This window comes from Streptacidiphilus cavernicola (assembly GCF_042510955.1).
Taxonomy (GTDB): Bacteria; Actinomycetota; Actinomycetes; order Streptomycetales; family Streptomycetaceae; genus Streptacidiphilus; species Streptacidiphilus cavernicola.
Map to the genome: position 1 here is coordinate 1 of NZ_JBHFAB010000023.1, position 54,716 is coordinate 54,716.

The 54,716-nt window shown below is 70.0% G+C and carries 62 protein-coding genes and 1 tRNA gene (1 of these 63 running past the window's edge); 16 read left to right on the forward strand and 47 right to left on the reverse strand.

Going from position 1 to position 54,716, the window contains the following annotated elements:
* Positions 1–248: 248 nt before the first annotated feature.
* A complete protein-coding gene (locus ACEZDE_RS25910) occupies positions 249–1,565 on the forward strand; it encodes a hypothetical protein (RefSeq protein WP_380540522.1) in 1,317 nt (438 codons plus the stop codon).
* A gap of 5 nt (positions 1,566–1,570) precedes the next feature.
* Here the strand turns inward: ACEZDE_RS25910 and ACEZDE_RS25915 are convergent, their stop codons facing one another.
* The 18 genes from ACEZDE_RS25915 to ACEZDE_RS26000 all read right to left on the reverse strand — a co-directional run bounded on the left by ACEZDE_RS25915 (position 1,571) and on the right by ACEZDE_RS26000 (position 17,451).
* Positions 1,571–2,602 carry an NAD-dependent epimerase/dehydratase family protein gene (locus tag ACEZDE_RS25915; RefSeq protein WP_380540525.1) on the reverse strand — a complete coding sequence of 344 codons (1,032 nt, stop codon included), beginning with the start codon at positions 2,600–2,602 and terminating at the stop codon, positions 1,571–1,573.
* A 103-nt stretch (positions 2,603–2,705) separates the two neighbouring features.
* Positions 2,706–2,777 (reverse strand) — tRNA-Thr (locus ACEZDE_RS25920).
* Positions 2,778–2,822: 45 nt separating this feature from the next.
* A complete protein-coding gene (locus ACEZDE_RS25925) occupies positions 2,823–3,647 on the reverse strand; it encodes a phage minor capsid protein (RefSeq protein WP_380540528.1) in 825 nt (274 codons plus the stop codon).
* Positions 3,644–3,982: a hypothetical protein gene (locus ACEZDE_RS25930; RefSeq protein ID WP_380540531.1), complete on the reverse strand. Its 339-nt coding sequence runs from the start codon at positions 3,980–3,982 to the stop codon at positions 3,644–3,646. Before ACEZDE_RS25930 ends, ACEZDE_RS25925 begins: the two co-directional genes overlap by 4 nt.
* Before the next feature lie 67 nt (positions 3,983–4,049).
* Complete coding sequence (locus ACEZDE_RS25935; RefSeq protein WP_380540534.1) at positions 4,050–4,307, reverse strand: hypothetical protein; 258 nt, start codon at positions 4,305–4,307, stop codon at positions 4,050–4,052.
* Positions 4,307–5,368, reverse strand: a complete 1,062-nt coding sequence (locus tag ACEZDE_RS25940; protein WP_380540537.1) for a major capsid protein — start codon at positions 5,366–5,368, stop codon at positions 4,307–4,309. The genes ACEZDE_RS25935 and ACEZDE_RS25940 overlap by 1 nt, the downstream gene beginning before the upstream one ends.
* A gap of 12 nt (positions 5,369–5,380) precedes the next feature.
* Positions 5,381–5,800: a head decoration protein gene (locus ACEZDE_RS25945; RefSeq protein WP_380540540.1), complete on the reverse strand. Its 420-nt coding sequence runs from the start codon at positions 5,798–5,800 to the stop codon at positions 5,381–5,383.
* A 133-nt stretch (positions 5,801–5,933) separates the two neighbouring features.
* Positions 5,934–6,593 (reverse strand): hypothetical protein, encoded by a 660-nt coding sequence (locus ACEZDE_RS25950; protein ID WP_380540543.1) that lies wholly within the window; start codon positions 6,591–6,593, stop codon positions 5,934–5,936.
* Between the two features lie 57 nt (positions 6,594–6,650).
* A complete protein-coding gene (locus ACEZDE_RS25955; RefSeq protein ID WP_380540546.1) occupies positions 6,651–7,376 on the reverse strand; it encodes a DUF4145 domain-containing protein in 726 nt (241 codons plus the stop codon).
* Positions 7,377–7,440: 64 nt separating this feature from the next.
* Positions 7,441–9,270: a hypothetical protein gene (locus ACEZDE_RS25960; RefSeq protein WP_380540549.1), complete on the reverse strand. Its 1,830-nt coding sequence runs from the start codon at positions 9,268–9,270 to the stop codon at positions 7,441–7,443.
* Positions 9,271–9,361: 91 nt separating this feature from the next.
* Entirely contained in the window at positions 9,362–9,505 is a 144-nt protein-coding gene (locus tag ACEZDE_RS25965; RefSeq protein WP_380540551.1) for a hypothetical protein, read from the reverse strand.
* A 330-nt stretch (positions 9,506–9,835) separates the two neighbouring features.
* The gene (locus ACEZDE_RS25970) at positions 9,836–10,864 is read right to left on the reverse strand and encodes a hypothetical protein (RefSeq protein WP_380540553.1); all 1,029 of its coding nucleotides are present in this window, start codon (positions 10,862–10,864) and stop codon (positions 9,836–9,838) included.
* Between the two features lie 8 nt (positions 10,865–10,872).
* Complete coding sequence (locus tag ACEZDE_RS25975; protein ID WP_380540556.1) at positions 10,873–12,006, reverse strand: ABC transporter permease; 1,134 nt, start codon at positions 12,004–12,006, stop codon at positions 10,873–10,875.
* Positions 12,007–12,086: 80 nt separating this feature from the next.
* Positions 12,087–12,812: an ABC transporter ATP-binding protein gene (locus ACEZDE_RS25980; protein WP_380540559.1), complete on the reverse strand. Its 726-nt coding sequence runs from the start codon at positions 12,810–12,812 to the stop codon at positions 12,087–12,089.
* A gap of 6 nt (positions 12,813–12,818) precedes the next feature.
* Positions 12,819–14,510, reverse strand: coding sequence for a hypothetical protein (locus tag ACEZDE_RS25985; protein ID WP_380540562.1), 1,692 nt, complete (start codon positions 14,508–14,510; stop codon positions 12,819–12,821).
* Between the two features lie 85 nt (positions 14,511–14,595).
* Complete coding sequence (locus tag ACEZDE_RS25990) at positions 14,596–15,084, reverse strand: hypothetical protein (protein ID WP_380540565.1); 489 nt, start codon at positions 15,082–15,084, stop codon at positions 14,596–14,598.
* 272 nt (positions 15,085–15,356) lie between these two features.
* On the reverse strand, positions 15,357–16,916 hold the full coding sequence (locus ACEZDE_RS25995) for a terminase large subunit domain-containing protein (RefSeq protein ID WP_380540568.1): 1,560 nt from the start codon (positions 16,914–16,916) through the stop codon (positions 15,357–15,359).
* A complete protein-coding gene (locus ACEZDE_RS26000) occupies positions 16,909–17,451 on the reverse strand; it encodes a hypothetical protein (protein ID WP_380540571.1) in 543 nt (180 codons plus the stop codon). Before ACEZDE_RS26000 ends, ACEZDE_RS25995 begins: the two co-directional genes overlap by 8 nt.
* A 366-nt stretch (positions 17,452–17,817) precedes the next feature.
* Here ACEZDE_RS26000 and ACEZDE_RS26005 point away from each other — a divergent pair, with 366 nt between their 5' ends.
* Positions 17,818–18,426 (forward strand): hypothetical protein, encoded by a 609-nt coding sequence (locus ACEZDE_RS26005; RefSeq protein WP_380540574.1) that lies wholly within the window; start codon positions 17,818–17,820, stop codon positions 18,424–18,426.
* Between the two features lie 599 nt (positions 18,427–19,025).
* Here ACEZDE_RS26005 and ACEZDE_RS26010 read toward each other — a convergent pair.
* From ACEZDE_RS26010 to ACEZDE_RS26075, 14 genes are all read right to left on the reverse strand, one after another.
* The gene (locus ACEZDE_RS26010) at positions 19,026–19,535 is read right to left on the reverse strand and encodes a hypothetical protein (protein WP_380540577.1); all 510 of its coding nucleotides are present in this window, start codon (positions 19,533–19,535) and stop codon (positions 19,026–19,028) included.
* Positions 19,536–19,557: 22 nt separating this feature from the next.
* Complete coding sequence (locus ACEZDE_RS26015) at positions 19,558–21,003, reverse strand: ParB N-terminal domain-containing protein (RefSeq protein WP_380540580.1); 1,446 nt, start codon at positions 21,001–21,003, stop codon at positions 19,558–19,560.
* On the reverse strand, positions 21,000–21,668 hold the full coding sequence (locus tag ACEZDE_RS26020; RefSeq protein ID WP_380540583.1) for a ParB N-terminal domain-containing protein: 669 nt from the start codon (positions 21,666–21,668) through the stop codon (positions 21,000–21,002). The genes ACEZDE_RS26015 and ACEZDE_RS26020 overlap by 4 nt, the downstream gene beginning before the upstream one ends.
* A 50-nt stretch (positions 21,669–21,718) precedes the next feature.
* Positions 21,719–22,660 (reverse strand): DUF2637 domain-containing protein, encoded by a 942-nt coding sequence (locus ACEZDE_RS26025; RefSeq protein WP_380540586.1) that lies wholly within the window; start codon positions 22,658–22,660, stop codon positions 21,719–21,721.
* Positions 22,661–22,920: 260 nt separating this feature from the next.
* On the reverse strand, positions 22,921–23,070 hold the full coding sequence (locus tag ACEZDE_RS26030; RefSeq protein ID WP_380540589.1) for a hypothetical protein: 150 nt from the start codon (positions 23,068–23,070) through the stop codon (positions 22,921–22,923).
* The gene (locus tag ACEZDE_RS26035) at positions 23,063–24,034 is read right to left on the reverse strand and encodes a hypothetical protein (protein WP_380540592.1); all 972 of its coding nucleotides are present in this window, start codon (positions 24,032–24,034) and stop codon (positions 23,063–23,065) included. Before ACEZDE_RS26035 ends, ACEZDE_RS26030 begins: the two co-directional genes overlap by 8 nt.
* A complete protein-coding gene (locus tag ACEZDE_RS26040) occupies positions 24,031–24,270 on the reverse strand; it encodes a hypothetical protein (protein ID WP_380540595.1) in 240 nt (79 codons plus the stop codon). Before ACEZDE_RS26040 ends, ACEZDE_RS26035 begins: the two co-directional genes overlap by 4 nt.
* Positions 24,257–24,751 (reverse strand): DUF6248 family natural product biosynthesis protein, encoded by a 495-nt coding sequence (locus tag ACEZDE_RS26045; RefSeq protein WP_380540598.1) that lies wholly within the window; start codon positions 24,749–24,751, stop codon positions 24,257–24,259. The genes ACEZDE_RS26040 and ACEZDE_RS26045 overlap by 14 nt, the downstream gene beginning before the upstream one ends.
* Positions 24,748–25,206 carry a hypothetical protein gene (locus ACEZDE_RS26050; RefSeq protein WP_380540601.1) on the reverse strand — a complete coding sequence of 153 codons (459 nt, stop codon included), beginning with the start codon at positions 25,204–25,206 and terminating at the stop codon, positions 24,748–24,750. The genes ACEZDE_RS26045 and ACEZDE_RS26050 overlap by 4 nt, the downstream gene beginning before the upstream one ends.
* Positions 25,207–25,262: 56 nt before the next feature.
* Positions 25,263–25,706, reverse strand: coding sequence for a hypothetical protein (locus ACEZDE_RS26055; RefSeq protein ID WP_380540604.1), 444 nt, complete (start codon positions 25,704–25,706; stop codon positions 25,263–25,265).
* A 48-nt stretch (positions 25,707–25,754) separates the two neighbouring features.
* Positions 25,755–26,084 (reverse strand): hypothetical protein, encoded by a 330-nt coding sequence (locus tag ACEZDE_RS26060; protein ID WP_380540607.1) that lies wholly within the window; start codon positions 26,082–26,084, stop codon positions 25,755–25,757.
* A gap of 234 nt (positions 26,085–26,318) precedes the next feature.
* Positions 26,319–26,519 (reverse strand): hypothetical protein, encoded by a 201-nt coding sequence (locus tag ACEZDE_RS26065; RefSeq protein ID WP_380540610.1) that lies wholly within the window; start codon positions 26,517–26,519, stop codon positions 26,319–26,321.
* A 58-nt stretch (positions 26,520–26,577) separates the two neighbouring features.
* Entirely contained in the window at positions 26,578–27,693 is a 1,116-nt protein-coding gene (locus ACEZDE_RS26070) for a ParB/RepB/Spo0J family partition protein (protein ID WP_380540613.1), read from the reverse strand.
* Between the two features lie 158 nt (positions 27,694–27,851).
* Positions 27,852–28,004 carry a hypothetical protein gene (locus ACEZDE_RS26075; RefSeq protein ID WP_380540616.1) on the reverse strand — a complete coding sequence of 51 codons (153 nt, stop codon included), beginning with the start codon at positions 28,002–28,004 and terminating at the stop codon, positions 27,852–27,854.
* A 192-nt stretch (positions 28,005–28,196) separates the two neighbouring features.
* Between ACEZDE_RS26075 and ACEZDE_RS26080 the strand changes: the two genes are divergently transcribed.
* Together ACEZDE_RS26080 and ACEZDE_RS26085 are read left to right on the forward strand one after the other, a co-directional pair.
* Complete coding sequence (locus ACEZDE_RS26080; protein ID WP_380540619.1) at positions 28,197–28,715, forward strand: hypothetical protein; 519 nt, start codon at positions 28,197–28,199, stop codon at positions 28,713–28,715.
* The gene (locus tag ACEZDE_RS26085) at positions 28,712–29,479 is read left to right on the forward strand and encodes a hypothetical protein (protein ID WP_380540622.1); all 768 of its coding nucleotides are present in this window, start codon (positions 28,712–28,714) and stop codon (positions 29,477–29,479) included. The genes ACEZDE_RS26080 and ACEZDE_RS26085 overlap by 4 nt, the downstream gene beginning before the upstream one ends.
* 31 nt (positions 29,480–29,510) lie before the next feature.
* Here the strand turns inward: ACEZDE_RS26085 and ACEZDE_RS26090 are convergent, their stop codons facing one another.
* Both ACEZDE_RS26090 and ACEZDE_RS26095 read right to left on the reverse strand, forming a co-directional pair.
* Positions 29,511–30,437: a recombinase family protein gene (locus ACEZDE_RS26090; RefSeq protein ID WP_380540625.1), complete on the reverse strand. Its 927-nt coding sequence runs from the start codon at positions 30,435–30,437 to the stop codon at positions 29,511–29,513.
* Between the two features lie 83 nt (positions 30,438–30,520).
* Positions 30,521–30,724, reverse strand: a complete 204-nt coding sequence (locus ACEZDE_RS26095) for a DNA-binding protein (RefSeq protein WP_380540628.1) — start codon at positions 30,722–30,724, stop codon at positions 30,521–30,523.
* Between the two features lie 241 nt (positions 30,725–30,965).
* Between ACEZDE_RS26095 and ACEZDE_RS26100 the strand changes: the two genes are divergently transcribed.
* From ACEZDE_RS26100 to ACEZDE_RS26115, 4 genes are all read left to right on the forward strand, one after another.
* Positions 30,966–32,495: a tyrosine-type recombinase/integrase gene (locus ACEZDE_RS26100; RefSeq protein ID WP_380540631.1), complete on the forward strand. Its 1,530-nt coding sequence runs from the start codon at positions 30,966–30,968 to the stop codon at positions 32,493–32,495.
* Between the two features lie 542 nt (positions 32,496–33,037).
* Positions 33,038–34,156 carry an ABC transporter ATP-binding protein gene (locus ACEZDE_RS26105; protein WP_380540634.1) on the forward strand — a complete coding sequence of 373 codons (1,119 nt, stop codon included), beginning with the start codon at positions 33,038–33,040 and terminating at the stop codon, positions 34,154–34,156.
* A gap of 148 nt (positions 34,157–34,304) precedes the next feature.
* On the forward strand, positions 34,305–34,754 hold the full coding sequence (locus ACEZDE_RS26110) for a hypothetical protein (RefSeq protein WP_380540637.1): 450 nt from the start codon (positions 34,305–34,307) through the stop codon (positions 34,752–34,754).
* Positions 34,755–34,803: 49 nt separating this feature from the next.
* The gene (locus ACEZDE_RS26115; RefSeq protein ID WP_380540640.1) at positions 34,804–35,574 is read left to right on the forward strand and encodes a nucleotidyltransferase family protein; all 771 of its coding nucleotides are present in this window, start codon (positions 34,804–34,806) and stop codon (positions 35,572–35,574) included.
* A 127-nt stretch (positions 35,575–35,701) separates the two neighbouring features.
* Here ACEZDE_RS26115 and ACEZDE_RS26120 read toward each other — a convergent pair whose 3' ends face one another.
* The 7 genes from ACEZDE_RS26120 to ACEZDE_RS26150 form a co-directional block, all read right to left on the reverse strand.
* Positions 35,702–37,324 (reverse strand): DoxX family protein, encoded by a 1,623-nt coding sequence (locus ACEZDE_RS26120; protein ID WP_380540643.1) that lies wholly within the window; start codon positions 37,322–37,324, stop codon positions 35,702–35,704.
* A gap of 53 nt (positions 37,325–37,377) precedes the next feature.
* The gene (gene rlmB, locus ACEZDE_RS26125; RefSeq protein WP_380540646.1) at positions 37,378–38,346 is read right to left on the reverse strand and encodes a 23S rRNA (guanosine(2251)-2'-O)-methyltransferase RlmB; all 969 of its coding nucleotides are present in this window, start codon (positions 38,344–38,346) and stop codon (positions 37,378–37,380) included.
* 37 nt (positions 38,347–38,383) lie between these two features.
* Positions 38,384–39,778, reverse strand: coding sequence for a cysteine--tRNA ligase (gene cysS, locus ACEZDE_RS26130; protein WP_380540649.1), 1,395 nt, complete (start codon positions 39,776–39,778; stop codon positions 38,384–38,386).
* Positions 39,779–39,893: 115 nt separating this feature from the next.
* Complete coding sequence (locus tag ACEZDE_RS26135) at positions 39,894–40,289, reverse strand: PPOX class F420-dependent oxidoreductase (protein WP_380540651.1); 396 nt, start codon at positions 40,287–40,289, stop codon at positions 39,894–39,896.
* 98 nt (positions 40,290–40,387) lie between these two features.
* Positions 40,388–40,879: a 2-C-methyl-D-erythritol 2,4-cyclodiphosphate synthase gene (ispF, locus tag ACEZDE_RS26140; protein WP_380540654.1), complete on the reverse strand. Its 492-nt coding sequence runs from the start codon at positions 40,877–40,879 to the stop codon at positions 40,388–40,390.
* Complete coding sequence (gene ispD / locus ACEZDE_RS26145) at positions 40,869–41,603, reverse strand: 2-C-methyl-D-erythritol 4-phosphate cytidylyltransferase (RefSeq protein ID WP_380540902.1); 735 nt, start codon at positions 41,601–41,603, stop codon at positions 40,869–40,871. The genes ispF and ispD overlap by 11 nt, the downstream gene beginning before the upstream one ends.
* Positions 41,604–41,833: 230 nt before the next feature.
* The gene (locus ACEZDE_RS26150) at positions 41,834–42,316 is read right to left on the reverse strand and encodes a CarD family transcriptional regulator (protein WP_030255707.1); all 483 of its coding nucleotides are present in this window, start codon (positions 42,314–42,316) and stop codon (positions 41,834–41,836) included.
* A 392-nt stretch (positions 42,317–42,708) separates the two neighbouring features.
* Here ACEZDE_RS26150 and ACEZDE_RS26155 point away from each other — a divergent pair, with 392 nt between their 5' ends.
* A complete protein-coding gene (locus ACEZDE_RS26155) occupies positions 42,709–43,296 on the forward strand; it encodes a DUF461 domain-containing protein (RefSeq protein WP_380540657.1) in 588 nt (195 codons plus the stop codon).
* Between the two features lie 138 nt (positions 43,297–43,434).
* Here the strand turns inward: ACEZDE_RS26155 and ACEZDE_RS26160 are convergent, their stop codons facing one another.
* Both ACEZDE_RS26160 and ACEZDE_RS26165 read right to left on the reverse strand, forming a co-directional pair.
* Entirely contained in the window at positions 43,435–44,121 is a 687-nt protein-coding gene (locus ACEZDE_RS26160; protein WP_380540660.1) for a response regulator, read from the reverse strand.
* On the reverse strand, positions 44,118–45,470 hold the full coding sequence (locus ACEZDE_RS26165; protein ID WP_380540663.1) for a sensor histidine kinase: 1,353 nt from the start codon (positions 45,468–45,470) through the stop codon (positions 44,118–44,120). The genes ACEZDE_RS26160 and ACEZDE_RS26165 overlap by 4 nt, the downstream gene beginning before the upstream one ends.
* 178 nt (positions 45,471–45,648) lie before the next feature.
* On the opposite strand from ACEZDE_RS26165, the gene phoU reads away from it, so the two are divergent.
* Together phoU and ACEZDE_RS26175 are read left to right on the forward strand one after the other, a co-directional pair.
* Positions 45,649–46,314 carry a phosphate signaling complex protein PhoU gene (gene phoU, locus ACEZDE_RS26170; protein WP_380540665.1) on the forward strand — a complete coding sequence of 222 codons (666 nt, stop codon included), beginning with the start codon at positions 45,649–45,651 and terminating at the stop codon, positions 46,312–46,314.
* 151 nt (positions 46,315–46,465) lie between these two features.
* The gene (locus ACEZDE_RS26175; RefSeq protein WP_380540668.1) at positions 46,466–46,636 is read left to right on the forward strand and encodes a hypothetical protein; all 171 of its coding nucleotides are present in this window, start codon (positions 46,466–46,468) and stop codon (positions 46,634–46,636) included.
* A 72-nt stretch (positions 46,637–46,708) separates the two neighbouring features.
* Here the strand turns inward: ACEZDE_RS26175 and ACEZDE_RS26180 are convergent, their stop codons facing one another.
* On the reverse strand, positions 46,709–47,467 hold the full coding sequence (locus ACEZDE_RS26180) for a phosphoglyceromutase (RefSeq protein ID WP_380540670.1): 759 nt from the start codon (positions 47,465–47,467) through the stop codon (positions 46,709–46,711).
* Between the two features lie 117 nt (positions 47,468–47,584).
* Between ACEZDE_RS26180 and ACEZDE_RS26185 the strand changes: the two genes are divergently transcribed.
* The 5 genes from ACEZDE_RS26185 to ACEZDE_RS26205 all read left to right on the forward strand — a co-directional run bounded on the left by ACEZDE_RS26185 (position 47,585) and on the right by ACEZDE_RS26205 (position 53,060).
* Positions 47,585–48,916 carry an MDR family MFS transporter gene (locus ACEZDE_RS26185; RefSeq protein ID WP_380540673.1) on the forward strand — a complete coding sequence of 444 codons (1,332 nt, stop codon included), beginning with the start codon at positions 47,585–47,587 and terminating at the stop codon, positions 48,914–48,916.
* Between the two features lie 10 nt (positions 48,917–48,926).
* Positions 48,927–50,267, forward strand: a complete 1,341-nt coding sequence (locus tag ACEZDE_RS26190) for a GNAT family N-acetyltransferase (RefSeq protein WP_380540676.1) — start codon at positions 48,927–48,929, stop codon at positions 50,265–50,267.
* 116 nt (positions 50,268–50,383) lie between these two features.
* Positions 50,384–50,935, forward strand: coding sequence for a SigE family RNA polymerase sigma factor (locus ACEZDE_RS26195; protein ID WP_380540679.1), 552 nt, complete (start codon positions 50,384–50,386; stop codon positions 50,933–50,935).
* A 68-nt stretch (positions 50,936–51,003) separates the two neighbouring features.
* A complete protein-coding gene (locus tag ACEZDE_RS26200) occupies positions 51,004–51,951 on the forward strand; it encodes a hypothetical protein (RefSeq protein ID WP_380540682.1) in 948 nt (315 codons plus the stop codon).
* Positions 51,952–52,025: 74 nt separating this feature from the next.
* Complete coding sequence (locus tag ACEZDE_RS26205; RefSeq protein ID WP_380540685.1) at positions 52,026–53,060, forward strand: C40 family peptidase; 1,035 nt, start codon at positions 52,026–52,028, stop codon at positions 53,058–53,060.
* A gap of 105 nt (positions 53,061–53,165) precedes the next feature.
* Here ACEZDE_RS26205 and ACEZDE_RS26210 read toward each other — a convergent pair whose 3' ends face one another.
* The 3 genes in view from ACEZDE_RS26210 to ACEZDE_RS26220 are tightly spaced (at most 10 nt apart) and all read right to left on the reverse strand, a layout consistent with a single transcriptional unit that may run on beyond the window.
* Positions 53,166–53,939, reverse strand: coding sequence for a TetR/AcrR family transcriptional regulator (locus tag ACEZDE_RS26210; protein WP_380540687.1), 774 nt, complete (start codon positions 53,937–53,939; stop codon positions 53,166–53,168).
* A 10-nt stretch (positions 53,940–53,949) separates the two neighbouring features.
* Positions 53,950–54,609, reverse strand: coding sequence for a thiol-disulfide oxidoreductase DCC family protein (locus ACEZDE_RS26215; RefSeq protein ID WP_380540689.1), 660 nt, complete (start codon positions 54,607–54,609; stop codon positions 53,950–53,952).
* A 10-nt stretch (positions 54,610–54,619) separates the two neighbouring features.
* A protein-coding gene (locus ACEZDE_RS26220) for a hypothetical protein (RefSeq protein WP_380540692.1) crosses the window boundary here: on the reverse strand, positions 54,620–54,716 show its 3' portion. Its footprint extends 311 nt past the window's final position; only the last 97 of its 408 coding nucleotides appear in the window; its start codon lies off the right edge, out of view; it ends in the stop codon at positions 54,620–54,622.

Here is a 54,716-nt window from a genome sequence, read left to right on the forward strand (position 1 = left end):
ACAAGCGACCGAGGACCCCCACCGAGAAGATCAGCCAGCAGTCCGCAGCCTGACTGCGGCGGCCCCAGGGGTTGGAGAATTACGCCGACACCACCCCTGGGGAAAACCGCCGTCGTTCACAACACTCGCTAACACTTGGAGAACACTGCGCCTGAGCGTGGTATCCGAGCTGCGAAAATGGTGATACCAGCATCAGATGGAGAACGCCGGAAGGAACCGGCGCAGCCTCCGACGGGAAGGACAGGGCCGTGGCAGAGGTGCTGCTCAAAGCGATCTTGCGGACCCTCGATCTGTCGCACGAGGACTTTCAGGCGAAGTATCAGGCCGCTGCTGCCGAGTTACGCGAGATCACCGGTGACCGCAGGTTCGACAACGTCGTCCTGCTCCCGATGACCGTGTGGCGTTGGACCAACGGTGCCGTCGGAATGCCCCGCCAGCCCGCTCCGCGCATCCTGGAGCGTATGTTCAATGTGCCAGCGGCGGAGCTTTTCGCGCCGTGTCCGGACGGGCTGAAGTGGACCGGGCCAAAGGTCGAGCCCGTGTTCGACGAAAGTGAACTTCGTATGACTGCGCACGACGCTGCCGCTCATGCGGGAGACGCCGCCTCACGAGCCCTTCCAGACCTGACCCTCGACCAGATCGAGGACGACCTGAGGTACCTTGCACGCGCGCACGTCGACACAGCGCCGTACGTGATGTACGTGCAGGGTCGGCAGGTACTCCAGTCGGCAACGCTGATGCTGGATCGGACGCAGCTGCCGTCTCAGCGTCGTCGGCTGTATCTCGTCGCGGGTCAGTGCTCCGCCCTGATCGCCGCGTGCGCGACCGACCTGGGTCAGATGCCGACCGCGGTGGAGCTGCTACGCGCATCCGCCCTGTACGGCCAGGTGTCCGAGCACGGGGCCCTCCAGGCTTACGCTCACGGCTACCTGGCCATCCTCGCCTACATGGACGGCAACCCCACCCAGGCCCTGCGCCTGGTGAAGAAGGCGCACGAGTTCAGCGGGATCGGCGACACCGGCAGGGCGCGCCTGTTTGCGATCGAGGCCCGCGCCTACGGACACCTGGGCCGCTTCGATGACGCCGCGCGTGCCATCCAGGCGAGCCTGGAGCAGAGCAGCGGACGGCGCGACGACGTCCACGACGAGGTCGCCGGCGAGTTCGACTTCCCGTTGGGCCGGATCGCCATGTCGAACAGCACTACCTACCTGCTGATGCGCGATGGTGCCGCGGCAGAGACCACGGCGATGCAGTCCTTGAGCCTGATCGCCGAGGGCGGCCCTGCTGGAGCTACGCCTGTACCGATCGCCTCGAAGGCATCCTCTGACCTCGCCATGGCTCGCCTGCTGAGGCAGGACGTCGACGGGGCGGCGGAAGCTCTGCGCGCGGTGTTCGAGCTTCCCCGGGAGTGGCGAAGCCCGGGGCTTCGGGACCGCGTGCGCACCGTCCGCAGGGAACTGGTGTCGGCAGCGTTCCGCGACGCCCCGGGTGCCATAGGGATGGCCGAGGAGTGCGAGGACTTCGTGCAGATGGCCGGGCCGCCCTCCCTTGGCCCGGGTAGCTGATCCCGTCAGCCGGTGAGGCCAGCGAGGATCTGCTCCTCCTTGCCGGGGGCGATGCCGTGCTTCTTCCACCGCTGGTGGGGCACGGGCACGTTGCCGCGCTGCAACCAGGCCCAGGTATCGGCCACGGTCTCGGACAGCGGTCGGCACTCCAGCCCGGCGGCGTAGCCGGACGTCGAGTCGATGCGCCACACGCCGGGGTGGGTGCGCCACAACGGCAGTTCGCTCCACTGGACGAGGTCGTACTGCAACAGGTGCTCGTCCGGGGCCCACACCAGGCGGCCGGTGCTGCCGGTCGCCTCAAGGCACGACTCCAGGAAGCCGCCCATTGTCTCCCTGCCGATGGGAGCGGTCACGTTGTGGACCTGCGGGCCGGTGGCGGTGGCCTGGTTCAGGGCGAACCTTGCGACGTCGCGCACGTCGACGGGTTGGATGGTCTGGTTCGGGTTGCCGGGCGCGAGGATGTCTCCCCCTCGCGCGGCCCTGCTCAGCCACCAGGGCAGTCGGCCGACGTACTCGCCGGGACCGAGGATGACTCCGGGGCGCAGGATGCTCGCGCAGTCGGCCCCGAACGCCTGCACGACCGCGCGCTCCGCCCCGGCCTTCTGCTTGCCGTAGTGGGTGTCCGCTCCAACGTGGTTCGCGGGAAGACGGCCGTAGTCCGCGTCTGCGTCGGCGGGGCCGTCGAGGACTTCGGAGTCGATGAAGAGGGGTTCGTCCGGCCAACCGCGGTAGACGGAGACGGTGGAGATGTAGACGTACCTGCCCGCCTTGGAGGCCAGGGCCTCGGCCCCGGTCAGGACTGTTCGCGGGGTCAGCTCGGAGGCGGAGGTGTCCACGACGGCATCCCACGGGCCCTGCTCGGCGAGCCTGCGGACGTCGGCCTCATTCTCCCGGTCTCCGTGAACGGCTACCGCTCCCGGAACGGGTGTCCCGCTCAACCCCCGGGTGAACGTCGTCACCTCCCATCCCCGCGACAGGGCGTCGCTGACGACAGCACGACCAAGGAACCAGGTACCACCCAGCACTAGAAGCCTCATGCCGGTGATACTCCCGTGCCCACAGCCGTCAGGCCAGCACCGCAGGTCACGACCCCGGAACGCTCAGTGCCCCCAGCCGTCGTCGGCAGGGGGCACTATACTGAGCCCCCGGTCAGGATTGAACTGACGACCTACCGCTTACAAGGCGGTTGCTCTACCACTGAGCTACGGAGGCGGGCTGCTCCGTAGAAAATACACCACGGGCAGCAGGCGACGGAGGTCATAGATCGCCGAGGTCCGGCCGTGGCCCGAAGGCGCGCAGACAGCGCGGGTGCGCGATGGGCTGCTCGGCGGCCTCCTCGACGGTCCGGACGGTCCCGTTGGCCTTGTCCGGGTCGTCGTGGCTCGTCCAGCCGCAGCCGGAACCGTCGAACACCTGCATGAAGCGGACGCCGGCCTCCACCGCGCGGTTCAGCGTGCCGCTGTTGTAGGCCACGGCGCTCTTGGCCAACGTCGCCGACTCGGCCCAGGCCCGGACGGGCACCCTGGCGCCGTTGCGGTAGATGACGTAGTTCAGGCCCCGGCCGCCGAGCCGGTCGGCCAGCTTCTTCGCGGCCTGAAGCGCGGTGGTGCCGCCGGTGGCGGTGCGCGGCACGGTCTCGCGGGCGGCCTGGCGGGCGATCCGGTACCAGACCTCGGCCATCCGCTGCGCCTCCTGCGACCGGCGCAGGAAGTCGCCGTAGGAGTCGGCGGCCAGCGACTGGAGCGCATCGGAGTGCGCCTTGGTCCAGGTGAACGGGCCCCCGTCCGGCAACTGGACCCGCTCCGCGCCCTGCTCGTACAGGTAGGGCAGCTGCCGGGACACGAACGCCTGCGCCTCCTCGTCAACCCGGGCGGAGAACTCGGTGATGGCCTGCTTGTACTCCTCGATCGTGGCCAGGACGTGCGCCAGCCGCCAGTGGCCGCCTCCGGCAAGGATGCGGGCGAGCACCGACAACCGACTGTCCTCCAGCTCCTGCCAGGCGGCGGCCAGCGCCTCCGCCACTCGGTCGGCAACCTCACGCGGGTCGCCGGGGATCAGCGGCGGGTACGGGTAGCTGCTCACCGAGGACCCCGGCAACGGAAGAGCGGGGCAGTGACGAGCAGCGGAACGGCATCGTCGGCGGTGTCGTCGGCCGCGGTCTCGTCCGGGGCGAGCACGTCCGCCAGGGCGGCGACCTGCCTCTCCATGGCGGTGACGTTGGCGCTGTTGTCGAGGGTGACTACACCGTCCACGACCAGGCGCAGCGGCTCGGAGATCAGCTTGGCCTTCCGCTCGGCCAGCACTTCGAGCACGACGCCGCGGGCGGTGCCGAGGCGGCCGTACCGCAGGGTGAGGTCGGCGGTGTCGGTGGCGGTGCCGAGCTGCGCGAGCAGCCAGGCCAGCACTGCGGGGTCCATCGTCGTTCCTCCAGGAAGTGGCGGTGACCCCGACACCTGCCCGTGTCGGGGCCACCTGGTGGTGGGGCTACTTCGCCGCCGGCTTGGCCCGGCTGGCGGGCTTCTTCACCTCCACCACCGCGTCCAGCTCCGGGTCCGTCTCCGGGCCGGTGCCGGTGTCCGAGTCCTCGTCGTCCGGGTCCGGCTCGGCCTCGGGTTCCCAGGCGAACGGGTTGGTGATGATCTCCGCCACCTTCGGCACCGGCTCGTCGCCGGGCAGCAGGAGAAACGCCTCGTGGGTGACCGGGTGCTCGACGTGGACCGCCAGGGCCAGCCGCCGGGACATCAGGCGATCACCTGCGCGCACACATGCCCGTCCGGTGTCTGGAGCACCGGCATGGCGACAGCCGCGCCCTTGGTCCAGATCTGCACGGGGTCGTCCTGCGTTCCGGCGGTGATAACGATGCCGGGGGCGTCCTCGCGGGTGATCTGCGGGTTGGTGCCTCGCGAGAGCACCAGGGCCTCCGCGGTGACGCCGTACAGCGTCTGGCCCCAGGAGCTGCGGTTGGGCGGCAGCATGATCCACCGGTTGTCGGGGATCACCTTGACGTACGAGCCGTCGACCCGGACCTGCGCCTTGTAGAAGGTCACCGGCGGCAGCCCGTAGTTCGCCCGGACCACGTTGACCTGCGACGGGTTGAGCGAAGCGGTCGGCGTATTGCTGGGGTTCACGCTCCCGTAGTACGCGGCCCTGTACGAGTTGTTCGACGCCAGGTAGGACCACGCCTTGCGGGAGGTGAGGACCATCTCCGGCTCCGGGTAGCCCTTGTCCACCAGCATCTGGATCCACGACAGCTCGTCCTTGATCGGGTCCGAAGTCGGGTCGGACCACAGAACGGCCGGGGTCGGCATGTTGGCCGCCGGCACCTGCCAGTCCACCTCGTAGATGAAGCCGCCCTCGTTGAGGGTGAACTTCCCGTCGACGAGGATGTCACCGGCCGCGAGCTCCAGCCGGGCCCGGATCGCTTCGACGTGCCGCTCCGTGTCGTCGTACAGCAGCTCGATCAGGCGGTCGTCGTCCGCGCCGCGCGAGGCGTCCAGCAGCAACTGCTCCTGCTCGCCCACCAGCAGCTTCTGGCCGAGCGCGGGAAGGCTGCCTTCCTTCGCGGTCTGCCACGCGTCACGGGAGGCGAACTGCACGGACGAGTCGTAGGCCCGGTACTTCGCGGCGTTGACGTAGCGCCCGCTGTCCTTGATTCGCCACTTCACGTCCGCGATGGTCGTGTTGGGGAAGATGCCGTTCGCGCCGTTGCCGGTCAGCAGGAAGTCCGCCGGGGTCGGGATCTGTCGCGCGAAGACCGTCAGGTCCGTTGCGGTGATGTTCTTCAGGAGGTCCTGGATGCTCATCTGGGTGCCTCCTTAAACGAAGCGGATCTGGGCGGACTGGGAGGTGGGGATGTGCTTGGTCGGGTCGACCGCGACCGGGCAGGCGGACGCCTTGACCACGCCGTGCCACAGCAGCGCGCACGGGAGCTTGGTGTCGGTGGGGTTCAGCGCGGCCTCCGCGAACACGAACCCGGCCAGCAGCTGCGTGCCGTCGGTCGCGGCTGGCGTCCACGGCCCGTACAGGCCGGACGCGGTGATCTTGCCGACGGGCACACCGGACAGGAACTTGGCGTACGGCTGGGCCGTGTCGGTCGACAGCACGTAGTGCGTGCCCGCGGTGAACTTGGTGATGTCGAGGGTGATCGTCTCGGTCTGGTCGGTGCCGTGCAGCGACGCGAGCCACGCACGTCCCGCGCTGACCTGGTTCAGCGTCTGGGTAGGAGCCAGGGGCATGAGGAAGCCCCTCCTCTCTTGGACGAAGCGAACAGGTCGCACACCCGAAGTCCCGGGTGCCGTCCACGAGTTGGGAGGGGCGTGGTCCCCAGTCCGGCTATCCCGCCGGTGGGCAGATCAAGATCGGGCTAGCTCAAGTGGAGTAGCCCCGGCGCTTGGCCATGTCCAGGCCCGCGACACCGGGCCGGACGACCTGGCCGCCGCGGGGCGGCGGGCCACCGGCCGGTGAGCCGCCGGGAGCAACTGCCGGTGGCTGCTGGGCCTGGCCGCCGAAGAACTGCGGCCAGTCGGCAGCCAGCTGCGCCGCCGCGTCCGTGAGGGCCTGGTCGTCGGCGTCGTCGGGGACGGTCAGCAGCCGTTCGGCCGCGTCCAGGCCCTTGCCGGTCGCGCCGAGGCCGACGAGGGCGGCACGGCGCTGGGCGATGCGCTCCCGCGCCGAGGCCGCGGCTTCGCGCTGAGCGGCGCGGGCCTCCGCGTCGGCGGCGGCCTGCTCGCGGCGCTCCACGTCCGACATCTGCGCCGTCTGCGCATCGCGCTGCGCCTTCACCCACGCTGCTGCCTCGTCCCGCGAGGCGAAGCCCAGGTCGTCGAGCAGGGACTTCGACGCGGCGCGGCGCCCCTGTTCCTTCTCCCGGGCGAGGAGCTTGCCCAGCGTCTCCTGGTCCACGGCGGGCGCACCGCCGGAGGCGGTGTTCGTGGTGTCGTCCTCGGAAGCGCCGAGGATCGGGCGGATCGGGCGGCCGTCCTTGCGGTAGCCGATGATCGAGTCCGGGCGGGGCAGGGACCGGGCCACGGTGGCAACTCCGTTCAGCAGCGCCCCCGCGCCGACGATCAGTCTAGTCGGCTATCCCTACTTCGAGTCCTTCTCACCCTTCGCGGCTGTTCGCCGGGCTTCTCTCTGAGACTTCAGTTCAGCCCGTTGGGCTGGCTGAACGTAGAGAACAAGGATGGCCTCGGTGACCAGTTCAGCAATGTCGGCGATCTCCTCCGCCGAGTAGAGCAGGCCGTCGTGCGTTGAGTCGTTACCGACCATCCGCGCCTCATGGAACGAATCGATCAACTCACCCGACAAGCCCTTCAGCCGCAGGCTTTCAATCTTGTCGAAGAGGGTTCGCCCTGCGCAGTCACGGTCTTTCACGATGCGTTCCACGACTGCGCGATAGCCGACTCCTGCCAGCCCGTACGCTTCGGCGGACTCGGCCTTCGCAGCCTCTGCAAACGCTTGGCGGACTTCCTCAGGTGCTTCGTCTGCAACCACCCGCGCAGCAGATCGCGGCCACAGCTGTACCGTCCGCTGCGTGCGGTACCGACGGACAGTCGCCTTCACGTTGACCTCTACAACTTCGACAATCTCCGCCACTCGAAGGTAGATGCCGTCTCCACCGCAATAGTCACAGTTCAGCAGTACATCAAGAATGACCAACCGCTGCCCGTCTCCAGTGGAGAAACTCGGCACCTTTCGCTGGTCGCACCGAGTCACGCTGAGAGAAGTACGGTGCTTGCAGTGGGGGCACTCGCCCGACACCTTCGGATACTTTCCGACGAGATGATCATCGAGTTGGCGCAGGTCAACCATAATCCAAACATAGCTCTGACCTGCCCAAAGCATCCGCCAGCCGAGGGGCATTCAGCCGACTGGACTAACCCCCGGTTGATTCCGGCGGCTCACCACCAGGGCGTACCAAAGGAGCGGGGCCAACTTCCCCATCGGCCTCCGGCAACCCGAGGTAGTCCCGCACCACGCCATTGTCACCAGTCGCGTCGGCCAGCTGCGTCGCCGCGGCGAAGTCGGCCTGCCGGATGCGCTGGAGTTCTTCCTGCACGTCCTCGATCGGGTACCCGGCGTCCATGAGCATCCGCACCGCGGTCTCCAGGGAGATCACCTTGGCCTGGTACGCCTTCGCTACCTCGTCCAGCACGGCGGCCCGGTCGGTGGGGGTGTGCGGCCCCCACATCATCCGCACTGGCAGCGACTTCCCGGCGGGCCACACCCGACCGGCCTGGTAGAGGCGCTGGGCGAACTTCCCCATCAGCGCGTACTTGTGGTTCCGGGCCAGGCGCAGCATCACCACGAGGGTGTCGAGCGGGCCGAGGGCGAGTTGCAGGGCGTACCCGGACGGCCAGGTGGTGGGCTCCAGCGTGCCGAGGCCGGCGGCGGTGATGGAGGAGTTCACGGCTACCCGGTCAAGGAGGTGGTCGGATCGCTGCCGCAGCTCGGCGAGCTGTCCGGCGGTGTCGAGGACGTCCATGCCTCCGGTGTCGGAGACCTGCCACACCTCACCGGCGCGGACCTGCACCGCGGACGGCTGGCCGGTGCGGCGGTCGACGGGCAGGCGGGCTCCGCGCAGCGCGATGATCGGCACGCCGGTGGTTCCGGACGCCGAGGAGGCGTCGGTGTCGGTCGCGGCGAGTTCGTCCAGGACCTGGAGGACGGGGGCGAGGATGGAGCGGCCCCAGTGCTCGCCGCCGTCCGGGATCGTGTTGGTGACGTGGATGACTGGAATGAAGTCGATCATCAGGTCCAGCTGCTGGAGGACTTCTCCGTCGGAGCGCACCCGCCAGGCGGCCTTGTCCACGGGCAGCGCATACACGTCCTCGCCGCGCAGGTCATCCAGCAGCCATTCTCCGTCCGACAGGAAGCAGGTCACGCCGGAGGCGCTGCCCTCGGCCCACGGGTAGGTGCGGGTGATCTGCCCGGTGTCGGAGTCGAGTTCGTCGCCGACGATGAGCACCGGCTGCCCGTCGCTGCCGAAGATCCACTCCCGCAGCGGCAGACCGTCCTTCGTGGTGCCGGGCTTCGTCGCGCCGCCGATCGGCCCCAGCTCGTAGGTGATCCGGCGAAGCCGCGCCTTGAGGCCGCGCCGCTCGTCGGCGGGCAGCTCCCACGCGAAGTGCACCCGGACGGGGAACTCGCTGCCGTCCTGCTCCCCGTCCTCCGGCCACTCGGGGAAGTAGAAGCCGGGGTCCATGGTGCGCAGCAGCGGGCGGCCCTTCGCCGGGTCCCACGCCAGGGTGTAAACGCCGTCGCCGTAGCGCAGCGCCGCGCGCTCGGCCTGCTGCATCCGCAGTGGAAGCAGCTCGTCCTCCGCCCACTGCTGGAGCTGCTGCTGCATGTCCGCCGCCGACAGGGCTTCGGCGGTGGCCTCGTCGTCCTTGGCGTGCTCGGCACCGGGCACCACCAGTTCCTGTTCGGAGCCGAGGAGGTAGCCCAGCGCGGTGTTGATCAGCTTCGGTGCGTCGCCCAGCTCCCGGCGGTCCATGCCGGTGCCGTCGCCGGCGGCGGCCGCCATCTGCCCGGCCTGGTTGGAGTCGTAGGCCGCCATGAGCTTGTAGGCGGCCAGGCGGCGCAGGTCCTCGGGTGGCACCCACGAGCGGTGCAGTTCGGGGAACGCCTCCCGGCTGGCGTACGGCCGCGCCGGGGACGGCATGATCGGCTTGTAGTTCAGCCACGACCAGGCGTCGATAATCACGTCACGCAGGCCCACTGCTGCCCTCCGGCAACTCAGGCCCCGCGCCCGCAAGATCAGCGTAGCCCGCAACACGGGCCGACCAGCGGCGTCGTCAGTCGCCGTACATCAGCACATGCGCCTGGCCCGTCTCGCAGACGTCCATGAAGACGTCATGCATGGCCTTCGTGGTGGTGGTGGTGCCGGTGCCACTGTAGGGGCTGTCCCACTCGGCCTGGCAGTCCGCTTCGGTGGGCACCGCGGAGACCGGGGACATGCCGGCGGCGAAGTTTTTGGAGTAGATGTCGCACCCGGCAGCAGGCTATCGCGCTGTGCCAGAAGGACACGGCGTCTCACTCGTAGCAGGTACGTCTCCCTCCCCATCAAGCGGCGGCCCGCCGGACTGATCGCCCGCACGGGTGAGGACCGGGATGTCGGCGTCGTCTGAAACGAAGAGATGGCCGGTGCCCCACTTGGTGGAGTCGGGCACCGGCCATGGGACCAAGTTCAGAATGAAGGATGGCGGTCGGTCTCCTGCCGACACCGGCAGGGACCGTCGAGGCCTGCGGGGGACGGGACGGTGGCACTTTTAGCCTGCGTCGAGGAGGTCTCCCGGCAGTGCGAAGGTGGTCGACGTTCCTTCGGCGAGGTCGACGGCGACGGCGGTGTTGTCGGAGGTGAGGATCCATGTGCCCGCTGGGGTCTGCCGCATTCCTTGGACCGTGTTGAGGTTGTTCACGGTGGCCCGGTGCAGTACCCGGGCGTCAGTCCGGGAGATCTCGATCAGTTCGATGCTCCGCGGTAGGGCGATGGCCGCGGTGATGGTCGTCGGTGTGGAAGACACCTGGGCGACCGTGCCGGTCGAGGTGGTCAGGACATCGATGTGGTCCTGTGTGGTCAGTTTCAGGGTCGGTGTCCCACCCGCGTTGCCTGCCTTCGGCAGGGCTCCTCCCAGGACCGGGTTTCCCGCGTCGCAGGACATCGACTGTGCTTGGAATCCCTTGATGTGGACGGTCTGCGCTGCTGGACCGCTGGGCAGGGGGACGACTGCGACAAGGGTTGTCGTGTCGGTGACGTTGCCGATGCACAGGCCTGACGCGCTGCCGGCGGCCAGTGTCGTGTCGAGTGGGAGAGCCACCGTCGGTCCGGCGTGCCAGTTTCCGGGGTTGTAGAGCACGGCGCTGGCCTTGCCTGTTTTCGAGGTGTCGGCGGCGGTGACGGCTGCCGCCGTCTGACCCATGGGTAGCAGTGTATGGCCGCTCTGGAGCTTGCCGATCAGGTCGAGGCCGTGGGTTCGGGTGTTGATCGCGTAGAGCGTGCTCGGGGTTGAACCCGTCTTGGGGATGGTGACCACCCACCGCCCGTCGCTGAGGCGAGTGATATGTGGGCTAAGGACCTGGTTGTCATCGGACTGGGTGGGCACCACGGCGAGTGGTTCGGCGGTGTGCCGTTGCGGGTCGATGCCGACAACAGTGGTCAGCCCGCTCATCTTCGACAGGACGAAGACTTGCGAACCCGACCAGTCAGTACCCAGCTTGACGCCTCCCGGGCCGTCGCACGCGGCGAGGGGGACCAGGAGAGTGCAAAGCAGTACGGTGCGCAGGGTGCGTCGGAGCACGGGAGTCATCACCATTCGTTCATTGCGCTGCTGGGTGCGAGTCCAGCGGCGCGTCGGGCGGGCAGCCAGGCTCCGGCCACCGTGATGCCGAGGGTCAGCAGGATCAGGCCGCCGAGGACCGCTGCGCTGGGCAGGGGTGTGCTGGAGGGAAGGAAGGCTGTGAGGTTGCTCTGGCCGCGCAGGGCCGCAACGGCGACGGCTGCGCCGCCTGTCCCCAGGACGGTGCCCACAATCGCCCCGGCTGCTGCGACGATTGCCATTTCGAGAACCAGCATGGTCAGGACGACCCGGCTACGGAAACCGACGGCCTTGAGGATCCCGATCTCCCGGACCCGCTGCCGTGACAGTGCTCCGCTGACGACGAGCGCGCCTACCAGGGCGATCAGACCGAGTACGACGATCAGGACCTGCCCGACCACCCGGATCAGATCCAGGACACCGGGCAGCGCGGTCATCTCCTGCTGGAGCGTCGTGGCTCCGTAGCCGTCCTGCTGAACCGTGTGGAGAACGGCGGGCACGTCATCGGCCGAGGTGGCCAGTATCGTGACCTGGCTGTAGCCGATGGTGCTGGGGAACTGCTGTGGTGACACGCCTTCCAGAGCGGCGGCCCAGTCCACGACGGTGGTGTCGGCGGCGTAGGCTGCGTCGGGCCCGTCGATCTGCCAGCTGGGGTCGAACAGTCCGACGACCCGGACCTTCGCTGTGGTCCCCGTTCCGCTGTTCCTGCTGGTCCGCAGTGTCGTCGACACGGTGATGCTCTGGCCCAGGAGCTGACTGAGGTTCATTCCCTGGCTGCTGCTTGGCAGGACGACCTCGCCGGTCCGCAGCGGGAACAGCTTCGTCCGTACCGAACGGGTCACAGGAGGCAGCAGCGACGGGCGCACCATCGTCGCGTACAGCAGGACCCCTGGGATCTGTGCGCTCTTGTATCCGAAGGAGACCTGGGTCGAGGGCTGCACGGAACTGACGCCCGGAATCGCGGCGAACTGGGCCACCGCGGCGGCGCCCAGCAGCTTGGAGTCGGGGCGGTCGATCATCCGCTGCACGGTGATGCTGCGGTTGGCCGATCCTTCCTGCACCCGGTCGTGGGCGGCGCGCTGGGCACTGCCCGAGATAGTGAAGGCCGTGACACAGACCGCCACGGCTACGGCCAGCAGGACGGTGAGGCCGACCAGTCGGCGCCACAGCGACCGTACGTTGGCGACGGCGAGAGAGAAGGGGCTCATGCCTGGCCCTCCAGACGCGTGGCCGTGCCGGCCTCCGTGATCGGCGGAACGGGCAACGCGGTACCGCGGGACATCTGCAGTACCTGGTCGGCGTAGGCCGCGACAGTATCGCTGTGTGTCACCAGGAGCACGGCCCGGCCCTCGTCGGCGATCTCGCGGAACAGGGCGAGGAGTTGCTGCTCGCTGTCTGCGTCCAGGTTTCCTGTCGGTTCGTCGGCCAGGACCGTTCCGGGGTCGTTGACCAGAGCCCGTGCCAGAGCCACACGCTGCTGTTCCCCCGCCGAAAGCTGACCGGGGCGGTGCCCGACCCGCTCGGCGAGCCCTACCCGGCCCAGCAGTTGTGCTGCCTTCTGCGCGCCGGCTCGGGCGGTGCCGCGGTAGGGCAGTGCGACATTGCGGCCGGCGGTGTGCTGGGGCAGAAGGTTGAACGCCTGGAAGACGAATCCGAGTGAGGTCCTGCGGATGTCCGCGCGCTCGTTGTCGCCCAGCGCCCAGGCGTCCTTGCCCTCGACCATCACCGTGCCGTTGTCGGGGGGCATGAGGAGCCCGACGATCTGCAGCAGCGTGGTCTTGCCGGAGCCTGACCGTCCGACCAGTGCGGTGATCTTACCGGCGGGCAGGCACAGGTCGGTGGGCCGCAGCGCGTCAACTGTGCGTCCGCGTAGCGCGAACGACTTGCACACCGCCCGCGCCTCCAGTGGTGGTGGGGCCTTGTGGTCCATGCTCGCCTACTTCTTCTCAGTGGTGTCGGGTGCCGCGGTGCTGATGGGAGCGTGCCCGCCGAGAGCGTCTTTCAATGTCCACACGGACCATGTTGTCACCAGGTCGCAGCCGTCCGTGTGATCCGCCTGGTAGAGGTTCGGCAATTGGGCGCAGTGGCGCAGTGGGTTGATGCCGCTGTCGACGGCGGCATCAATGGCAGCATCTGCCTTTCCTCCGAGGAGGAGGTATGCGCGCACAATCATGGCGTAGTAGTCGGCCGACGGCATGCGCTCCGGATGCTCCGCCCATGGCCGCAGGTCCTGGGCCGTGATCCACGCGGGTGGTTGGAAGTGACTCTGGTCGTCGGCAAGGCCGACGACCAGAGTCGCTGCCGCTGCCACCTGCTGCGCGCCGCTCAAGGGCCAGCTCTCGACTCGGGGCGCTGACACTTGTACGCCGTCGGCCTCGCAGGCCAGTTCGGCGCGTTCCCAAGCGGCGGCGTTGGCCATGGTCACGGTGGCGGGAACAGCCGTCGGGGTTCGACACAGACGAGTGACGCTCGCGCTCGGTCCGTTGCCGGAAGCGAGGTTCCACGCGGCGGTGGTAGTCAGCAGCGTGAGCGGGTCACCCGTCACCTCAGGAGTGGCCGCCACCGCTTGCAGCGCCTTCGCCAGCGAGGCGTCGCGCGTGGACTCTCCGGCCAAGCGGCGCAGGAGCAAAGCGTACAGGGACGACTCGGGATCACCGATGTAGGCGCTCGGATCGCGAACGGTGCCGTCCGGCAAGGTGTCGGCGGCCATCCGCTTGCGGGCACCGGTGAACGCGGCCGAGGGAACTCCTGCGGCCTTGGCGACGTAGACCACGTCGTACAGGTCCTGGAATCCCAGTGTCGCGGCGTTGTGCTCCAGGACCGGGCCCCACACCGACGGGTCGAGGTCGGCCCTGCGTCCGGCGGCAGTGACGATGACCGCATATTGATAGGCGCTGAGGAGCGCCTGGTAGCGGTCCTGCTCGCTCATGCCGGCGAAGTCGGGGGCGGTCGGTGCCTGGATGCCCGCCAGAGCCGCTGGCACTGGGGCACCGAGGAGGTGGAAGCTTGTGGCGAGATCCGCCGCCTCCTGGCCAAGGCCGGGTTGTGACGCCGCGATCCGGGCAAGCCATGGAAGCGTGGCATTCCTGTCCGCGAGGGTGATGCCTCCGCTCGACTGGAGGACTTCCAGAGCTGCGGCCGTAGCTGCTGCGCGGTTGGCGGTGTTGTCCGGGCTGCCGGAGTGCGGCTCGGTGAACCAGCCACCCTTCGTCCGCATTCCTCGTACGGTGTCGGCATCGGTCTGGGTCAGGAGGCCGCGCATACCGGATTGTGTAAGGGGAGCGAGCCATTCACGACCGATGAGAGGCGATGAGGCCAGAGACTCGCTGCGGAAGAACGCCGCGGTCTTCGCGTTGGGATCGACCTTCGTGTGGTCATTCAGCGCGGAACGAATTCGCATCGCGTAGGAGTTGTCCTCGGGGCCGGCTGGCTCGCTACGCAGAAACGGCTGGTAGTACAAGCCGTTCTGGGCGCTCTTGAGGATCGACAACTCCTGTGTCACCGACGTAGTAGGGGAGGCGTTTTCCTTCGCCGAAGCTGTACATCCCGCCAGCGGCAGGCACAGGAGTGAGGCGCCCAGCAGGGCAGCAATGCTGCGGCGGGCTGGACAAGTGACTTGACCGGTCATGGGTGGATCCAGGACTCCAGGCTCGGTAGCGTTGGCGGAGGACCTGCCGGGGCAGCGATCACCTGCCCCGGCAGATCAGGTGGAACTACGCGGCGCCTGCGTAGACGCACTTCTCCGACACGCTGATGCTGCTGTTGACCTTCGCCGAGCCGCAGCTCTGGGTCGAGACGTAGACCGTGGTCCAGCCCGGCTTCATCACCCCGCTGAAGTCAGAGTCCCAGTTGTTCGTGTTCGTCCACGTCACCGAGCCGAGCGACTTGCTCGTCCAGCTGATCGAGGCGCTCGGGCTCGAGGAGATGCTCAGGCTGGCGCTGACGCCGTGGGCCTGGAGCGAGGCCTTGTTCCGGATCCAGGAAGCGTTGAACGGCGTGCTCCCGAGCAGCTTCGTGGACGTGGTCCAGCTGCACGCGCTGACGTAGGTGCCGCAGTGCCAGGCGTTGACCTGGAAGGTGTCCCCGCCCGGCAGGTTCCACGTGGTGGAGGCCGTCGTCGCGCTGGCCGGGCTCGTTGCCATGACCACTGCGGTCAAGGCCGCGGCAGCCGTACCGGCTGCCGCGCGCATGGATATGCCCATCTGTGTGCTCTCCTTGGTCGTTGTCGTGACTTGTACACAAATGACGTCGACGTCGGATCGCGAGAATCACACCCGCAGCGAGAAGAGCTGCTGCGGGGTCCCCCGTGACCAAGACTGGAACTTAGCGGGGTCATGGCGAGAAATGATAGAGTATGTGATTATCGCCACACTCAAACGGCTTGCCTTTCGATGCGGAATATCAACTAGCAAATTGGGGCGGCCGGACCTGCTCGGCGTAGATCCCCCGCCTCACCCCGTTTCCGGACGCCTGGTCATCGGCGTCCGGCGAGGCGTTCGTCGGCGATGCCGGTGCGGCCGGTGGCGAGCTGGTCGGGGTCGGCGAGTTCGGTCAGGGCGTGCACGGCGGCGTCCATGCGGTCGGGCGAGTCCATGCCGGGAACCCAGGTGACCATCTGCGTCTCCAGCTGCTCGAAGCCGCTGCCGACGTGGTGGACGATGCCCTGCTCGTAGAGCTGCGCGATCGGTTCGGCCCTGAGCCGTTTGCCGACCTTGGCGGTGACCTCGATGACCAGGGGCATGAGCAGGCCGCGGGTGACGCCTTCGCGGCGCAGCTGCTCCCATGCCTGGGTGACGACCTGGCGGGCCATGTCGCCGCCGTAGTTGGACTCCACAACGATCGCGTCGGCCTTGAGGGCGAGGGCGAGGCGGCACGCGGACAGGCCCCAGTCGTTGGCCCCCATGTTCGCGGAATCGTCCTCCAGGACGTACAGCCGACCGTCGAAGCTGCGGGCGCAGGCGACGATGCCGGTCTCGTCGCCGACAGCGGACTCTCCGCCGGCGGGGTCGACGGCGACAACGATGCGGGCCATGTCGAGGCCGCTGAACTGGACGGCGTTGATGCGGGCGGCGTCGATCCAGTCGCGCTTCCACACGCCGCCCTCCATCGGGCGCGGCTTCTGCTGGTAGAGGGACCACCACACGCGCTCGCCCACGGCCCGGCGGATCGTGGCCAGGGCCTTGCGGCCGTAGCGGGCGGGCCACAGGGGTTCGCCGATCTTCCGGCCTAGGGCGTCGTTCTCGCTGTCCGCGATGGCGGGCAGGTCGATGATGATCCAGTCCTCGGCGGTGTCGCCGACGAGGAGCCGCCCGGCCAGGTCGTCTTCGTCCCACCTGGTCTGGATGACGATGACGGAGCCGCCGGGCTCGATGCGGGTGAGGAGGACGGCCTGCCACCACTCCCACAGCTTCTTGCGCATGGTGGGCGACTGGGCGTCGGCGGCGTCCTTGATCGGGTCGTCCACGACGGCCAGGTGCGCGCCCTTGCCGGTGAGGCCGCCGCCAACGCCGGCGGCGATCAGTCCGCCTTCGAGGCGCTGCCCGCGCTCGTCGGCCAGGTCGAACCGGTTGGCGGCCTTGCTGCCGGGGTAGAGGCGCACGCCGAGGTCGTCGGCCCAGGTGGCGATGGCGTCGCGTATCCACCGGCCGTGGTCCTCTGCCAGCTCGGCACTGTAGGAGGCAATCATGACGCGGTGGTCGGGGCGCTGACGCAGGTACCACAGTGGCGCCCACCGGGCGGCGCGGCGGGACTTGCCGTGCCGCGGGGGCATGGTGACGAGCAGCCGGATGGACTCACCGGCGGCGATGCGCCGGAAAGCATCGTCGATGATGTCGAGATGCGCAGCCTGCATCTCGCGCCCCGCGGTGAGCAGCGCGGCCATGGACCCCGGAGAGCGGCGCATCGTCATGTCGCGCTCCACCGCGGCGAGGCGCGTTCGCATGGCGGGGTTGGCCTTGCGGGCGATGGCGCGGCGGCGGCTGGCCGGGAGGGTGCGGTAGGTGGCCAGCAGCTGTTCCAGGCGCTCGTCACTCATCGTCGTCCGCCTCGGTGTTGGCGGCGATCAGGGCCTCCAGCTCGTCAACGCTGGTGGTGGTGATCTCCAGGGGCTGCCCGTCGCGGCCGGTGATCTCAGTGCGCGTGGGGGTGTCGAGGCCGAGGAGGCGGGCGCGACGCTCCATCACCCGGAGGGCGCGGTCGATCGCGGGCAGGGAGCCTTCGCGGACGGCCTGCTTGTAGGCGACGAAGAACAGCTTGTCCAGCCGCTCGTTCTCGATGGCCCGGAGCTCGTCGGCCTTCTCGTCGTGCTCGGCGGCGCGTTCCTTCAGCGCGGCCCGGACGTCGCGGCAGGCGTAGTTGATGAGCTGGTCGTCGGCCGGGGGTTCCTGGCCGCGGGCGTACCGCTCGCAGCCGTAGCCCTGGGGGTAGGCGATGCGGTCGGAGTTGATGGAGGGGTCGGCGGCGAGCTTGCGGGCGATGGTGAGCCAGTCGACGCCAGCAAGGCGCAGTTCGATGGCGTCGGCGCGGCGCTGCACGATCGCGGCGCGCTTCGCCTTGTCCGGGCGTCCCACGGGGGCTGAACCTCCTCAGCGCCCCCGCGCCTGGGTACATGATCGCTCACCATGCTGGCACGCGACCCACGCTCGACCGGAGAGCAAACTCGCAATAAATCCGGCAATTGCCCCACGCCTTACAGATTGTGACATCATCCACCCAAGAAGGATTTGACCAAAACTACACAATGGCCCAACATTCAAACCGAATGCGGCATTCCATGAATAATGATTTTGGATTCCGGAAAGGGCATTGCATGCATCGTTGATTCCATGCCAGTATGTCTGCGACCCAAAGCGTGGACAGGCCCCATCGGGACGCACGCATTCCACTTGAAGAACAGTGCAACGCAATTACCATCGCTCACCTCTCAATGGAGGGACATGACCTTGCGTATGCGAATACTGGGCATCGCCGCCGCCTCATGCCTGGCGGTAGCAGTGGCCGCGCTCCCGAACGTGGCCGCAGCGGCACCCGCGTCGGCGACCAGCCAAGCGAACGGCGGATCCACCCTGAACATGACCGCCATCAGGGCCTCCATAGCCAGCCACAACGGCACGCTGACTATGGCGGAAGCATCACGCCTGGGCATCAAGCCGAACACGCAGTACGCCAACACGCCCTTGGCTGCCACGCTGCACCGCGCCCTCATCAAGAGCGGGACGGGGGGTGGCGCGGACCCAGCGTCGATTCAGCCGAGCACGGTCCGCCCCATGGATGCGGCCGGATGCGCCGGGAAGGTGTGCATCGGCATCACCGGCAAGGGGCTGCACGTCGACAGCTGGATCACGAGTGCCGACGTGTCCGCCTACCAGTGCAGCTTCGGCGGATTCTGGGAAGACGGCGGGCTCATCGACACCGGCCCCGAGGTTTGCGACTCGAACGGCGTCCTCTGGAACCAGGCCCTCGACGTCGACTTCTCCGAGGACACCCACGTCTGCAACAGCTGGCTGAACATCTCGGGCAAGCCCTGCGAGGAAGTTCACTCCTGATGGTCCGTTACCCGGTGGGTACACCCACCGGGTAACGTTGCCTGGGCTCCGAACACTGACAGACTCTGGGCGACCATGGAGGGTCTACGTGATCCATTTTCCTCCCGACGAAGGGCAGCCGGGCCTCCCATTCCTCGGCTTCCCTGCCACCTCGTGGCCTGGTGAGATCAAGCTCGTGATGCGCGGCGGATCTGGGAGCAGCATCAGCACGGTCATCCACGCCTACTCGAAAACGGGGGAGAGGGCAGCGAGCGTGGTGATCTCCCAAGGCCCCGACTATGGCACCGACATCCGCTCCGAGTCCCACCTGCGCCAACTCCTCAAATGGCCAGGGCGCCCAGAGTTGCGGCCCTGCACACTCCAGGCCACGCGTCAAATCTCGGTAGAGGGGGAGCGAATCGACGCACTCTTCAGAGGCTGGGATGAACCCGACCTCCGTGCTGCGGAGTTCACATGGCGGGGGCAGCGGCGCATTCAGGTGGCTACATGGGGCGTGCTTCTCGATGAGACCTTCTTCAAAGGCCTAGCTGTGGTCTCCCCCTAATCCCCGGCCGCGAGCAGGCGCCCCGCTTCGTGAAGCGGGGCGCCTGCCGACTGGATCAGAAGAGCGAGGCCGGCGATTCGCGGTGGGGTTGCGGCCGGGGCGGTGCGTCGGGCGCGGCGCGGCTCCGCCGGAGCCACCATGCGAACTGCCAGTTGCGGCAGGTGCGGTACGCCCGGGACTGGCGCAGCGGCTCCCCCGGAGGGATGTCGTCTTCTCCCCAGCCGAGGAGGGGCCTGGCGTTGGTCATCTCGACTTCGAGGCCGGGGACGAGGGCTTCGCCGTACCACTGGTGTCCCGGGGCGTGCTCGAACGCCAGGTGTGCGTTGGCCTTCCAGTTCCACGGGATGGGCAGTGCGCACAGGTACCAGGCGAGCGGCGGGTTCGGGGTGGCCAGTCGCAGCGTCTGGATGCGCTTGCCAAGGTCGACGGCGGGCCGGTCGGGCTCGGCGAAGGTGCGCAGGCAGTGCTGGGTGAGGTCGAGCTGCCGGATGCCGGCGAGCCACATGATGGGGTAGCTGGCGTTCTTGATGATGGTAACGGTGACGGGTGGCGGTGGTGCGGTCACGGTTTCCCCCTGGGAATTTTGGTCAGGAATTCAGAGCGAAATTCCGCTCCGATACCAATTTTATCAAATTCTCAACCAATTTCCCATGTCGATTGTGGCGGAAGTCATTGGGATAGGGCATGTTGAATTCCTGGTCGAAAGCGGTCCGGTAGTCGTCCTCCGACAGTGGGATGGGGCGACGGCACACGGCCTTGAGGTTGGACCCTCCAATGTCGCTGACCTGTACGTCTCGGAAGTAGCGGCGGAGCAGGGCCGCCAGCGTCTCCGGGGTGTGGAATCGCAGCTTCTGCCATTTCCCCTTGACGAAGTTCATTTCGACGTTGTCCGCATCGAGGAAGCTCATCCTGCTCCCGGACGCCTTGGAGGTGACGCGCTTCGCGGTCTCGTCGCGCATTTCCCGGGCGAGGCTGCGGGTACCGAGGTAGAGCGCGCCGTCCGCCGCGCACAGGGCGTTGACGGTCGTCATCACCCAGTGCTGGTAGTCCAGCGTGGTCGTCGCGTTGATGACGGAGTCCAGGACGACGGTCCCGAACAGGCCGCCGTCGCGCAGCTCCCGGTCGAGGTCGCGGAGCTGGCCGACGACGGCCCGGATGTCGACGGCGTACTGCCCCGGCGCGCAGCGGTAGGGCTCGTAGTCCCAGACCTGGAAGCCCTTGGACCTGAGCATCTTGGCGTAATCGCCGTAGCCCGCACCGAAATCCACAACCCTGTGGACAGGCTTGAGCCAGGGGATGATCAGCTTGTCCCAGGTCTCGGAGCCGTAGGTCAGCTTGCCCTCCTTCGCCTTGGAGCTGGGCTGCCGCAGACGCTTGGGCTGCACGATGTGCTGGTTGTAGACCGGGGCCTTGTCCTCGATCGCGGTCCAGTCGTAGACGCCGTACTCGCCGGTGAGGTCAGCGTGCAGTTGGGCGGCGTCCTGACTGGTGCAGGTCCAGGCGAGCAGGTCGAACCGCTGTGCGGCGGCGACGACGGCGTACTCCGCGTTGAGGATGATGCGGCCCTGGTCGTCCATGACGACGCTGCCCCACGGGCCGTGGCCAGCGGTCATGCCCGCGATGGCGTTCACGAAGGACAGGTTCTTCTGCTCGGCGACGCGGATGGACTGCCACGGCACCCAGGACCAGGCCCCGATCTCCCCGGGCTCGGCGTAGACGATGCTCGCCTCGGTCTCGACGCGGTTGTGGAGCAGGTTGAACTGGATCTCGTCCTGGAGGCGGACGGTCTTGCCGAGCATGACCGCGGGGGTGTGGGTGATGCCGAGTGCGGTCATGCCCTTGGTCCTCTGGTGACCGGCGACCAAGGTCCCGTTCGCGTTGACGATGACCGGCTTGACGATGCCGTGGCGTGCGATGGACTTCTTCAACCGCTCGAAGGACTCGGCCGACAGGCGGCGCGGGTTGTAGTCGGCGGGGCGCAGGTCAGCGAGCGGGTACGCCTCGCGGAACGTGGTGGTGGGCGCGGCGCTCACGCGGCGTCACTCTCCTTGTGGGGCTGTTGGAGGACGTGCCAGCCGAAGCCGAGGTCCGAGTTGGTGTCGTCGACGAAGCGTTCGTAGATGCGGCTCAGGGCCTCCACCTCGTCGGCAGTGATCCGCACGCGGGTGGTCGACCACTGGAGGTAGCCCCACTGGAGGTAGTCGACGGTGGCGCGCTCCCCGGTGCCGGCGCCGTCGGTGGGCAGCTCCAGCCGGTCGGGGAGCGAGTCGTCGTCGAGGAGTTCGTCCAGGGCGTGCTGGTCGTAGCCGGTGCCGTCGAGGTCGGGCAGGTCAGCGAGGATGTCGGCAAGCAGCTTCTCGTCGTATCCGGCGAGGTCGCTGGTGCGGTTGTCCACGACGACGATGCGGGCCGCGGCTTCGTCGTCCACGTCGACGAAGGTGGCGGCGATGCCGTCCCAGCCGAGTTCGGCAGCGGCCTTGAAGGTGTGGTTGCCCGCCAGGATCTCGTTGAGGCGGCCGGTGAGGGTGCCGCGGTTGACGACGATGGCGCGGTACTGGCCGTTGGTGGTGAGCGAGTCCTTGATGGCCGCGAGGTCCCCGGTGCGCGGGTTGCGGTGGTACTGGGTCAGATCGTCCAGCGGGACGGTGAGGTCGGCGAGCCCGGCGGGGATGTTGGCCGGGGTGGCGGACGTGGACACGGGGGCCCCCTTCACGTGCAGGCCCCGCGCCTGTCCGCCACCCTAGCTGGTCAGGGGTTCGCGGGGGCCGTCGTCCGGGCGGGGACCGGAACCTGTCCGGACTCGATCTTGCGGCGGGTGCGGGTGATGGTCTCCTCGGTCGCGGCGGGGTGGAACTGGCGGACGCAGTCCACGATCTCGCCATGGTCGGTGATGCCGAGGTCCAGGGCGATCCGGACGAGGTCCGTGATCGTGGGGCTACTGCCGTGCAGGGGGCGGACGTTGGCGGTTGTGAGCACCATCAGGGCCTGGGCGTCGGCGGGGTCGATGATGATGTTGACGCGGGCGAGGGCGGCGGCGATCTCCTCGGGTCCGGCGTCGGGCAGGGTGGACTGTGCTGCGGCGACGGCGGCGCGCAGCGTGGCGGGGCTGCGGCCGGGCGCGGGGGCCGGGCTCGCTTCGGTGGGCTCGGGCTGGGCGGGGCGGTTGTCGAGTTGGTCGAGGCGCTGGGCGACGGCGCCGCGCAGCAACTCCCAGGAGCGGCCGGGGTGCAGCATCCAGCCGAGGAGCGGTATGTGCGGGAGGCGTTCGGCGACCAGGCCGCGGGCGGCGCGCTGCCCGTCGCGGATGTCCCTGCGGTGCAGCTCGAACAGCAGCTCAACGAGGCAGGACAGGGCGGCGAGCGCGGCGGCGGCGGGGTAGCCGCCGAGGCTCTTGCCCTCGGACCAGTTGAGGACGGCGGAGCAGGCGACGAACCCGAGGATGGTGAACCGGGCGAGGCCAGCGGGGGTGTTGCGTTCGATGGCGCGTCGGGCGTAGGCGGCGGCGACCAGGCCGGAGGTGTCGTAGGTGAGCGACAGCGGGACGGCGAGGATCGTGGGCATGCCCCAGCCGTGGAGTCGGCCGGTGAGGGACCAGGCCGCGAGGCCGAGGGTCATGGCCAGGACGAGAGTCCAGGCGACCCGGATTCCCTTGGTGGTGCGGGGCTTGCCGGTAGCGTGGGAGTCAGCCACTGGAGTGCACGCTCCTAGGTCAGAGGGCCCGTGCCCGGGTCGCATCCCGGGCACGGGCTTTCGGTGGTCCGGACTACTCCGGACGATGATTGTATTCTAATCTATTCAGGCCGTGAGGGGGAGACCGAATCCCAGGGAATCCGGCCTCCCGTGCCCGTCCGGACCAGCGCCGGACATCGTCCGGACTCGCGCCGGATCGGCCCGGATCACCGCGCGAACTGTCCGGCTCGGTTCCGGAGTTGCCGGTCGGTGTCCGGGGGTCACCGGTTGACCCGCTGCCAGGTCCCGCCGTCGCAGGTCTCGCAGACCCGCCAGCCGTCCGCATCGGCCAGCATGGGGCCCTTGCACAGCGAGCACTTCCGGTCCGGCCGGTTCGCCCGCTGCCAGATCGAGGGTCGTCGCTCAGCCACGGTCGTCCTCCTCCAGGTCACCGGCAAGGCGGGACGCGACGGGAACCGGCACGACGCCGTAGCTGGTCGCCTGCGCCTGGTCGTCGCGGACGAGGACCATCTCCCACCGCGACTCCGGGTCGGCGTCGCTGCCGTCCCACTCCAGCGCGCCGGCGTCGCCGTTGGCGTCGGCGTCCTCCTCGCAGGCGCGCCGCGCGAGGGGCAGGCTGATGAAGGTACCGAGCGGCATCGTCTCGAACTCGGCTCGGAAGACGAGCAGTTCGCCGTCCTCGTTCGGCCACAGCGGCTGGTGCGCCTCCACGATGTCCTGAACCCAGGTCGGCCACTCCTCGCGGGTGTCGCGCGGCTCGCCGTCGGTCACCCAGACACGGCCCCACGTCTGCTCGTGGCGGACCTTGCCGAGGCGACCGCCCTTGATGCGGCGGCGCCCGGAGATGGTGACCGTCGTGCAGTTCACCGCGGGCCACCGGTAGGTGATGGCCATCTCGTCCGGCGCGAAGTCCAGGCCGTCGTAGACGTGGAAGTCCGGGCCGTGCGCGATGTTCAGCACCCGGCGCACTTCGCGGCTCTCCGAGCGCAGTTCGTGGCTGACCAGGGTCTCGCGGCGGCCTCGGGGGGTGCCGTTGGGCAGCCACACCTGGTAAGCCCGGTCGGCTGAGGCGCGGAACCGCACCAGGGCGTGGAACCAGGTCCACGGGTCGCCGTCGACCCGAACGCGGGAGAAGTCGCCCAACTGCTGGTCGTGGCCGAGCCAGCGCACCTGCTCGGCGGGGAGGTCGGGCAGGTGGACCAGGCGGGGGAACTGGCCGTCGACGCTGACGGCCCAGCAGGCGTGGCCGGGGAAGTTCTGGTCAGCGCCGGGCATGCGGTCGGCGGTGACCTCCTGGTGGCCGCACTCGCGCAGGTCGGCGGTGAACTGTTCGATCAGGGCCGCGGCGTGCGGCGGCGTCGAGGTGCTGGTCATGACGGGTCCTTGGTGGTGGCGAACGGGGCCTGCCACAGCGGGCAGGGGACGGGCTGCGGCCGGGGCGCGGCGGCGAGGCGCACGATTTCGTCGTGCCTGCGGATCAGCTCCGCCCGGAAGACCTGGCGCTCCAGGGCAAGGCGCTGCACTCCCGCTCGCAGCAGGGTTGCTTCGCCGGGGCTGAGCACGCCGCGTTCGGCGCGGGAGATGAGGTGGAGCAGGTCAGGGGTGGGCATGGTGGTGCTCTCGGTCGGTGGTGGATTCGGGTAGGGCGAAGGCGAGTTGCGGGCCGCGCAGTGGGTGCAGGAACTCGGGGTCGGTGTGGCAGGGGCAGGTGCAGCGGTGTCGGCACCGCCGGTCGGCGAGCCAGACGAACGCGAGGTCGGCGTGGCCGGCGCGCAGACCGCCCGCGTCGTGCTCGTAGGGCTCGGGCAGGCGGGCGTGGCGGTGGGGTACGACGTCGGCGGCGATGACGCTCTCGTTCTGCGGCGGGTACTCGCCCGCGCAACTGCTGTGTGCCGTCCTCATGCAGTCCCAGCTCTTGCCCTGCTGGCAGGCGCACCGGATGAACGGCCACGGGCAGTGCTGATAGTTGCGCAGCCATCCAGCGGGCCAGACGTTGGCGCGGACCCATTCGGCCTGCTCGGGAGTCATCGGGCTGCCGGAGCGGCACCCCGGCCCGGAGGCCGGGGTGCCGCTCCCTGAGTCGGGCGTCATCCCGCGCAGCCGTCTGCGGTGCCCGGGTTCACGGCGGCGTGCACCAGGACGTGGGCGACCTGGAGACCGAGGCAGTGCGCGCACTCGGCGTACCGGGAGGCGGCGATGTAGGCCCTGGCCGCTTCGAGCGGGTCGTTCTTCATCAGCTCGCGCACGAGGCGGTCGGCGACGTAGCGGGCCTGCGCGGTCTCGATGACCAGGCCGGTTCCGTCGGCGGCCTTGTGGTTGAGCCGGTCGTCGAAGCACAGCTCCAGGTCGGGCACGCCGGGGTTGTCCTCGCGCAGCTTGCTGGCGAGGAGGCCGGCGGCGGAGAACCCAACGCCCATCGCCTCACGCTCGCCCTTGGCGATGATCGGGAGCAGGGTCTCCAGGGTCGTCTTGCAGCCGTTCATCGGCGCGGTGACGAGGGCCACGGTGACGGTCAGGGTGTCGGGGTGGAGTGCGGTCGGGTACATGCTCTTCTCCAAGAGGCCATGGGGTGCGGGGGTGGTGCCAGCGGACGGCGGCGTGGTCAGCCGTGCAGCTGGTGGATGAGGAAGTGGAAGAGGGCGCGCTGCGCGCCGGGGAGCGCGCCGGGAGCGACCGCGGTGAAGGCGGTGAACAGCTCGACGGCGGCGGGCCGGTCGAAGCGGATGCAGGCGTTGGCGAAGCGGATGGCGAACCGCTGTTCGGCGGGCCAGCGGTCGATGTCCTCGCCGGGGGCCAGGGCCATCTCGTGCTGGGCTCGGCAGCGGGGCGCGGGGCAGTTGTCTTCCAGGGCGATGGCCGCACCGCGGGCCACGCACCACAGCATCACGAAGGCGTGCTGGTAGCTCGGGGCACAGGCGGCGTCGATCATCGCCTGCGCGTCGTCGGCGGTGTCGCACAGCAGCGCCCGCTCCAGGGCGTCCGTGAGTTCCAGGCCGAAGGTCGTGTCGATCAGGTCAGCCAGGTTGGCTTCGGTGTTCTCGGTCATGTCTCTTCTCCAAGAGGCTGACGGCCGCCTGCGGGCGGCCGTCTCGGGTCAGCGGTTGTTGCAGCGGCAGATGCCGGAGGGCATGCACCACGACTCGCAGGACTTGCACCACATCGCGCCGAGGACGGGCGGGGTGCGGTCCGGCTCGGGGGTGGCCGGGACGGGGGCGGGCGGGGGGCTGGGCATGCGGGTGCTCCTTCTTCGGGTGGCGATGGCGTCGGCGAGTGCCGCGAGGTGGAGGGCTGCGTCCGGGTCCGGGTCGAGTCGCTGCGCCCGCGCGGGGCGTTCGGGGACTCTGCGGTGGCGCTCCGCGACGAGTCGGCGGAGCGGGCCGTACCGCTCGACCAGGAGCTGCCGGTACAGGTCTGTCTCCTGCATGGGTGTCTCCGGGTAGTGCGAGGCCCGCCCTGGTGGTGAAGCCGGGGCGGGCCGTCGGGGCGTGGTCGTCGGCTCCGGTCCGCACTGGGGCGGCGGTGTCTGGCGGGCAGGGCGCGGGGGGTCGACCGCCTGCCAGACACCGTGGGAGGTGCCGCATGACCACGGCTGCTTGTTCGGCTCGGTGCCGCGGCTGCTGGCCGTTGCCGATCAAGCGACTCGAACGCTACCACACACTTAAGAGTGTGAAACCTTATGTTGGGGCTCATGGTCGGCCCCGCCGAAGAGGCTGTCTCCGCCGCCAAGTCCGGGCAGGGCCGCGGTCCCTACGGCGTCGGGGCCGGGGTCGTCCAGGATCAGCGCCTCCTGCACGGGCTTGAAGGCGGCGCGGCCGAAGGTGGTCGGCTGCATGTGCAGCCAGTTCGGGCGATCGGGCACGGGTCGTTCCTCTCTGGTTGAGGCGGGCCCGGCCGGAAGGCCGGGCCTGTCGCCGGGGTCAGGCCGCGGTCTGCTCCTCATCCTCAGCGATGTCCGCCTCGGCGTCGGCCTGCGCCTCGATGTTGGCGGCGGCCTCGGCGACGACGGCCTCGGCCGCCTCGGTGACGGCGGCCTCGACGTCCACCTCCTCCGCGTCCTGCTCCGGCTCGACGGGGCCGCTGGTGGCGTCGGGGTTGAGCGCCATGAAGCGCGCCTCGGCGTGGGCCTTGGCCTGCCGGAGCTGGAACCGGGCGTCCTGGACGGACTTGGCGACGCGGTCCAGCTGCTCCAGGCGGGCCCCGATCTCGCCCTCCAGGGACAGGGCGAGCTTCATGGGCTCCTCGCGGGCGATGTCCTCCAGCAGGGCGCGAACGCGCTCGATGCGGTCCAGGGTGGTGCGGCGGGCGGTGCGCTCGGCGCGGCGCTCCTCGGCCTGCTCGGGGGTCATGTCCTCCATGATCAGCGCGAACACCTGGTTCTGCTGCTCGCGCAGGGCGTAGGCGAAGTGCAGCAGCTCGTTCTCGCTGGGCAGCTCGCCCTTGGCCCACTTGCGGAGCAGCGCCTGCTGGTTGGCGTGGGACAGGCCGGCGATGACCACGGCCGCGCCGGTGCCGATGGTGCCCAGCTCGACCTGCTTGGCGACGGCGGGAGTCAGGTCGAGCAGCTTGATGCGCAGGGTGACGAACTGCTTGGTCTTGCCGAACTCGGCGGCGACGGCCTCGACGGTGGCGCCGGGCTCCTCGTCCAGGATGCGCTGGAAGGCCCTGGCCTCCTCCAGCGGGGTCATGTCGCGGCGGTTCAGGTTCTCGGACAGCGAGAGCTTGAACAGGTCGATCGTGCTCATGCCCTCGTCGTTGAGGACGATGGCCTTGATGCGGTCCATGCCGGCGAGGTCGTGGGCGCGCCAGCGGGTCTCGCCCATGACGATCTCGTACGCGGGCTTGACCTTGACGCCATCGGCCGGGGCCGGGGAGATGTCGCGGACGGTGATGGGCTGCTGGAGCCCGAACTTGGTGATCGACTCGGCCAGCTCGGCAACGTACTCGGGGTCGAAGAACTCGCGGGGCTGGGCCGGGTTGCGGAAGATCTGGGCGAGCGGGATGTTCTTGATCGTCTGGGGCTTGGCGGCGGTCATCGGGCTCTCTCCAAGAGGCCGGTGGTCGGGGGCCTTTCCCCCTCCCTCTTATGCCTCTATTCTAATCTATTCAGAGGAAGAGTCAAGATCGCCAGAGAGAAAAGATTCAGGTCAGATGGGGTGTCGAGACGTTCGCCGACCCGGACACGTAGGCTTGTTCATGTCGAACGACCGCACCCGCGGGGGCGCAGTTCGCGCGGCTGGTCCAGCCCAGCAAGCAGGCACAGCCAGGCGTCGACCGCTTCCTCCGGGAGGCGGTCGAGTGCGTTCCCGTCCTCGCGGACGGCGGCGCGCTCAACGACGTCGTCCACCAGATCCCCTCCATGAGCCGCGTGCAGCCCTCCGCCCACGGCTCGTCCATGGCAGTACCGCTGCCGACGCCACCTGCGAGAACAGGACAGCTTCGTGCGCGCATTATCACCAGACTCACGTGTGATTATCAACTAACGCTGATTCTTCACAGGATCACCACCGTGCCTGTCACCGACCGCCGGAGACCCGACGTGACCGACACCCCGAAGACCCTCGCCGAGAAGGTCGACCTCCTCGTGCGCCTCGCCTCACCGCCAGACCACCGGCTGACCATGGCCGAGCTGGCGAAGATGTCCGTCGAAGCGGACCCCGCCGACGCAGGACTGTCGCACACCAGCTGGAACGACCTGCTCCGTGGGGCGAAGACCGACCCTCGCCTGTCCACCCTACTCGTAATCGCACGGACGTTCGATATCCCAGATGCCTACCTGCTCCCATCCTGCGATAACCTCACTGCACTGAGCGCACTCCACAGCAGCCCCAAACTGAGGGCTGCCGTGACGGCCGTGGCAGACCTAGGGGACGAGGGAGCCAGCGCGCTGCTCGAAGCTGCTCAGACCATCAGGCACCGCATGGGCGCAGGCCCACCACCTCCGGCCGCTCCGTCCACAGCGGGAACGGCCCCGGCACGACGGCGACGCGCCAAACGGCTGCCGTGGGACCAGGTCGGCCAGCGGGCCGAACGAGACCTGGAAGGCAAACAGTCATGATCACCACGGGCGCGTTCGCTGTGGGCATCCTCGCCTCGCTGGCGGCGACGGTCAGGGGCGCGTTCATACTGCGTTCCCACGGCCGCGAAGCCATCATGGGCATAGCCCGGACGAGCCGGTGGGCAGCAGGAATGCTCATGATCGGGCTATGCGCACTGCTGGCGGTCGAAGGTGGAGTGATCGACGCGGACGGCCATTCGATCCACCAGGCCGCATGGCTGTGCATCCGGTTCAGCGTCATCGGCTCCGCCGTGGCATTGCAGTCCATGGCCGTGATCTGGTCGTGGGAGGAGCCCAAGCGCCACGCGAACATCCGGCTGGCCATCGCAGGAACAGCCATGGCCGGCATGCTGGCCCTGCTGCTGACCCACCCCGAGCACCTGTACGTGATCCACAACGCCCGTCATCCGGAAGTCGCGCTCTACCTGCTTCTCTACGCCGCCGTGGTGGTGTTCGCCGCCCGCGACATCGCATGGGCCGAGGTGGACGCAGCGCGCTGGCAGAAGCGCCGCGGAGCGGGCTCTCGGCGATGGCTGACGGGGCACATGCTCGGCGCGGCCGGAGGCGTGGTGCTGGCCGTGTACGGCGGCGTGGTGGCGGTCTACGCGACCGCTATGTGGGCCGGGGCGAACTGGTACACCGACACCATCCGCGAGGGCGCCAATCTGGAACTGCTCACGTTCGTCGTGCTCACCATAGCCGGGATGATCTTCAAGAGCCTCGGTGCGGCAGCGCGGAATCGAACGGCCGCACCGGCTGCCTGATGGGGGGCGCGGCTTCGGCCGCGCCCTGCCGTCAGTTGAGGTGCACGTCCAGACGGTCGCGGATCTCGTCCTCGTCGGGGTGCGGGTTCCGGCCCGTCGCCGGGTGCACCACGACCTTCTTGAACGTGAGCCGGGCCGCGCCCGCCCGTGTAGCAGGTGAAGCGTTCTTCCACCAGCTGGCCAGGTCTGTGCCGTCGCCCAGGTCGAGGTTGGCAACCTGCTCCAGGTAGCGCAGGCGAGAGCGGACCTCTTCAAGGCGCTCGGTGTTCGCCCGGGTGCCCTCCTTGAAGTCCGCGACGGCGATCTCCTGCGCAGCCAGCGCATCGGCCAGCTCGGTGCGCTGGCCCACGAGCGCCGTCTCCTCGGCTCGCAGGTTCGTCACGAGGGCCTTGACCTGTTCGAGGGCCTGGCGCAGCTGCTGCATCCGCTCGGGCCGCGACAGCTCGCCGACGATGATGTCGGACAGGAAGTCCTCTACCGGTTCCGCAACGATCTGCACGCGCCGACAGGTGCCGCACCGGTACGCCGGCGTGCCCGACGGGTTGGGGCTGCCGATCATGGGGTCTTCGGACAGGCCGCAGGTCAGCACCTGGGAGGCCCAGTAGTCGCGGTCATGCGCGGCCCCGGTCCGGGCTCCCGACGCCCTGGCCAGGATCGGCTGGAGCCGGTGGAACTCTTCCGGGGTGAGCGGGGCGGGACCGCCGGTGGGCACGAGTTCGCCGGTCTCCGGGTCCTTCCGAAGACCGGCGATCGCTGGGTTCGTGAGCAAGCGCGTGAGCGGCCAGTTCGCCCATAGGCCGCCCTGCGTGGTGCGGTACCCGGCCTCGGCCATCCACGCGATGGCCTGGTTCCGGTTCATCCCGCCGAAGATGCGGGAGACCGTCTGCCGGATGGCTTCGGTCTCGGCCTCGTGGAGCTGGTTGCGGGATTGGTCGGTGAAGCCGTAGAGCCTGGCCATCAGACACCCCCTCGGCGGGGGGGCCGACAGCTAGTCGGGTGCAACAGCACGGCTCTCTGGCCCTCCTGCGGGTTAGGCCCCGCTCACGTCGTCCGGGGCACCACCCCCAGCGCCTCCCACAGAGCGGTGGTCGGAATCCGGGTCACACTGCCGAGCTTCAGCGTGCGCACGGGGAACTCCCCGTTGCGCAGCAGCTGGTACCCGGCGTTGTGGCCGATCCCGAGCGCCCTCGAAGCAGTGCTGACGTTGACTGTCGCGGGTAGCGCCAGCAGCTCGTCCATCGTCATGCCCCGTTGGGCACCTGATGTGGTGGTAGTGCGTCCTGCCATGGTGTTGTTCGCGTTCTCCCCCGCGCACAACTTTTAAGCAACACGGTACACGATCGCGGGTAAAATAAGGTTTCACACTAGAAAGTGAGGTAGAACTAGGTCAGATCCGTGAACGTCACGGACCTGACCGTGGGAGGTCGCGCACACCATGAGTGTGTTTGAGCAGTACACGTATAAGAGGTGCGGCTGCACCGAACCGATGCTCGACGAGAGCGGGCAGCCGATGCTGACCGCCGGGGGCAAGCCGAGGGTCCGGTACCTGGAGAAGGACTGCCCCCGGCTGGCCGAGCCGGATCACGGCTCCTGGTACTACTCGTTCGAGCTGCCGACGCGCGCCAGCGGCGAGCGGCGCCCGAGGGCCAAGGCCGGCGGCTTCGTCGACCAGGAGGCCGCGGCCGAGGCAGCCGAGAAGGCGTACCTGCTGAGCAAGCAGGGTGTCGACATCACCAGCCGGGACACGGTGGAGAGCTTCCTGACGAAGTGGATGGAGCAGAAGCGGCCGTCCCTGTCCGTGACCACCGCGTACAACTACCAGGCAGACATCGACCTGTACTTCATCCCGCACCTCGGCAAGATCCAGCTGGTGAAGCTGTCGGTGTCGGCGATCCAGGAGATGTACGACTGGATCACCGAGGACAACGAGCGCCGGATCGAGCACCGGGCGATGGTCGAGGAGCTGGCCGAGCAGGTGGAGCAGGCCAACAAGGAATGGCGCGCCACTCCGCGCAAGCCCGCTGCGGCGAAGGCCGAGAGCAGGGCGAAGTGGGTGGCGCTGAGGGACCGCCACCTCGCGGAGCGGAAGAACCTGCGCAGGGTCACGGGCCCCGGCACCATGAAGTCGATCAACAACACGCTGTCCTCGGCGCTGTCGGACGCCGTGCGGCGAGAGCTGATCCCGAAGAACTTCGCGGACCACGTGCTGCTGCCGAAGTACGTCCGGGCGAAGGCTCTGCTGTGGACGCCGCAGCGCGTGAAGCGGTGGAAGCGCACCGGGCTGAAGCCCAGCCCGGTGATGGTGTGGACGACGGAGCTGACGGCGGAGTTCATGGACTTCGTGTCCCTCGACCGCCTGATATCGATGTGGCACGTGATCAACTTCCGGGGGCCGCGCCGGGGCGAGGCTGCCGGTCTCACCTGGGACGAGGTGGATCTCAAGGCCAAGAAGCTGAGCATCGTGGAGCAGCGCGTCTCGGTGGACTACGTAGTCCACACCAAGGAGCCGAAGGCCGACTCCATGAGGGATCTCGACCTGGATACCATGTCGGTGCTGCTCCTCAAGGCGTGGCGCAAGCAGCAGAAGGCGGAGCAGGCGGCCTGGGAGGCGGCCGGGCTGGAGTGGGGCAACACCGGCAACCACGTGTGGACGAAGGAGGACGGCACGCCGTACCACCCGGAGGCGATCTCCGACATGTGGAACCGCCTGGTGGAGAAGTCGGGCCTGCCTCCGGTGCGGCTGCACGATGGCCGGCACAACGCCGGGTCGCAGTCGTTCGCCGCTGGGGCCCACCCGAAGGTGATCCAGGCGATGCTGGGGCACTCGACGGTGCGCCTGTCGATGGACGTCTACACCACGCTGATGACCACGACCCAGCAGGCCGCGGCAGAGGCGTCGGTCGAGCTGGTGCAGAAGGCGATGAAGAAGCTGCGGAAGCAGCGGGGGAAGGAAGCGGCCCGCCAGGCCGAGCAGGGTGACGACGACGGGCTTGAGGGGCTTGCCGCAGCTGCGTGAGGGCGCTGCCGAGACTTGTATCCGGGGGTCGCTCAGGACCCCAAAAGCCCCCAAATCGGGGGCCGTTCCCAATCCGTTCCCAATCGGCCCCTCGGCGATCTTGGACGGCATCGCCACGGGACCACAGCAGGAGCCGGGAATGAAGAACGCCCAGGTCAGCAGGGATGCGACCCGGGCGGTACCTGAGCTTCAAGGCCGAAACAGAAAGGCTTTACCTCGCCTTACAAGAGCGTTGCTCTGGCCAACTGAGCTAAGGGGGCGCGGTGCCTGTCCGCGGCATGCCACGTCAGGACCAAGGGGAGTCTAGCGGGAGACCGGAGCGGGTCGCGAAACCGTTTCTCAGGAATTCGTTGGCCGGAAGGTACTGACACGGGCGGGTACGTGAAGGTACCGTCACCAGGAGTTTGCCGTTTGGTGGACTAGACCTGTGGGTTAGACCTCTGGTCACCGCGCCGCTCCGGCGGGTTGGTGCGGCGTCCTGAACCATCCAACCTTTACTCGGATCGTCCGGCACGTTCCTGCCGGTGAAGGAGAGCGACAGCATGCCTACCGTGACTTTCGACAAGGCCACGCGGATCTACCCCGGCGGCACCAAGCCCGCCGTCGACGCCCTGGAGCTGGACATAGCCGACGGCGAGTTCCTCGTCCTGGTCGGTCCCTCCGGCTGCGGCAAGTCGACCAGCCTGCGCATGCTCGCGGGCCTGGAGGACGTGAACGGCGGCGCCATCCGGATCGGCGACCGCGACGTCACCCACCTCCCCCCCAAGGACCGGAACATCGCCATGGTGTTCCAGAACTACGCGCTGTACCCGCACATGACCGTCGCCGACAACATGGGCTTCGCCCTGAAGATCGCCGGCGTCAACAAGGCGGACATCCGCAAGAAGGTCGAGGAGGCGGGCAAGATCCTCGACCTCACCGAGTACCTCGACCGCAAGCCGAAGGCGCTCTCCGGCGGCCAGCGCCAGCGTGTCGCGATGGGCCGCGCGATCGTCCGCGAGCCCCAGGTCTTCCTCATGGACGAGCCGCTGTCGAACCTGGACGCCAAGCTCCGCGTCCAGACCCGCACCCAGATCGCCTCGCTGCAGCGCCGCCTCGGCATCACCACCGTCTACGTCACCCACGACCAGGTCGAGGCCATGACCATGGGCGACCGGGTCGCGGTGCTGAAGGACGGCCTGCTCCAGCAGGTCGACACCCCCCGCAACATGTACGACCGCCCGGCCAACCTCTTCGTGGCCGGCTTCATCGGCTCGCCCGCGATGAACCTGATCGAGGTCCCGCTGACCGACGGCGGCGTGAAGTTCGGCAACTCGGTGATCCAGGTCTCCCGCGACGCGGTCGCCGAGGCCGCCGCCGCCGGTGACACCACCGTCACCATCGGCGTCCGCCCCGAGCACCTGGACCTGGTCTCGGCCGAGGGCGGCGCGCTCTCCAAGGACGGCGGCGACGGCCTGGCCGTCACCGTCAACGTGGTCGAGGAACTCGGCGCCGACGGCTACGTCTACGGCACCGCCAAGGTCGGCGACGAGGCCAAGGACCTGGTGGTCCGGGTCAGCGGCCGTGCCGTCCCGCAGAAGGGCGAGACCCTGCACGTGGTCCCGCGCGCCGGCGAGACCCACGTCTTCTCCACCTCGACGGGCGCCCGCCTCAGCGACTGACGCCGTCAGCTGATCGGATGTCACTGACCTTCCCCGGTGGGCCACTTGCCCGCCGGGGAAGGTTTATTTATTGATAAAACCGACACGCCATCACTCGTTGGAGTGACTGAATGTCCGGGCACCGTTACTCATCGCTACCATCACGAGCGTGAACCAGCTTGCGAGCCGACTCGGCAAAACCCTGGCCTTCGTCCTCCCCTTCGTCCTGGTGACGACAGGCACCCTCGCGGTCACCCGCGTCTCCTGGGCCCCATCGGGCTCCGGCGACAAGCAGGTCCTCGCCGCCTCGTCCCTGACCACCGGCTCCGACCGCGCGCCGGGCACGTCCCAGGACGCCGTCAAGGCGGCCCCGCAGGACGTGCTGCGCGACCGCCTGCTGCGCCAGCTCGGCGCCGAGAACCCCGGCGCCGCCCTGGACGCGCTGGCCGCCGCGATGCAGGCGCAGCCCTCGCTGACCCGCTACTGCACTGCCATCGCCCGGGACCTCGGCGAGGCCGCGGTGCGCAAGTACCACGGAGACGTGAAGCGCGCGCAGTCCTTCGCCCGCCCGGTGTGCGACGGCTCGTTCGCGGTCGGGACGCTCACCGCGGCGGGGTGACCCCGCCGGGCGACGGCCCGCGGGGCGGGTCCTCGTCTAGGGTGCTCCCATGACCGCTGACCTCTTCCCCTCCACCGAGCGCTCGCCGCTCTCCTCGCCGCCGGTGACGCAGGCAGTGATCCTGGCCGGTGGACAGGGATCAAGGCTCCGCCCGTACACGGACACGCGCCCCAAGCCGATGATCGAGATCCCGGGCACCGGGATCCCGATCATCGGCCACCAGCTCCAGTGGCTGGCCGAGGAGGGCGTCACCGACGTCGTCATCTCCTGCGGCCACCTCGCCGACGTGCTCCAGGACTGGATCAAGTCCGCCGACCTCCCGGTGAACGTCACCACCGTGGTCGAGACCGAGCCGCTCGGCCGCGGCGGCGGCCTGAAGTTCGCCGCCGCCTCGCTGCCGCGCAAGGACGAGCCCTGGTACGCCACCAACGGCGACATCTGGACCCGCTTCAAGCTCCATGAGATGGCCGACTTCCACGCCGAGCGCGACGCCCACGCCACGCTCGCCCTGGCCCGCCCCCGCCTCCCCTGGGGCACCGTGGAGACCGACCAGTTCGGCAGCATCCTCGACTTCATCGAGTCCCCGCCCTCGCCGTACCTGATCAACGCGGGCGTGTACGTCTTCTCCGCCGCGTTGACGGCCATGCTGCCGGATCTGGGCGACCACGAGCGCAGCACCTTCCCCCGGCTGGCCCGCGCCCGCCGGCTCTCCGGCTGGGAACTGCCGCAGGGCGTCTACTGGCGGGCCATCGACACCGCCAAGGACCTCACCGAGGCCGCCAAGGAACTCGCCGCCACCCGCGGCACCGAGCAGAACTGACACAGCGGACCCGAGCACCAAGCCCCGGGCACCAGACCCCAAGCAGACGAACGGTGGCCGGTACCGACCTTCGGGTCGGTACCGGCCACCGTTCGCTCCCCGGCAGACCGGCCGGTTCGACCCGTCGTCAGGTCACCGGCTGCCCCGCCGCCGTCCCGCCGGCGGACATGCCCAGCAGCGGCAGCGGCGCTCCGCTGCCGAGCAGCCCGCCGATCACCTTGCCGTTGCCCCCGCCGCCCGCGGGCGGCGTGTGCGGGCTGGTGGACTTGCTTCCGGTCCCGCCACCGCCGGTGGACGCGTTGCCCGGGGTGCTGCCGCCGCCGCTGTGCGTCGCGCCGGAGCCGGTGTGCCGGGGGGCGGTCGTCGTCGCGTGGTGCGTCGGCGACGCACCGGGCGTGCTGGACGCGGCCGGCTTGGGCGCGTGCTTCGGCTTGGCCGGGGCCTTGGCGGGCGCGTGCCCGGACGGGTAGATCGGAGCCGGGTAGTCGGTCGGCAGCCCCGGGGTGGAGGGCTGCACGGTCTGCACCGGCTGGGTGCCGCGCACCGCCGCGCCCACGGCGGAGCCCAGCAGCAGGGTGCCGCCGATGACCACGGTCGCCACCACGAAGCCCCGGCGCAGCACCCGGCGGCGCAGCGCGGAGACCCGGGCCCGCTCGCCGAGCCGGTGCCAGGCCTCCAGGGCCAGCCGCCCGTCCAGCGAGAACAGCGGGGCCCCGGCCAGCAGCAGCGGGCTCCAGGCGGCCAGGTAGATGATCTCCGGGGCATCGTAGGCGGGCACCGAGCGCCAGCTGACGGTCAGCAGCAGCGCCAGTGCCAGCAGCATCGCCGTTCCGGCCGCGACCCGCTGCCACAGCCCCAGCACCGACAGCACGCCCACCACGATCTGGACGAAGGCCACCCCGAGCCCGGCGCCGACCGGGTGGGTCAGCGCCAGCTGCAGCAGCGGCTGGGCCATCGGCCAGGGGTGCAGCGACTGCAGCCACTGCATCATCGAGCCGCGCGCACCGCCGTTGAAGTAGACCGGGTCGCAGAGCTTGACGAAGCCGGCGTAGACCGAGATCCCGCCGAGGAAGATCCGCAGCGGCAGCAGCACCAGCCCGAGGTCGACCCGGCGGGCCGGGTACCAGGCGTGCCGGAGCGGATCGCCCGCCTCCCGCTCGCTCAGCTGGTACTCCGGCGCCGCGTACCGGGGCTCGCGCCCGTCGACGTAGGCGACCTCGTCGTACGGGTCGGGGTAGCCGCCGGTCGAGCCGACCGCGGGCATCATCCGAGTGTCCTCGGACCAGTCCTGGCCCAGGTCCTGACCGGACGGCGAACCGGTCTGCTGGCTGGGCACCGTCCCGGTGCCGCCCAGCCGGACCGCGTCGAGCAGCGGGTCGGCGCCGCCGGTCCAGGTGATCGGGGTGACCCGGGGGCGGCGGCGCGGGGCCGCCGTGCTCCCCTGCTGGCCGCCGACGGCCGCGCCCACCAGGGTGGGCAGCGCCATCGGCTGGGTCGTGTCCGGAGCGAGCCCGAAGGGCGCGAGGGGTCTGACGCCCGGGTAGGCCGCGGCGCCCGCGAAGGCCGGAGCGGCCGTCCTGGCGTCGATCAGCGGACTGGTCGAGGCGCCGAGACGTACGCGGAAGCTCGCCGTGGTGCTGCTCAGCCGGGCCGGGTCGGTCGGTACCTTGACCGTGTAGAGCCCCGGCCCACCGTCGCTGTCCTCGGCACCGCGTCCCCACGGAGGGCGGTTGGGTGTTCTGGTGTCCACACCCCTCTAACCGCTCGGGACACCGTTAGGACACCCTCTTGGGTGAATCCGGCTCAGCGCCGGTTTCGCAGCCGCGCCGCCTCGTAGAGCACGATGCCCGCGGCGACGCCCGCGTTGAGCGACTCGGCGGCGCCCGGCATCGGGATCCGGACCGTCAGGTCGCAGGTCTCGGAGACCAGCCGGGACAGGCCCTTGCCCTCCGAGCCGATCACGATCACCACCGGTCCTGTGAGCGCCTCCAGGTCGCTGAGCTCGGCCTCTCCGTCGGCGGCCAGGCCGACCACGAAGCAGCCGGCCTTCTGGTAGGCCTCCAGGGTCCGGGTCATGTTGGTCATCCGGGCCACCGGCACCCGGGCCGCCGCGCCGGACGAGGTCTTCCAGGCGCCCGCGGTCATCCCGGCGGCACGCCGCTCGGGGATCACCACGCCGTGCCCGTCGAAGGCGGCGACCGAGCGGACGATCGCGCCCAGGTTCCGCGAGTCGGTGATCCCGTCCAGAGCCACGATCAGCGGGTCCTCGCGGTTGTCGGCGGCCCGCGCCAGCAGGTCGTCCGGGTGCGCGTAGTCGTACGGCGGCACCTGCAGGATCAGGCCCTGGTGGTTGTGGCCCTCGGCGAGGTTGTCCAGCTGCACCCGCGGGGCTTCCATCAGCGGGACGCCGCGCTCGTTGGCCAGCGTCAGCGCCTCGCGCACCCGCTCGTCGTTGTCGATGAACTGCTGGACGTAGAGCGCCGAGGCCGGCACGCCGCCGTCCAGCGCCTCCACCACCGAGTTGCGGCCGTAGACCAGCTCGGAGCCCATCTTGCCGCCGCGCCGGGCGCTGCCGCGGGACTTGTTGCCCGCGGTGGCGCGCTTGGCGGCGGCGTTGGCGATGCGGTTCTTCTTGTGCCCCTTGCGGGCCGACGCGGGCGGCGTCGGACCCTTGCCTTCGAGCGCCTTCCGGCTGTGGCCACCGGTTCCGACCGACGGGCCCTTCTTCGAGCCGGGGTTGCGGCGGTTCCTGCGCTGGCTGTTGCCGGCCATCAGTTCAGTCCTGCTTCCATGAAGTACAACGAAATGCTTACGGTTGGTTGAGCGTCCAGCGGGAGCCGTCGGCGCGGTCCTCGATGGCGAGACCGGCCTGCGAGAGCTGGTCCCTGATGGCGTCGGAGGTCGCGTAGTCCTTGCGCTCGCGCGCGGCCTGCCGCTGCTCCAGCACCAGCTTGACCAGGGCGTCCACCACACCGTGCAGGTCCTCGCCCTGCGCAGGACCGGCCCAGAAGGGGTCCAGCGGGTCGAGGCCCAGCACACCGAGCATCGCACGGACCTCGGCCAGACGCGCTACGGCGTTCTCCTTGTCGTCCGCCGCGAGGGCCGCGTTCCCCTGCCGGACCGCGGTGTGGACGATGGCCATCGCCTGCGGGACGCCGAAGTCGTCGTCCATCGCCTCGGCGAACGCCGGGGGGACCTGCGGGGCCGGCTCGACCGTCCCGTGCAGCTCGGTGACCCGCTGCGCGAAGCCCTCGATCCGGGCGAAACCGGTCTCGGCCTCCCGCAGCGCCTCGTCGCTGTACTCGATCATCGAGCGGTAGTGCGGGGTGCCCAGGTAGTAGCGCAGCACGATCGGCCGCCACTTCTGCACCATCTCGGAGACCAGCACCGAGTTGCCCAGCGACTTGCTCATCTTCTCGCCGCTGAGCGTCACCCAGCCGTTGTGCAGCCAGTAGCTCGCGAAGTCGTCCCCGAAGGCCTTGGACTGCGCGATCTCGTTCTCGTGGTGCGGGAAGATCAGGTCGCGCCCGCCGCCGTGGATGTCGAAGGCAGAGCCCAGGTACTTGTGCACCATCGCCGAGCACTCCAGGTGCCAGCCGGGACGGCCGCGGCCCCACGGGGTCTCCCAGCTCGGCTCACCGGGCTTCACCGACTTCCACATCGCGAAGTCGCGCTGGTCCCGCTTGCCGGTCTCGCCCTCGCTCTCCGGCTGCCGCAGGTTCTCCAACTCCTGGTGCGACAGCGCGAGGTAGTCGGGGTAGGAGGTGACGCTGAAGTAGACGTCGCCGTCCACCGCGTAGGCGTGGCCGCGCCGGATCAGCTCCTGCATCATCTCGACCATCTCGGTGACGTGCCCGGTCGCCCGCGGCTCACCGGTCGGCGGCAGGCACCCCAGCGCGTCGTAACCGTCGTTGAAGGCACGCTCGTTGGCGTAGCCGATCTGCCACCAGGGCAGCCCGGTCTCCCGCGACTTGGCGATGATCTTGTCGTCGATGTCGGTGATGTTCCGCACGAACGTGACGTCGTAGCCCCGGTAGGCGAACCACCGGCGCATGATGTCGAAGTTCAGCCCGGACCGGATGTGCCCGATGTGCGGGGGCGCCTGCACGGTCGCGCCGCACAGGTAGATCGAGACACAGCCCGGCACGATCGGGACGAAGTCGCGTACCTGGCTGGCGCTGGTGTCGTACAGGCGAATGCTCACACCGTCAAGCGTAGTGGGCAGGACGGGGTGCCCTGTGCCCAACCGGGCACAGGGTCTCCCCCGGTTCACGCAGACGTGACGCAGAAGAGGCCGCGGCGACCGGCCGCGGCGACCGCTACAGCCCCCGCTCGACCACCCGGCGCGGCGTCACCCGGACCACGGTGCGCACCGCGTCGGCCGGCTCCTCCGGGTATCCCTGGCCGTTGTACTTCCAGGCCAGCTCGTCGATCAGCTCGCGACCGCCGGCGGTGTCCATCGTCGCCGTGCCGCGGACCTCGACGTAGGCGAACGGGTTCTCGGCCGGGTTGAGCAGCAGCGTCACCCGGGGATCCTTGACCAGGTTGAGATGCTTGCGGCGGCCTTCGAGAGTGGAGATCAGCACGTCCTCGCCGTCCGTCTTCGCCCACACCACCGACAGTTGCGGCGACCCGTCCGGTTGGATGGTCGCCATGGTCACATAGCCCTTGCCGTCGAAGAGCGCCTTGGCCTGGTCGGAGAGCTGGTCTGGCATCTGCCCGGTCCTTCCCGCGAGTGAGTACCCCCGTCGCAGGCACAACCACGACCGCCGGTGGATCTGTTCCCGCACCACGGCGAACGGGTGACGCCCCGTCAGTACACCAGCGCCGTCGCCAGCGCGGCCAGGCCCTCGGCCCGGCCGGTGAAGCCGAGCGAGTCGGAGGTCGCGGCGGAGACCGAGACCGGCGCGCCCAGCGCCTCGGAGAGCACCTGCTGCGCCTCCTCCCGCCGCTTGCCGATCTTCGGCCGGATGCCGACCACCTGCACCGCGACATTGCCGATCTCGAAGCCCGCCGCCCGGACGATCCGCCCGGCCTCGGTCAGCAGCCGCACCCCGGCCGCCCCGGCCCACTCCGGCCGGTCCACGCCGAAGTGCGCGCCCAGGTCGCCGAGCCCGGCCGCGGAGAACAGCGCGTTGCAGGCGGCGTGGGCGACCACGTCGCCGTCGGAGTGCCCGGCCAGGCCGTGCTCGTAGCCGTCCCAGAGCAGCCCGGCCACCCACAGCTCGCGCCCCGCCTCGAAGGCGTGGATGTCGACGCCGATCCCGGTCCGCGGCAGCCGCGGCGGGTTCCGGTCAGAACTCATCGAGGGCCCTCCTCCGGGCCAGTACGGCCTCCGCCAGCACCAGGTCCAGCTGCCTGGTGACCTTGAACGCCTCCTCGTGCCCGGGGACCACCACGACGCTGCCGCCGTAGCGCTCGACCAGCCCGGCGTCGTCGGTCGCCTCCACCCCGTCGCTCAGCGCCTTCTCGTGCACCGCGAGCAGCACCTCGCGGCGGAAGCCCTGCGGCGTCTGCACCGCGCGCAGGGTGCTCCGGTCGGGGGTGCCGACCACCGGCTCCGGGCGTCCGGGCGCGGCGGCGGGGGCGACCTGCTTGACCGTGTCGGCCAGCGGGACGGCCGGGACGACGGCCTCGGCCCCGTCCGCGACGGCGCGGGCGACCGCGTCCACCACGTCCACCGGGACCAGCGGCCGGGCCGCGTCGTGCACCAGCACCACGTCCGCCGTCGCCGGGACCGCGGCCAGGCCGAGCCGGACCGACTCCTGCCGGGTCGCGCCGCCGGGGACGACGGTGATGCCGGCGCCGTCGTGGCCGTCCAGGCCGAACTGCTCCAGCAGGGCCCGGACCCGGGCCACGCCGTCGGCAGGCGCGACCACCACCACCCGGGTGACCGCGCGGGAGCGGGAGAGCGCGCGGACGGCGTGCACCAGCAGCGGCACGCCCCCCAGTTCGCGCAGGGCCTTCGGGGCACCGGGGCCCAGTCGTTCGCCCCGTCCTGCGGCGGGGACCACTGCTGCGGCGTTCAGGGTTTTGTTCCTTCGGCGAAGTGGGTATGGCCAAGGCGTGTCAGGCCGAGCCCCTTCCGTGGAGCCCGACCGGCTCGCCCTGGCCGCAGTCCCGTCGGACGGATCAGAAGGAGTTCAGCGGAGTACGACGCGAGACCCCGCCTTCGGCATGACTCAGCGCCCGCCGTCGGAACGGCAGGCGCTGGATCGGTGCACGCAGGCGCAGGGGCCGTGCGGCTCAGGAGGGCCTCTTAGGAGGCGAGGACCTCGTCGAGCAGCGTTTCGGCCTTGTCCTCGTTGGTGTTCTCAGCGAGTGCCAGCTCGCTGACCAGAATCTGCCTGGCCTTGGCCAGCATCCGCTTCTCACCGGCGGACAGCCCGCGCTCGCGCTCACGTCGCCAAAGGTCGCGCACAACCTCCGCGACCTTGATAACGTCACCCGAAGCAAGCTTTTCCAGGTTCGCCTTGTAGCGGCGGGACCAGTTGGTGGGCTCTTCGGTGTACGGTGCCCGCAGCACCTCGAAGACCCGGTCCAACCCATCCTGGCCGACCACGTCGCGGACGCCTACGAACTCTGCGTTCTCCGCAGGCACGCGAAGCGTCAGGTCACCCTGCTGCACCTTCAGCACCAGGTAGGTCTTGTCCACACCCTTGATCTGGCGAATTTCGATTGCCTCGATCAGCGCGGCCCCGTGATGGGGGTAGACCACGGTGTCGCCAACCTTGAACGTCATGTGACAGGTACCCCTTCCGTGGCTTTCCAGAATAACACGCCCGGAGCCATATCCGAAGGGCGTTTTCGCAGGTCAGAGCGGTTCTCAGGGCTTGACAAGCACCCCTGCCGCGTGCTGCGACCCCAGTTCGAGACGGGCTTCCCGCAGGTCGGAGCGCCTGCGCACGAACCGACCGGCCCGGCGATAGCAGTTGTGGATCTTATAGAAAATGCGTGACCCAACCGTTATTCGATCTTCGATCGGGCGGGTCGGCGGACCCCGCCGAGGGCATCGGAACGCGACACGGGGCCACCCCGTGCAGAGCGGCCGAAGAGGCTCGGTAATCTGATCGCGGCCAGCCCGCACCATCTGTCGCAGCATCATCCGTCGCAGCACCAAGGAGAAGTACCGTCGTGAGCCGCAGTCTTCGTCGCGGCGCAGTCGCCGCCGTCATCATCGCGACCGCTCCCATCCTCGCCGCCTGCGCCGCGGGGGACAGCGCGGCGTCCCTCAAGGTCAAGCCGGACAACGCGGCCACCTCCATCGCCACCGGCGACTCCTCCCTCAAGCTGAACGGCATCGTCGTGGTCACCGGCGCGACCGGCCAGGCGCCGGCCAACGTCACCGTGAACATCGCCAACGGCGGCACCCAGCCGGACACCCTGACCGGCGTCACCGTGAACGGCGTCCCGGCGACGCTCACCGGCGACATGACCGTCCAGCCGCAGGGCTCGCTGCTGCTCGGCGGCCGGGGCAAGCCCTCGGCGACGGTGCCGACGCTCGACGCGTCGCCCGGCCAGAACACCACCGTGGCCTTCACCTTCAGCAGCGCGGGATCGGTCGCGGTGCAGGCCCTGATCGCCACCGGCACCGGCGAGTACGCCACGTTCGCGCCGGTGCCGCCGCCGGCGCCGACGCTTCCCCCGGTGGTCCTGCCGATCACCCCGACGACGGCCAAGGCGACCGCCACGGCCACCGCCACCGGGACCAAGAAGCCCTGACCCCGAGCCGGAGACGGGCGCCCGACCCCGGGCGCCCTGACCCGAACGGGTGAGAGCCGGGTATGAGTGTGCCCCCGAAGGATCATCCTTTCGGGGGCACCGCTCTGCTGCGGTCGGGCCAGGTCGGCCCAGGTCGGCCTACGGCTCGAACTTGTAGCCCAGGCCGCGGACGGTGACCAGGTAGCGCGGGGCGCCCGGGTCCGGCTCGATCTTGGCGCGCAGCCGCTTCACGTGGACGTCCAGGGTCTTGGTGTCGCCGACGTAGTCCGCGCCCCAGACCCGGTCGATCAGCTGCATCCGGGTGAGCACCCGGCCGGCGTTGCGGAGCAGCATCTCCAGCAGGTCGAACTCCTTGAGCGGGAGGTCCACCTTGGCGCCGTCCACGGTCACCACGTGCCGGTCGACGTCCATCCGGACCGGTCCCGCCTCCAGCGCGCCGGGGCCGCCGACGGTGGCCTCGGGCTCGCCGCGGCGGCGCAGCACCGCGCGGATCCTGGCGACCAGCTCGCGGGTGGAGTAGGGCTTGGTGACGTAGTCGTCGGCCCCTATCTCCAGGCCCACGACCTTGTCGATCTCGCTGTCCTTGGCAGTGACCATGATCACCGGGACGCTCGACTTCGCTCTGAGCTGGCGGCAGACCTCGGTGCCGGGCAGCCCCGGCAGCATCAGGTCGAGCAGGACCAGGTCGGCGCCGTTGCGCTCGAACTGGTCCAGCGCGTCGGGTCCGGTGGCGGCGATGGCCACCTCGAAGCCCTCTTTGCGGAGCATGTAGGACAGGGCATCGCTGAAGGACTCTTCGTCCTCTACGACGAGCACACGGGTCACGACTGGGCCTCCGGGACAGGCGAGTGGGCAGGCAGGTGGTCGGGGACGGCGCCGGGCTCGGGGGTGCTGCCGGCGCCGGGGTCGGGGGTGCTGCCGTCGACGGGTTCCGGGGTGCTGCCGTCGGCGGTGTCGTGCCGCTCGTCCGGGTCGGCGAGCGGGGCGGCGAACGGGCCGCGTTCCCGGCCGGAGTCGCCCCGGGGGGTGGTCGGGAGGCGCAGGGTGAAGGTGGAGCCCTGGCCCTCGACGCTCCACACCGAGACGGTGCCGCCGTGGGACGCGGCCACGTGCTTGACGATGGAGAGGCCGAGGCCGGTCCCGCCGGTGGCGCGGGAGCGGGCCGGGTCCACCCGGTAGAAGCGCTCGAAGATCCGCTCGCGGTCCCGCTCGGAGATGCCGGTGCCCTGGTCGGTCACCGATATCTCGACGGTCTCCACCTTGGTCCCGGGGACCTTGCGGGCGGCGATGGCGACCCGGGTGCGGGCCGGGCTGTAGTTGACGGCGTTCTCGACCAGGTTGCCGAGGGCCGCGGCGAGCTGGCCGCGGTTGCCGTGCAGGCTGAGACCGGCGATGCCGCCGGCCGCCATGGTGATCTGCTTGGCCGCGGCCTGGTGCCGGCAGCGGTCCATGGCCTCGGCGACCAGCTCGTCCACCGCAACCGGTTCGGAGTCGGTCAGCCGCTCGTCGTCCTGGACCCGGGAGAGTTCGATGATCTCCTGGACCAGGCTGGTCAGCCGGGTGGCCTCGATCAGCATCCGGCCGGCGAAGCGGCGGACCGCCTCGGGGTCGTCGCTGGCGTCCTGGACCGCCTCGGAGAGCAGGGACAGGGCGCCGACCGGGGTCTTCAGCTCGTGCGAGACATTGGCGACGAAGTCGCGGCGGACCGCCTCGATCCGGCGGGCCTCGGTCAGGTCCTCGACCAGGACCAGCACCAGCCGGGAGCCGAGCGGGGCGACCCGCACCGACACCGCGAGGGCATCGCCGTGGATCTTGCCGCCGCCGCGCGGGATGTCCAGGTCGGCCTGGCGTATCTCCCCGTCGCGGCGGGTCTGCCGGGCCATCGCCAGCATCTCGTCGACGGCGATGGCGCCGCCTCGGACCAGTCCCAGCGCATAGGCGGCGGAGCTGGCCTTGATCACCTGATCGCTGTCGTCGAGCACCACCGCGCAGGAGCGCAGCACCGACAGCACGGTGTCCACGCCGGGTGGCAGTTCGGGTTCGGGCTGCACGTCGATCCGTTTCGCGGACTTCTTTCGGTCCTTCTCGCTCCAGCGGAAGGACAGCGCGGCGGTGAGGCCGACTCCGAGCCCGGCAAGCGCGCTCGCTGCGGCTTCAGCCACGTTCACGTCCATGCGTTCAGCGTAAGCGCACGACGGTGACCTGCTGTAACCCCTGGAGCATGGCATCAGCCTGCGGTCGCCGAGAATTCACCTTGGCGTCGGCAGTGGTTCACTCCTACTGACTCGGCGGTACGTCCGGGCGGCCCATGGTGGACCCAGTCAGAGATTCAGTCAGCAGGAGGACGGGACGATGCGCGACGCGTACCACGAGGAACTCGATTCGATCGGCGACGGCCTGGTCGAGATGGCCCGGCTGGTCGGATCCGCGATCGGGCGGGCGACCACGGCGCTGCTCGACGCGGACCTCGGCATCGCCGAGAGCGTCATCGCGGCCGACGAGAAGGTCGACGAACTGCACCACGACCTGGAGAACCGGGCCATCGCCCTGCTCGCCCGGCAGCAGCCGGTGGCCACCGACCTGCGGATCGTGGTCACCTCACTGCGGATGAGCGCGGACCTGGAGCGGGCCGGCGACCTGGCCCGGCACGTGGCGAAGCTGGCCCGGCTGCGCTACCCCGAGTCCGCGGTCCCGGCGGACCTGCACCCGATCGTGCTGGAGATGGGCCAGCTGGCCCAGCGCCTGGTCGCCAAGGCAGGCCTGGTGATCTCGTCCAAGGACGTGGACGCCGCGCTGGAGCTGGAGCGGGACGACGACGAGATCGACGAGCTGCACCGCCAGCTGTTCTCGCACCTGCTGGACGACCGCTGGCAGCACGGCATCGAGACCGCGGTGGACGTGACCCTGTGCGGCCGCTACTACGAGCGCTTCGCGGACCACGCGGTGTCGGTGGCCAAGCGCGTGGTGTTCCTGGTCACCGGCGAGCACGCGGACGACTTCGTCCCCGAGGCGAAGTAGCCCTCCGGGCGGGGGCGGGGCAGCCGGGCAGGACCGTCGGCGGTGGGGGCGCGCGGGCGGGTGTGCGGGCGATCCCGTACGCCCGTTGACGCTCCGTGCACGGGCTGCTGCACTGGGACACAGGCATGACCGCCTGAGGGAGGAACCGTCCATGGCCCAGACCCCGAACCCGCCCACCGCGCCCGCCGCCGAACCGGCCGACCCCACCGCCCAGCAGACGCTGCTGATCCCGCTGCCCCTGCTGGCGGCCTGCGGCTGCGGTTCGGGCTGCGGCTGCGGCTGCCAGTCCGGAGCCCCCTGCCAGTGCGGCGGCAAGCACTGACCCCGTGAACCACGGAAAGGCCCCCGAGCCGCGCTGATGCCGCGGCTCGGGGGCCTTTCCGTGGAAGGGGACCTACTTCTTGCCCTGGTTCTTCACGGCCTCGATGGCGGCGACGGCCGCCTCCGGGTCGAGGTAACGGCCGCCCTTGGTGAGCGGCTTGAAGTCGGCGTCCAGCTCGTAGAGCAGCGGGATGCCGGTGGGGATGTTGAGGCCGGCGATGTCCTCGTCGGAGATCCCGTCGAGGTGCTTGACCAGCGCGCGCAGCGAGTTGCCGTGCGCGGTGACCAGGACCGTGCGTCCGTCGGCGAGGTCGGGGACGATGGAGTCGTACCAGTAGGGCAGCATCCGCTCGACCACGTCCTTGAGGCACTCGGTCTGCGGCCGGGCGTCCACCGGGAGCTGGGCGTAGCGGGAGTCGTGCGCCTGCGAGTACTCGGCGTCGGCGGCGAGTACGGGCGGCGGGGTGTCGTACGAGCGGCGCCAGAGCATGAACTGCTCCTCGCCGAACTCGGCCAGGGTCTGGGCCTTGTCCTTGCCCTGCAGAGCGCCGTAGTGACGCTCGTTCAGGCGCCAGGAGCGGCGCACCGGGATCCAGTGGCGGTCGGCCCGGTCGAGGGCGATCTGCGCGGTGCGGATCGCCCGGCGCAGCAGGGAGGTGTGCAGGACGTCCGGAAGGAAGCCCTCGGCGGCGAGGAGCTCGCCACCGCGTACGGCCTCCTTCTCGCCCTTCTCGTTGAGGTCGACGTCGACCCAGCCGGTGAAGAGGTTCTTCTCGTTCCACTGGCTCTCGCCGTGGCGGAGCAGGACAAGACGGTAGGGAGCTTCAGCCATGGCCCGAAGCCTAGTCGAGTCGGCGGCAGCTGAAACCCGGTGGCGCCGACGATGAGACGGCGAGTAATCTCCAGGCCGTTGATGTGACACTTACAGCCGCTGCTCAGGAGCCTCGCCATGCCCTCGCGCCCGCTACCCCGTCCGGGCCTGTCCGAGCGGCTGGGGGCATCGTTCCGGGAGACGGTCGGCGGGCTGCCGCAGGCGTTCTGGTGGCTCTGGCTGAGCACCCTGGTGAACCGGATCGGCGGCTTCGTCGTCCCCTTCCTGGCCCTCTACCTGACCCTGGACCGGCACTTCAGCCCGGCTTTCGCCGGCCTGGTCGCCTCGCTGTACGGGCTCGGCGGCAGCTTCGCCTCGGTGGTCGGCGGGGTGCTCGCGGACCGGATCGGACGGCGGCCCACGCTGCTCGCCGCCCAGTCCGGGACCGCCCTGGCCACGCTGGCGCTGGGCCTGGTCCACCCGGCCTGGGCGATCGCGGTCGCCGCGGCGGTGGTCGGCTTCACCGGCAACGCCGGGCGCCCGGCCGTCTCCGCGATCATGGCGGACCTGGTCCCCGCCGTCGACCGGGTCCGTGCCTACTCGCTCAACTACTGGGCCATCAACATCGGCTTCGCCTTCTCCGCGGCGGCGGCCGGGCTGATCGCGGCGCACGGCTACCTGCTGCTGTTCGTCGGCGACGCGGCGACCACGCTGCTGTGCGCGGTCGTCGTCTTCACCCGGGTGCCGGAGACCCGGCCGGTCCACCCGCCGTCCCAGCGGACGGCGGACCAACAGGCGGGCGGGGCCCGGGTCACCGACAAGCCCGCGGTCGGCCTCGGCGCGGTGCTGCGCAACCCGGTCTTCATGGCCTTCGTCGGCCTCACCTTCCTCACCGGCTGCGTGGACGGCCAGGGCAGCATGGCGCTGCCGATCGTGATGGGCCACGAGGGCTTCTCCCCCACCGACTACGGCGCGGTGGTCAGCCTCAACGGGGTGCTGATCGTGCTGCTGCAGATCCCGCTGACCCGGCTGGTCCAGGGCCGGAACCGGGCCGCCATGCTGTGCGCGGCCTCGCTGCTCACCGGCTGCGGCTTCGGCCTGACCGCGTTCGCCGGGGCGGCCTGGTTCTACGCGCTGACGGTGACCGTGTGGACCGCGGGCGAGATGCTGCGGGTCCCGGCCGGGATGGCCATCGTCGCGGAACTGTCGCCGGTCCACGCCCGCGGTCGCTACCAGGGCGTCTACTCACTGGCCTGGACCGGGGCCTCGTTCGTGGCCCCGCTGACGGCGGGTCTGCTGCTCACCGCGGGCGGCGGCGACGCGGTCTGGACCACCTGCACGCTGCTGGGCGCGGTGACCGCGGCCGGATTCGTCTGGCTGCTCCGGGGGCGCACCCCGGAACCTGACCCGGTTCCGCTCCCGGCCCGGGTTCCGGAAAATGCGGATGCCCCGGCGGTCGCCGCCTCGTAGGGTGCCTGGCATGGGACACGACGGCGCTCAGCACGGCAACGACGGCAACAGCGGCAACGACGGCAGTAACGGCGACGGCGGCAACGAGCACGCCGGCGACCAGCGACAGATCATCGTCCGGGCGGTCGAGGAGGGCGAACTCGCCGACTGGGGCCGCGCCGTGCAGAGCGGCTTCATGGAGGCGAAGGGCGACGGCAGCGAGGAGATGCGCCAGGCCTTCTTCGACCCCGGGCGGACCCTCGGCGCCTACGACCGCGGCCGCTGCGTGGGCACCTTCCGCAGCACGGACCGCGAGCTGACCGTCCCCGGCGGCGCGGCCCTGGTCGCCGACGCGATCACCAACGTCACCGTGGCCGCCACCCACCGCCGCCGCGGGCTGCTCACCCGGATGATGACCCAGGACCTGGCCGCCGCCGCAGAGCGCGGCGACAGCCTCGCCATCCTGGTCGCCGCCGAGTACCGGATCTACGGCCGCTTCGGCTTCGGCCCGGCCACCGCGCACCGCGGCTACAGCATCGACAAGCTGCGCGCGGGCGGCGTACGGGTCCCGGCCGAGGCCGACGGCGGCAGCTTCGAGTTCCTCACCATGGAGGAGTGGCGCAAGTTCGGCCCCGAGCTGCACGACCGCTTCCGCCGCACCCAGCCCGGCGCGATCGACCGACGGGCCGTCAACTGGCAGATGCGCACCGGGGAGTTGCAGGGGTCCGACCGCTCCTGGAAGGAACCGCTGGTGGTGCTCTACCGCGACGCGGCCGGCCGTCCGGCCGGGTTCCTCGCCTACACGGTCACCGACGAGTGGCCCAACATGATCACCAAGTGCACCCTCAAGGTCCGCGACCACGTCGCGGTGGACCGGGCCGCCGCCGCCGCGATGTGGCGCTACGTCCTCAGCGTCGACTGGATCGACAAGGTCGAGATCTCCAACATCGCCCCCGACGACCCGCTGCCGCTGCTGCTCGACGACCCCCGCGCCTGCGTGGACGGCGGCGACAGCAGCGCCGACTTCGTCTGGCTGCGGCTCCTCGACGGCCCCAAGGCCTTCGGCGCCCGTACCTACGCGGGGGCAGGGCAGGTGGTGCTCCAGGTCGCCGACCGGCTCGGCTACCTGGACGGCCGCTGGGCCCTGACCGCCGCGGCCGACGGCACCGGCGGCCTGACCCGGGCCGACGACGGCGCCCCGGCCGACCTCGCCCTCGACGTCCGGGAGTTGGGGACGCTCTACCTGGGCAGCGACAGCGCGGCCCGGCTGCACGCGGCCGGACTGCTGCGCGAGCTGCGTCCGGGCGGAGCCGCCCGCACCGACGCCCTGCTCCGCACCGACTTCCGCCCGTGGTGCCCGGACGGGTTCTGACGGGTCCTGGCGGGTTCCGACGGAAGCTGACGGGTTCGGACGGGTTCTCGCGAAAGCAGTTCCGATCGGGCTGCAACAGAAGTGCGCGCTCGTCGCGTTAGTCGGGCATGGAGCACATGACAGCCGCTGGTTCGGGGGCACGATCGCGGGGCCCAGGCCACGAGCCTGTCGATTTCCAGGACTTCGCGCTGGGTCGGGGCGGACAGCTGTTCCGCACGGCGTTCCTGCTGACCGCGGGGGACGCGCACTTGGCCGAGGACCTGGTGCAGGAGGCACTGGGCCGGATGTTCGCACGCTGGGGACGCCTGTCCCGGCTGGAGAATCCCGCCGGCTACGCGCAGACGGTGCTGGTCAGCGTCTTCGTCTCGCAGCGCCGCAAGCGCAGCAGCGGTGAGCTGCCCACCGGGATCCTGGCGGAGCGGGCCGGTGGCGACGAGGCCGGGCAGGAGGACCCCGCGCTGCGGGTGACGCTGCTGGCCGCGCTGCGGCAGCTCGCCCCGCAGGACCGGGCGGTGCTGGTGCTGCGCTACTGGGAGGACCGCAGCGTGGAGGAGACGGCAACCGCGCTGCGGCTGTCGTCCACGGCGGTGCGCTCGCGCAGCAGTCGGGCGCTGGAGCGGCTGCGCGCGGTGCTGGGCGGCAGCTTCGCCGAGATCGCCGGATTCTGACCCCGCCCCCTGCGCCCCTGCGCTTCAGCACGTGCATCGATCGGGAGGGACAGAGAGAGGGATGTGGCATGTCATCAGACCTTGAGTTCGACGGGTTCGACGGGTTCGACGAGTTCGCCTTGGCGCAGGAGTTGAGGGCGGCGGCCGAGTCGGCGGCGCAGCCGACTCCGGCGAGCCTGTACGCGGGGGCGGTGGACCGGGGCCGCCGGATCCGGCGCACGTCCAGGGTCAAGCGGACGCTGGCGGGCGCGGGCGCGCTCGCGGTGGCGGCGGCCGTGGCGGTGCCGCTGCTGGGCGGCACCTCGCCAGCGCCGACCGTGGTCGGGGCGGCGTCCTCGTCCCACGCGATGGCCGATGTCAGCAGCACCAGGACCAGCACCAGCACGGCCGCGGCGGCGACGCCCGGCACCGACTGGATGCCGACCTACGTGGTGCAGACCCTGAAGTCCCTGCTTCCGGCGGGCTCCACCACCACCAAGGAGGCGGATCTGGGCGGGATCTCGCTCCAGGTGTTCGCCCCCGAGGTGCAGGCGCCCGGAGGGCAGTCGCTGGCCGTGGTGAGGACGGACCTGGAAACGCCCCACGGCAAGTCCACGATCACCCTGAGCGTGGGCAAGGAAGCCCGGAAGTCCTCCTGCCCCAGCAAGGCGGTCGCACCCCACGACATCTGCGGCACCACGCCCCTGAACGGCGGCACCCTCTACGTCGACGAGTCCTTCAAGGACTACACGCACGGGACCGGGGCCGCCATCTGGTCCCTGGCCTGGAACGGGCCCGACGGCCAGGAGGTCTACCTGGGCATGTCGACCAGCGCGCAGGCCCAGGCGCTGACGGTGCAGCAGGCCGGGGCGCTGCTGTCGGCACCGGCCTGGGAGCGGGTGTGGAAGGCGCTCCCCGAGCCCTGCCGGTTCGGCGTGATGTCCAACCCGCATGCGACCCGGGCCGACGAGATGGAGCAGGGGAACATGTTCGTCTGCGCCACCAGCCCGGCTGCCGCCCTGCACCTCCCCGGCTGACCAGCCGCCCCCGGCTGACCAGCCGCCCCCTGGTGCGGACCCGGCAGGAACAACCGAGCGAGGAGTTCACCCCTATGACGTCCCATCGCCGTCCGAGGAGTCCCGGCCGGGCCCGGATATCCGCGCTCACCGCCGCGGCCACCACCGTCGCGGCCACCACCGTCGCGTTGAGCGCGGTCGCCGCCCAGTCCGCGCAGGGGGCTCCGCCGCCGACCGCGGCGCAGCTCAAGGCACAGATCGACCGGCAGAACCAGGAAGCCGACCAGGAGATCCAGCAGTACGACGCGACGCAGTCCCGGCAGCAGGCGCTGCAGAAGCAGGTGGCCGTCCTTCAGGACCAGGTCGCGCGGCAGCAGGCGCTGGTGAGCGCCAAGTCGGCGGTACTCGGCCAGGTCGCCGCCGCGCAGTACCGGGACGGGTCGATCGACCCGTCGGTGCAGCTGATGCTGTCCTCGGACCCCACCGAGTACCTGAACCGGGCCTCCACGCTGAGTCAGTTGACAGACAGTCAGGCCGCAGTGCTGGCGCAACTCCTGAGCGAGCAGCGGACGCTGTCCCGGGAGAGAGCCGACGCCGGGGACAAGCTCGCGGCACTCGACGCCGCCACCAGGCAGCTCGCCAAGGAGAAGGCGTCGGTACAGCGGAAGCTCGCCGCGGCAAAGGCCCAGCTGGCCGCGCTGACCACCGCCCAGCGCAGCGCGGTCGCCAGGCTGCGGGGCGACGGCGGCAACGCCGCCTACCACCCCGCCTCGGCCGGCTCCGGCGTCGGCGGCCGGGCCTTCGCCGCGGCGGAGACCCGGCTCAACGACCCCTACATCTGGAACCACACCGGGCCCGACAGCTTCGACTGCTCCGGGCTGACCCAGTGGGCCTACAAGCAGGCAGGCCTCTCGATCGGCCGCACCACCTACGACCAGATCAACTCCGGCACCCCGGTCACCTCGACCGCCGACCTCCAGATCGGCGACCTGGTCTTCTTCAACGGCAACACCCACGTCGGCCTCTACGCCGGCGGCGGCTACGTCCTGCACGCCCCGCACTCCGGCACCGTCGTCAAGTTCGAGAAGATGAGCTACATCGGCACGATCTACGCGATGCGGCACATCTAGCGCTAGCGCCCAGGCGTCGGCGTGGCCCGCCGCCCGCCCCCTCCGTACCGAGATCACGCTCGGCCCGGAGGGGCTCACGGCTGCTCTACTACTTTGCCTTCTAGGCTATTTGGGTGCTTTGGCGGTCGTGCCCCGGACCGGGGCAACCTTGCCGATGGTCGGCAGGACGAACTCCTGGATCATGTCGACCGCGTCGCGGACCAGGGGGCGGAAGACCCGGTAGCGGGACAGGGCGACGATCTTGGCGACGAAGGGCGCGCAGCGCTTGACGAAGGCGCGGGTGCGCTCGGTGTCCTCGGTGCGGTCGAAGACCCAGTACAGGACGACCACCATCAGGTGCAGCCAGAGCAGGTCCGGCAGCAATTCCTCCAGCTCCGGGTCCAGCTTGGGGCCGAGGTCGGAGCCGTCGATCACGTCGCGGAAGATCTGCACCGCGGTCTCCCGGGCCGGGTGGGACTCGTTGGAGAACGGGCTGAGCGCGCTGTTCGGGTCCGCCGCCGTCCGGAAGAACTGGGCGGCGAACTCGTGGTAGTCCGCCGCGCAGTCCACCCAGGAGTCCAGGGCGACCTGGAGCCGCTCGGCGAAGTCCGTCTTCCCCGCCATCCGAGCACGGGCCTCGACCGCGTGCTCATGCGTCATCCGGTCGTAGAACCCCTGGATCAGGAATTCCTTGCCCTCGTAGTAGTGGTAGGCGTTTCCGACGGAGACACCCGCCTCGGCGGCGATGGCCCGCATGGTCGTCTTGTCGTAGCCGCGCTCCTGGAACAGCCGCATCGCGGTCTCCAGGATCAGCGCCCTGGTCTGCTCGCCCTTGGCGGTCTTCGGGGCGGCCACGGGCGCGGGGGGCTCGGTCGGCGTGCTTGGCACTACGTCGTTCACCCTCCTGAGGCTAGCCGCCATCGGTGCCGCAGTGGCCCTCGCAGGGGTCGGTGGGGGTCGGGACACTCACCGGGCGAGGCGCCGAGCGGGGCACCGGACCAGGCACCGGACCAGGTACCGGTCCAGGCGCCGGGCGCCCGGGGCGCCCCGCGGGCTGCCAGGAATCGCCGGTCCAGACCCAGTGCCCGTCGGGTGTGAAAGGCTGCCCCGGCCGACCGGCTCTCCCCTGTGCAGTCGGTCGGCCGGACCCGGCCTTTGCGCTCTCCCGCCACTTCGCGGCGGTGAGCACCATGCCCCTGGCCAGCTGGGCCCCGTTCGGGGACGCGAAGCGGTGCGCCATGGCGCGGTAGCCGCGCAGCGCCCACAGGCAGACCACCCAGGCGGCGGCTCCCTCGTATACCTGCCCGGCGTCGGCGACGACGGTGATCTCGCGGAGTGTGCGGGCGTGGTCGAGCCCTGGGTAGCGCTGCCGGGCCTGCTCGGTCCCGGCGGGGACGAAGTCGAGCGGGACCAGCTGGCTCTGCCGGCTCAGCCAGCCGCGGACGTGGCGGCAGAGCGGGCAGTCCTGGTCGTAGAGGACGGTGAGCCGGCGGACCGGGGCATCGCTGGAGCCCCGGCCTCCCCGGTCTTCCCGGCCTTCCCCGTCCTCGGCAGGTGCGGTGGCGGTCATGGCCCGGGGCTCAGGCGTGCTGCGGCGCGGCGGGCGGGGTCCAGCCCTGCGGCGGGACCGGCGGGCGCTGCTCGGTCTCCATCAGGCCGCGGCGGCGGATCCGGTTC

Coding starts and splice junctions, on each gene's coding strand:
- ACEZDE_RS25915 (WP_380540525.1), bottom strand. CDS start 2,602: ATGAGGCTTCTAGTGCTGGGTGGTACCTGGTTCCTTGGTCGTGCTGTC.
- ACEZDE_RS25930 (WP_380540531.1), bottom strand. CDS start 3,982: ATGGACCCCGCAGTGCTGGCCTGGCTGCTCGCGCAGCTCGGCACCGCC.
- ACEZDE_RS25935 (WP_380540534.1), bottom strand. CDS start 4,307: ATGTCCCGGCGGCTGGCCCTGGCGGTCCACGTCGAGCACCCGGTCACC.
- ACEZDE_RS25940 (WP_380540537.1), bottom strand. CDS start 5,368: ATGAGCATCCAGGACCTCCTGAAGAACATCACCGCAACGGACCTGACG.
- ACEZDE_RS25945 (WP_380540540.1), bottom strand. CDS start 5,800: ATGCCCCTGGCTCCTACCCAGACGCTGAACCAGGTCAGCGCGGGACGT.
- ACEZDE_RS25955 (WP_380540546.1), bottom strand. CDS start 7,376: ATGGTTGACCTGCGCCAACTCGATGATCATCTCGTCGGAAAGTATCCG.
- ACEZDE_RS25980 (WP_380540559.1), bottom strand. CDS start 12,812: ATGGACCACAAGGCCCCACCACCACTGGAGGCGCGGGCGGTGTGCAAG.
- ACEZDE_RS25985 (WP_380540562.1), bottom strand. CDS start 14,510: ATGACCGGTCAAGTCACTTGTCCAGCCCGCCGCAGCATTGCTGCCCTG.
- ACEZDE_RS25990 (WP_380540565.1), bottom strand. CDS start 15,084: ATGGGCATATCCATGCGCGCGGCAGCCGGTACGGCTGCCGCGGCCTTG.
- ACEZDE_RS25995 (WP_380540568.1), bottom strand. CDS start 16,916: ATGAGTGACGAGCGCCTGGAACAGCTGCTGGCCACCTACCGCACCCTC.
- ACEZDE_RS26005 (WP_380540574.1), top strand. CDS start 17,818: ATGACCTTGCGTATGCGAATACTGGGCATCGCCGCCGCCTCATGCCTG.
- ACEZDE_RS26035 (WP_380540592.1), bottom strand. CDS start 24,034: ATGACCAGCACCTCGACGCCGCCGCACGCCGCGGCCCTGATCGAACAG.
- ACEZDE_RS26040 (WP_380540595.1), bottom strand. CDS start 24,270: ATGCCCACCCCTGACCTGCTCCACCTCATCTCCCGCGCCGAACGCGGC.
- ACEZDE_RS26045 (WP_380540598.1), bottom strand. CDS start 24,751: ATGACGCCCGACTCAGGGAGCGGCACCCCGGCCTCCGGGCCGGGGTGC.
- ACEZDE_RS26050 (WP_380540601.1), bottom strand. CDS start 25,206: ATGTACCCGACCGCACTCCACCCCGACACCCTGACCGTCACCGTGGCC.
- ACEZDE_RS26055 (WP_380540604.1), bottom strand. CDS start 25,706: ATGACCGAGAACACCGAAGCCAACCTGGCTGACCTGATCGACACGACC.
- ACEZDE_RS26060 (WP_380540607.1), bottom strand. CDS start 26,084: ATGCAGGAGACAGACCTGTACCGGCAGCTCCTGGTCGAGCGGTACGGC.
- ACEZDE_RS26070 (WP_380540613.1), bottom strand. CDS start 27,693: ATGACCGCCGCCAAGCCCCAGACGATCAAGAACATCCCGCTCGCCCAG.
- ACEZDE_RS26085 (WP_380540622.1), top strand. CDS start 28,712: ATGATCACCACGGGCGCGTTCGCTGTGGGCATCCTCGCCTCGCTGGCG.
- ACEZDE_RS26090 (WP_380540625.1), bottom strand. CDS start 30,437: ATGGCCAGGCTCTACGGCTTCACCGACCAATCCCGCAACCAGCTCCAC.
- ACEZDE_RS26095 (WP_380540628.1), bottom strand. CDS start 30,724: ATGACGATGGACGAGCTGCTGGCGCTACCCGCGACAGTCAACGTCAGC.
- ACEZDE_RS26100 (WP_380540631.1), top strand. CDS start 30,966: ATGCTCGACGAGAGCGGGCAGCCGATGCTGACCGCCGGGGGCAAGCCG.
- ACEZDE_RS26105 (WP_380540634.1), top strand. CDS start 33,038: ATGCCTACCGTGACTTTCGACAAGGCCACGCGGATCTACCCCGGCGGC.
- ACEZDE_RS26115 (WP_380540640.1), top strand. CDS start 34,804: ATGACCGCTGACCTCTTCCCCTCCACCGAGCGCTCGCCGCTCTCCTCG.
- rlmB (WP_380540646.1), bottom strand. CDS start 38,346: ATGGCCGGCAACAGCCAGCGCAGGAACCGCCGCAACCCCGGCTCGAAG.
- ACEZDE_RS26135 (WP_380540651.1), bottom strand. CDS start 40,289: ATGCCAGACCAGCTCTCCGACCAGGCCAAGGCGCTCTTCGACGGCAAG.
- ispF (WP_380540654.1), bottom strand. CDS start 40,879: ATGAGTTCTGACCGGAACCCGCCGCGGCTGCCGCGGACCGGGATCGGC.
- ACEZDE_RS26150 (WP_030255707.1), bottom strand. CDS start 42,316: ATGACGTTCAAGGTTGGCGACACCGTGGTCTACCCCCATCACGGGGCC.
- ACEZDE_RS26165 (WP_380540663.1), bottom strand. CDS start 45,470: ATGGACGTGAACGTGGCTGAAGCCGCAGCGAGCGCGCTTGCCGGGCTC.
- phoU (WP_380540665.1), top strand. CDS start 45,649: ATGCGCGACGCGTACCACGAGGAACTCGATTCGATCGGCGACGGCCTG.
- ACEZDE_RS26175 (WP_380540668.1), top strand. CDS start 46,466: ATGGCCCAGACCCCGAACCCGCCCACCGCGCCCGCCGCCGAACCGGCC.
- ACEZDE_RS26180 (WP_380540670.1), bottom strand. CDS start 47,467: ATGGCTGAAGCTCCCTACCGTCTTGTCCTGCTCCGCCACGGCGAGAGC.
- ACEZDE_RS26185 (WP_380540673.1), top strand. CDS start 47,585: ATGCCCTCGCGCCCGCTACCCCGTCCGGGCCTGTCCGAGCGGCTGGGG.
- ACEZDE_RS26190 (WP_380540676.1), top strand. CDS start 48,927: ATGGGACACGACGGCGCTCAGCACGGCAACGACGGCAACAGCGGCAAC.
- ACEZDE_RS26195 (WP_380540679.1), top strand. CDS start 50,384: ATGACAGCCGCTGGTTCGGGGGCACGATCGCGGGGCCCAGGCCACGAG.
- ACEZDE_RS26200 (WP_380540682.1), top strand. CDS start 51,004: ATGTCATCAGACCTTGAGTTCGACGGGTTCGACGGGTTCGACGAGTTC.
- ACEZDE_RS26205 (WP_380540685.1), top strand. CDS start 52,026: ATGACGTCCCATCGCCGTCCGAGGAGTCCCGGCCGGGCCCGGATATCC.
- ACEZDE_RS26215 (WP_380540689.1), bottom strand. CDS start 54,609: ATGACCGCCACCGCACCTGCCGAGGACGGGGAAGGCCGGGAAGACCGG.